Below are 55,207 nucleotides of genomic sequence, written 5' to 3' on the forward strand. Positions count from 1 at the left end.
ATCCGCAGCCACCATGACTTGAGGATCATGTTCGACGACGACCAGCGTGTTGCCGGCCTGACGCAATCGATGCATGACTTCGACAACGCGGTGCATGTCGCGCGGGTGCAGCCCGATAGACGGTTCGTCCAGCACGAACAGGGTGTTGACCAGAGAGGTGCCCAACGCCGTGGTCAGGTTGATGCGCTGTACTTCGCCGCCGGACAAGGTGCGGCTTTGACGGTCCAGCGTCAGATAGCCCAAGCCGACGTCGCAGAGGAATTTCAATCGCGCGCGGACCTCGGTCAAGAGCAGATCGGCGGCGGCATCCAGTACGCCGGTGAACGAGAGCGTGTCAAAGAAATGGCGCACGCGTTCGATGGGCAGCAGCATGACGTCGTGAATCGACAGGCCGTCCAGGGCCTCGAGTTGTTCTTGGCTCCATGCGGCGCCTGCGGGCATGAAACGCGTATAGCGTTCGTCGCCTGGCGGCAGCACCTCGTCGGCCTCGGCCTTGGTTCCCAAGCGCCACAGCAAGGCGTCGGGCTTGAGGCGAGCGCCATGACAGGTGGGGCAGGGGGTATAGCTGCGATATTTGGACAGCAGCACGCGCACATGCATTTTGTAGGCGCGGCTTTCCAGCCAGGCAAAGAATCGATGTACACCGTACCACTGGGTTTTCCAGGCGTTGTTGCCGCCTTTCCAGTCGGGATCGCCGTGCAGTACCCAATGGCGTTGCGCGTCGGTCATGGCCTTCCATGGGACAGAGAGCGGGATGCCCGCGCGCGGCGCGTATTTGGCCAAATCGTCCTGGCATTCCTTGTACGAGGGCGTTTGCCAGGGCTTGATAGCGCCTTCGTTCAAGGTTTTGTTTTCGTCGGGGATGACCAGGCCGTAATCGATGCCGATGACCCGCCCGAAACCGCGGCAGCTTTCGCAAGCGCCAAGCGGCGAATTAAACGAAAAACTGCTGGGCAGCGGATCGGTGTATTCGATATCGCAGTCCGCACAATGCAGTCGATCACTGTATTTCCAGACTTGTGCGTCGACGCCTTCGTCATCGAGCACGTGAACGGCCATGTGGCCCGCGCCCATGCGCAGCGCCGTGTCCAGGGCCTCCATCAGGCGTTCGCGCTCTGCGCTGGAGTGGCGGAATCGGTCTTGCACCACGTGCAGAATGCGGCGCTCCTCGTTGGCCGTGGCGGTTTTGCCCTTGCCGGCGGCTTTTGCGCGTTTGCTGGCCGCTTTGGTGGCCGACGGCGCACGGGTTTCTTCGTGGTGCACGCGCGTGTAGCCCTGCTGTTCGAGAAAACCGCGAACCTCGTCTTCTGTGAAGTTGGCGGGCACGGCAATCGGAAACGTAATGACCAGGCGCGGATCGCCCACCGCCGGCGCGCGCTGCGCCAGCGAGGCGGCAATCGAGTCGGGCGTATCGCGCCGCACGAGTTTGCCGCAGCCTCGGCAGTAGAGTTTGGCACCGCGCGCGAACAGGAGCTTGAGGTGATCGTTCAGCTCGGTCATCGTGCCCACGGTGCTGCGCGAGCTGCGCACCGGGTTGGTCTGATCGATGGCGATGGCGGGCAAAATGCCCTCGATGCGATCGACCTGGGGCTTGTCCATGCGGTCCAGGAACTGGCGCGCGTAGGGCGAAAAGGTCTCGACGTAGCGGCGCTGGCCCTCGGCATAGAGCGTATCGAACGCCAGCGAGCTTTTGCCTGAGCCCGACACGCCGGTAATGACGACGAGCTCGCCGGTGGCGAGCGTCAGATCCAGGTTTTTCAGGTTGTTTTGGCGGGCGCCGACGATGCGAATTTGAGAGCTCATGACGAGGGAACGATGCGTGAACGACGCGGAATCAGACCAGAATCCGCGGGTGATAGGATATCGCTGAAATATCTGTATATTTAAACAGTATCTTAGATTACCGCTAATCCGTGTAATTGTCGCGTGAATATGCTTCGCTACGGCTGCGCATGGGTTCGATTTGGCTGGCGGCGGCGTTTGAGGCTACAATGCTGAGTTATCCAATTTCTGCCACCAGCCTGTGGCCCGTCAGTATTGCGGCGTAGTTGTCTGCGCTTTGATGCTGGGAACGTCGGGCGGGTTTGGGCACTATCGAACCTTACCGGAGATCATCATGGCTGAGCGCAAACGTGTGCGTCGTAACACCCTGGAACGCCGTTGCCTGGGCAAGTCTTTCAAGCGCTTGTTCGTCAACGCCCCCAAGGGTGTTTTCAAGATGCTGGAAAAAATCAAGCGCGTGTAATTCTTGCGCCTTGATGTAAAAAAAACCACCGATCATGTCGGTGGTTTTTTTTTGCCGCCGGGCCGCCCCAAGGCAAAAAACGCCCCCTCGGGGGGCAGCAAGCCGAAGGCGTGGCGTGGGGGCTTTTTTTGCCGCCGGGCCGCCCCAAGGCAAAAAACGCCCCCTCGGGGGGCAGCAAGCTGAAGGCGCGGCGTGGGGGCTTTTTTTTCCGCCTGGCCGCCCCAAGGCAAAAAACGCCCCCTCGGGGGGGCAGCAAGCCGAAGGCGCGGCGTGCGATTCCGGGCCTACCCACATTCCTGCCACAGCGCTGTCCGTTTAAATGGCAGGCTCCAGCCAGGGACGCAGAAACTCCATGAATACTCGCGTTTTGGCTGGCATGACAGCGGTTGGCAATTCGGCATAGACCGCGAGGGGCTCCAGGCGCCATTCTGGCAGGATACGCCGCAAGGCGTAGCTGTCGATGATGGGAGCCAGGGCCCGGCAATCGGGCAATCGGGTAATGCCCATGCCCAGGCCAGCCAATGAGCCGATCACACTGATACTGTTGCCCGCGATAGCGCCTTTGACGGCTACACGTTCGCTGCGTTGGCCGTTATGCAGGACCCAGAATGAATGTTCCGGATCGATCGTGGTACGAAAGCATTCGTGGTTTGACAGGTCGGACGGCTGTTGGGGTTCGCCATATTCGCGCAAATAATCGGCCGACGCGTACAGATGCGTGTCCAGCGAGGCGATTTCCTTTGAGATCGAGTCTTCGACGGCGCCTGGTTCGGACACAGGGGCGCTGCGGCCGAAACGCAATACCAGATCAAAGGGACCGCCTTGCGAGTTTTCGGCGGCCTTCATGCTCATGTCGAACTCGCATTCCAAATCGGGGTAGCTTTCAGTAAAGGCCTTTAATGCATCCGGCAACAGCCAGATGGCGATGCTGTAGGGGATGGCAATGGTGAGCCGTCCCTGCGGGCTGGCAGACAAGGCCTGCAGTTGTTCGTGCGCCAGACGGGCTTCGTCAACAAGTCCTTGGCATCGTCGCAAGTAGGCGGCGCCAGCGTTGGTGAGTTCCAGGCGCCGCGTGTTGCGGTTGATGAGCCGTAATCCAATCGCCTGTTCCAGTTGGCCGATGCGGCGCGATAGGGTCGAGGTCGGCATGGCGAGGGCTCGTGCTGCCAGACTGAAGCTCTTGCGGCGAGCAACTTCGACAAACAGTGCGATATCGTTTAACTGGATAGGATGAGAGTCCATAGGTTGTCCGTGGCAGCCGCCAGAGTTTACCTGCTGGATGACGTTTTGTTTGCGGCTGGTGTCAGACAACGACGATATGCTTGTTTCACTACGGCAGAATTTGCAAAATTTGTTTTCAAAATGGCTGTTGCGGAACACGTCTGCGGTCTGCATATCCTCCTACACTTACCCCAGTTTTTACTTGTAAGCAGTGCGGCTGCCGTGGTCGCGCTCGCGCGAACCCGTTTGATTGCATGAGTGAGCCTCAATACACGTTCACGATACTGACGCCCACTTATAACCGGGCCGGCACTTTGCATCGTGTGCATGAATCCCTGAAACGACAGGTTTGTCGTGATTTCGAATGGTTGATCGTGGATGACGGTTCGACGGACCGCACGCACGAAGCCGTCCGGGCATGGCAAGCCGAGGCTGAGTTTCCGATTCGATATATCTGGCAGAAAAATCAGCATAAAAAGACGGCATTCAATCGCGGTGTGCGTGAGGCGCATGGCGAATTCATCATCACGTTGGATAGCGATGATGAAATGCCGCCTGACGCGTTGCAGATATTGAAGGACGCCTGGGAAAGCATCGCGCCGGATCAACGTGAGCGATATGTGGGGGTGACGGGCCTGTGCGCCCGGCCCGATGGCGAAATTGTGGGCGATCGTTTCCCGCAGGATGTTTTCGATGTATCGGCCGTTGATCTGTATTTCCGCTATCGGATCAAGGGCGAAAAATTCGGCAGCCTACGTACGGCCGTACTGCGCCGTTTTCCTTTTCCCGAGGATGTGGCGGGGTTTGTGCCCGAGAGCCTGATCTGGTGGGCGATGGCGCGGGCGGGATACTTGAATCATTGTATTAACCGCGTGGTCCGTGTTTATCACCCGAGTCCGGATGGGTTGAGCCGGGGGGCAGTATCGATACGCAATAACGCGCAGGGGCTGTATTTACTGGCGTGGGACGTGCTCGAGCACCACATGGAGTGGTTCCGGTTTCGGCCCAAGGACTTCCTGATGGCTGCGGCGCGGTTTACGCGGTTCCGGTTGGATCTGGAGCATTCGGGGGTGCCTACGGCGGTGCAGGCGTATCCGCTGACCCGGCCGACAGCCAAGGTGCTGGTGGCGTTGATGTGGCCGGCGGGATATATGTTGTACCGCCGGGATCAGCGGCGCGGCGTGGCTTAGCGCTGCGCTGCGCTGGGGCGATTTTCGCTGAGCCCGCTCTCGGGTTTCAGTGAATGGGATGCCCGGGAGGAATGGCGGCATCGTAGTCGTCGTCCTCGTCATCGTTTTCATCTTCATCCTCCTCCTCGTCTACGTCAGGCAAGGGCTCATCGGACAATGCAAAGGGCAGGACGTCCAGCAGGTCGTCGGACCACGCGGTTTCTTCGCCGGATTGGTCTAGTTTGACGAATCGTTCGCCTTCGGCCAGGGTGATCTGGATGGCCCAAAGATAGAGGCAATCGTAGGTGTCGTTGTCGGTAGGGCTGAGGCCGCCGCGGTTGCCGAGGAGCCGGGCCTGCGGGCCGCCGAGTTGGACGTGAGGCTGGTCATCGTCTTTGGCGCTTTGCTCGACGGGAATGCCGAAGCTGACCCATTCGGTGCCTTCGTCACCCAGGACGACTTCGGCCAAGACGGGTTTACCCAGATAGGCACTGAGGGCGTCAGCGGTTTTGGAGAGCATGTCCAGTTCCTGGGTGCTGAAATGCGTCAACGAGGCCGGGGGCGTGGTGGAGGCGGTCATGATGGGTCCTGATAGGGGCACTGCATGTGATCGAGACGATGCGTGCTGTGCAGCCGTCTTTACGAAACCGATATTGTCGCTCGTTTCTCGAGCGCGGCGGCGACATTCACGATACAGCGCTAATATCGCGGCTTTGCTTACGCAAAGTCTGTTGTCATGTTGAACGCGGTAACGGCGCCATCGGCGCGCCACATGTTGTTTCCACTGCTGGCGGCGTTGATCTGGTCACTGAACATGGTGGTGACCAAGATGGCGGCCGGTGTGATTGCGCCGGCTGTGATCGGATTTTATCGCTGGGTGCTGGCAGGCGTGATCTTGACGCCTTTTGTGCTGCCGGGCGTGTTGCGCGGCTGGCGCGCGATTGTGCCGCATCTGGGCAAACTGGCCGTGCTGGGCGCGCTGGGCATGGCGGTGTATCAAGGGTTGATTTATGTGGCGGCGGCAACGACCACCGCGACCAATATGGGCATCATTACGGCTATGGTGCCGTTGCTGACGATCGTGCTGGTGTGCATCGTGTTGCGAGAGCTGCCGGCCTGGACGGCAGTCGCGGGTGGCGCCTTGTCCCTGCTCGGATTGGGCGTGTTGCTCGGCGAAGGGAATCCGCTGCGTTTGCTTGAGGTCGGCGGCAGTACGGGTGATGCGTTGATGGGCGTGGCGGCGCTGGCTTATGCGATGTATGGGGTGTTGCTGCGCCGCTGGCCGTTGCCGATCGGCGTGTGGCAGTCGCTTTATGTGCAGGTGTTGTTCGGGATTTTGCTTCAGGTGCCTTCGTACTTGTTGGCGCCTGCGTCGCCGTTGAATGCCAGCAATATTCCATTGGTCCTGTATGCAGGGATTTTTCCGTCGCTGTTTGCGCCCTATCTGTGGATGCAGGGCGTGCGTTATTTAGGACCGAATCGGGCCAGCATTTTTCTGAATCTGATGCCGGTCGGGACTGTGGCGATTGCCGCAGTCATGTTGAATGAGGTGCCGCATAGCTATCACATCGTGGGCGGTGCGATGGCGTTGGCGGGAGTCAGTCTGGCGCAGTGGCGGCCGCGGGCGGCTGGCTGAGGCTATTCCGGCCTACAATCATGGCTTCCCTCTGATTCGTCTTTTGCATAAGAGTCCATGGCCCAATACGTCTACACCATGAATCGCGTTGGCAAGATCGTGCCGCCAAAGCGGCAGATTTTGCGTGATATTTCTCTTTCGTTTTTCCCCGGCGCCAAAATCGGCGTGCTGGGCCTGAACGGTTCGGGCAAGTCCACTTTGCTCAAGATCATGGCCGGCGTGGACAAGGAAATCGAAGGCGAAGCGGTCCCCATGCCGGGTTTGAATATCGGCTACCTTCCCCAAGAACCGCAGTTGAATCCCGAGCACACGGTGCGCCAGGCCGTCGAGGAAGGCCTGGGGGCAGTGGTGCACGCCAAGAAACGCTTGGACGAGGTCTATGCTGCCTATGCCGAACCCGATGCGGATTTTGACGCCTTGGCGGCCGAGCAGGCCGAGCTCGAGGCGGTGATCGCCGCCGCAGCATCCAGTGGCGCGGACGATATCGAGCATCAAATGGAAATCGCGGCCGATGCGTTGCGTTTGCCGCCTTGGGACGCCACGGTGGGTAATTTGTCGGGTGGTGAAAAGCGTCGCGTGGCGCTGTGCCGCCTGCTGCTGTCCAAGCCCGACATGTTGCTGCTGGACGAGCCGACTAACCACCTGGATGCAGAAAGCGTCGAATGGCTGGAGCAATTCCTGCACAAATTCCCGGGCACGGTGGTGGGTGTGACCCACGATCGCTACTTCCTGGATAACGCGGCCGAGTGGATTCTTGAACTGGACCGGGGGCATGGTATCCCCTGGAAAGGCAACTACAGTTCCTGGCTCGAGCAAAAAGACGCTCGCCTGAAACAAGAAGAAGCCTCGGAATCGGCTCGCCAAAAGACCATCAAGAAAGAACTCGAATGGGTGCGCCAGAACCCCAAGGGCCGTCAGGCCAAGGCCAAAGCCCGCCTGGCGCGGTTCGAGGAGCTGTCTTCGTACGAATACCAAAAACGCAATGAAACGCAGGAAATCTTTATTCCTGTGGGCGAGCGTTTGGGTAACGAGGTCATCGAATTCAATAACGTCAGCAAAGCCTATGGCGACCGTCTGCTGATCGACAACCTCAGCTTCAAGGTGCCTCCCGGCGCGATCGTGGGCATCATCGGCGCCAACGGCGCAGGTAAATCGACGTTGTTTCGCATGATCGCCGGCCGCGAGCAGCCGGATTCGGGCAGCGTGGTGCTGGGTCAAACGGTGCAATTGGCCTTTGTCGATCAGTCGCGTGACTCGTTGCAAGACGGCAAGTCCGTCTTCGATGCGGTGGCGGACGGCGCAGATCTGTTGACCGTAGGCAAATTCGAAATGTCCTCGCGTGCCTACCTGGGCCGCTTTAACTTCAAGGGCGCCGATCAAAACAAGGTCGTCGGGCAATTGTCGGGCGGTGAACGCGGCCGTTTGCACCTGGCCAAGACGCTGGTCGCGGGCGGCAATGTGTTGCTGCTGGACGAACCGTCGAACGATCTTGACGTGGAAACCTTGCGCGCGCTCGAGGATGCCTTGCTCGAGTTCCCGGGCAGCGTGATGGTCATCAGCCACGATCGCTGGTTCCTGGATCGTATTGCGACGCATATCCTGGCATTCGAGGGCGATTCGCAGGTGGTGTTCTTTGATGGCAACTACCAGGAATACGAGGCCGACAAAAAACGCCGCCTGGGCGAAGAGGGCGCCAAGCCGCGTCGTCTGCGCTACAAGGCGTTGAAATAACCTTCGACATAGGTCTTGCCTGCCATGTTGCTCAACGCCGCCGATTCGACATTGTTGATCGTGGACATGCAGGAACGCCTGCAGCCCGCGATTTCCCAGGGAATGGAGTCGGCAGCGGTGGCTCACAAGTTGGCCCAGGGGGCTCGCTTGTTGGACGTTCCTGTGGTGGCTACCGAACACAGCAGCGCGGCATTGGGCAAGACTATTGCGCCGTTATGCGAGTCGGTGCAGTCGGTGTTTCAAAAGCGGCATTTTTCGGCTGTGCGCGAACCGGGTTTCGAGGCTTGGCTGCCTCCGGCCCGGCGCACGATTCTGGTCGCCGGCTGGGAGGCTCACGTTTGCGTCCTGCAAACGATTGTGGGGCTGCTTGAGCTGAACTATCACGCGGTTCTGGTCACCGATGCGGCCGGCTCTCGCCGTCCTGCGGATCACTATGCCGGCTTGCGGCGTATCCGGGCATCGGGTGCCACGGTCATTACTGCGGAGATGGCCTTGTTTGAATGGATGGAGACTTGCGACCATCCCCGCTTTCGCGACGTGTTACAGCTCGTGAAATAATCCCGACAACAGGCTACGGTCTACAGGGCGACCAGGGTTATTACCTACCCATGGATACAATTTATCGGTATCCCTCACAGCCTGACGAGGCACTTTCTGCGATCCTGACAGTTCATAAAAGTGCGAGGTGTTTTCGCCGTGGGGCGGCTCGCCAGCAAGAACAGGAGTATCACATCATGATGAAAATCGGAACTATCTCAAAAGTGGGTATGGCTATTTTGCTGGCGGTTTCCGTGGCGGGCTGTTCGTCATGGGACAGCATGAGCCGGCGTCAAAAGAGCACGGTAGGCGGTGCAGCGGTAGGCGGCGTCGCAGGTGCCGTGATTACCAACGGCGGTATCCTGGGAACGATAGGTGGCGCCGCATTGGGCGGCATCATCGGGGATCAAGTCGGCAAATAATGTCGGACCGTAGCGCGGGGCCGCGTGCGGCATTCCGCGCTAGCTGTTCGGAATGATCACAGGATAGTGTTTACGTAGCGCTGCCGAGTTTTGATCGATATGAAAAGGGCCTCGACTATTGTCGGGGCCCTTTCTCATGGGAAAGCCAACGTGCCGCGGTCAGGCTTCTTTTTGCGGCATTTCGATTTTGACTTCCAGCACTTCCAGGGTGTCTTGGCGTTCCAGGTGCACCCGGATGTCATCAGGATTGATGTTCACGTACTTGGATATGACGGCGACCAACTCTTGCTGCAATTGCGGCAAGTAGTCGGGCGATGCGCCGCGGCCAGTGCGTTCGTGTGCCAGGATGATCTGCAGGCGTTCCTTGGCGACTACCGCCGAAGTTTTTTTCTGCCCCAGCAGAAACGACAGGAAAGACATTGCTTACTTCCCTCCGAATAGGCGCTTGAGCAAGCTGGGTTTGTTGTAGTCCGTGAAGCGCAGCGGTTTTTCTTCGCCCAGATAACGTGCGACGACGTCCTTGTAGGCTTCGGACACGTCGCTGTCGCGCAAGTGGATGGCTGGCAGGCCCTGGTTGGATGCCTGCAGTACGGCTTCGGACTCGGGAATGACGCCGATGAGCTTGATGCGCAGGATGTCCTCGATATCGCTCAAGGACAGCATTTCGCCATCATTGACCCGCTTGGGGTTGTAGCGTGTCAACAGCAGGTATTCCTTGACGGGATCTTCGTCGGCCTCGATGGCGCGGCGTGACTTGGAGGCCAAAATACCCAGAATACGATCGGAATCGCGCACCGAGGAGACTTCGGGGTTGGTCACGACCAATGCGTCATCGGCGAAATAGGCTGCCATCAATGCGCCTGCTTCGATTCCTGCCGGCGAGTCGCACACGATGTAGTCGAAGCCCATTTCCTTGAGCTCTTCGATGACTTTGCCGACGCCTTCTTGGGTCAGCGCGTCTTTGTCGCGTGTTTGCGAGGCGGGCAGGACGAACAGGTTTTCCAACTGCTTGTCTTTGATCAAAGCCTGCTTGAGCGTGGCCTCGCCCTGGATGACGTTGACGAAGTCATACACGACGCGGCGTTCGCAGCCCATGATGAGATCCAGGTTGCGCAGGCCGACGTCAAAGTCGATCACGGCGGTTTTGTGGCCGCGCATGGCCAGACCGGAGGAAAAGCTGGCGCTCGTGGTGGTCTTGCCGACTCCACCCTTTCCGGAAGTCACCACAACAATTCGTGTCATGACTGTTTAACCCTTATGTTCGAATAAATCGCGTTATCGTAAAGCAAAAAGCCTATGTAAGGCTTCTTACAAGATGTAGACCTCGTTATCGGATCGTGTATCCGATAACGAGATCCATGTTTGGTTCATTTCTTCAGTGCGTCGACGCGCAGTGTTTCGCCGTCGAGATGCACGAGCGCAGGTTGGTTGTGCAGAGCGCTGTCGAGTTTGGCCTCGACCACACGATACACGCCTGCGATTGCCAGCAATTCGGCGTCAAGCTGTGTGGTGAAAATACGCGCCGAGGTATCGCCGCGTGCGCCCGCCATCGCTTTGCCGCGCAAAGGGCCGTAGACATGCACATTGCCATCGGCAATGACTTCTGCGCCCTGGCTGACCATGCCGATGACGACCAGGTCGGTATGCCGTGCGTAAACGCGCTGACCTGAGCGTAGTGGTTTGGTGATGACCAATGCTGTGGTGGGAACTGCCGGGGCTGGCTCGGCCGATGCCGTCTCGGTCTTAGCTGGAACTGCCGCCTTGCCGGATGCATCCTTGCCCGTGGAGGCCGCTGCCTTGCCGGTTCTGGCCGAGGTCTTATCGGTTTTGGCCGGCACAGGGGCTTTGTTGGCCGAGGCGTCTTGCGTGGCAGCCGTTGACGTGGCTGCGTCGTCAACGGCATCGTTGGTCGCGGCAGATCCCGTCGCTAACGCGGCTGCGGGTACGCCAGGGACCGGCGTCGAGACATGGTTGGGCGGCGTCATCTCTACAGTGGCCGCGGGGCGCGCTACGGGCGTGGACAGTTCAACGGGCGCCAGGCCCGCGGCTTGGGCTGTCTTGAGATTGTCGCCTTCGGCAACCACGCCGATAGGGGGCAGGTTGTGGCCACGCAGGGCGGTGAGCAGGGCCGGCCAATCGATAGGATCCGTCACACGGCTGGCATCGATGACCACCGGTTCGTTCTCAAAAAAACTGCCGGCGTCAGCCATGCGCTGATCCAGGGCGGCGGACAGGCGCGTCAGATCCGCGCTGTGCAACACCACGCGGATGGCATACAGCGTGGCGCTTTTGAAGTCGAGGGCGAGGGAGTCTGTCGTCATGGTCAAAATCAGGCCGTGGCCCAGGAGTCGCGCAACGTCACGATGCGATTGAGTACGGGGGCCTCGGGGGTGGAGTCTTTGCTGTCCGCGGTGAAATAACCCAGCCGTTCGAATTGCCAGGTGGCGCCCGGCGTGGCGACGGTGCCGGGCTCCAGCCAGGCAGTCACGGTTTCGCGCGACTTGGGATTCAGGCAGGCCAGGAAGTCTTTGTCGCCGCTATCGGGATGCGGATCGGCAAACAAACGATCATACAGATGCACCTTGGCCGGAACGGCATGCGCCGCGCTGACCCAGGTGATGTTGCCTTTGACTTTGACGCTGTCGGCGCCAGGCGTGCCGCTCTTGGTGTCAGGCAGGTATTCGGCCTGAACCTCGGTGATCTGGCCGGATTCGTCTTTGGTGAAACCGGTGCAGCGCACGACGTAGCCGTATTTCAGGCGGACGGTGTTGCCCGGATACAGGCGGAAGTATTTTTTGGGGGCCTCCTCGCGGAAGTCGTCCCGCTCGATCCAGAGTTCGCGCGAGAACGGAAACTCGCGTTTGCCGGCATCTGGATCGTGGGGATTGCGAGGTGCCGAGCAGAGCTCTTCCTGGTCAGCCGGGTAGTTGGTGATCACCAGCTTGATCGGGTCCAGTACGGCCACGGAGCGCGGCGCAATGGGATCCAGGTCGTCGCGCACGGCCTGTTCCAGCAGGCTGTAATCGATGCGCGAGTCGGATTTGGTCACGGCGGTGCGATCGCAGAACAGGCGGATGGAGGCCGGCGTGTAGCCGCGGCGGCGCAGGCCGAATATCGTGGGCATGCGCGGATCGTCCCAGCCGTCAACGTAGCCCTCGCGCACCAGTTGCAGCAGTTTGCGCTTGCTGGTGACGATGTAGCTGAGGTTCAGGCGGGCGAATTCGTATTGGCGCGGCAGGGGACGGGCCAATTTGCCGAGTTCGGCCAGGCGCGCCAGGATCCAGTCGTAGAACGGACGCTGGTCTTCGAATTCCAGGGTGCAGATGCTGTGGGTGATGCCTTCGAGGGCATCTTCGACGGGATGGGCCCAGCTGTACATCGGGTAGATGCACCATTTGTTACCGGTGCGGTGGTGCGTGGCATGACGCACCCGATACATCACCGGATCACGCAGATTGATGTTGGGCGAGGTCATGTCGATCTTGGCCCGCAGCACCAGGCTGCCGTCGGCATACTTGCCGTCACGCATGTCCGCCAGCAGGGCCAGCGATTCCTCGGCTGGACGATCCCGCCACGGCGAGGCCGTGCCTGGCTCGGTCAGGGTGCCGCGGTTCAGGCGGATCTGTTCGGGCGTCTGTTCATCGACGTAGGCATGGCCGGCCTGCACCAGCGCCTGGGCGAATTCATACATGAATTCGAAATAGTCGCTGGCGAAATACAGGTTGTTGTTGCCGTCGGCTTTCCAATCAAAACCCAGCCAATTGACCGCCTCGATGATGGAGTCGACGTATTCCTGGTCTTCTTTTTCGGGGTTGGTGTCGTCAAAGCGCAGGTGGCAGACCCCGCCGTATTCCCGGGCGAGCCCAAAATTGACACAGATGCTCTTGGCGTGGCCGATGTGCAGGTAGCCGTTGGGCTCCGGCGGGAAACGGGTGCGGATGCGGGCAGTGTCCGGCCCGCCCTGGGACTGTACCGAGGCTGGGCCAGGCGTGCCGGCCCAGCGCTTATCCTGGTAGCGGTTGGCCTGCAGGTCATCTTCGATGATATTGCGCAGATAGTTGGTGGCGGCAGTCGGAGTCGGGGCGGTGGTCATGCTGAATGGATAGGTGAATGCAGCAGCAAAGCATCAATTTTGCCACGTTCGCACACCAATGCTCTCGCGGCCCATCTCCCGCGTTCAGGAAACAGGCTCTACACTACCGGCCATCATGGATATTGTTCCCCTCTTACTGGCTCGGATCCAGTTCACGACCAGCCTCAGTTTTCTGGCGCTATTCATGGCTTTGGCGTTCGCGCTGGCCTGGTTGCTGCTGTTTTTCAAATTGCGCGCGCACGGCACCGGGCAGGCCGGGTGGACGGCCGCCTATCGGTTTTGGGTGCGTGTTTTTGCCCTGTCGTTTGTGTTGGCATTGGCGGCAGGGCTGCCGGTGTTGATTCAGTTAGGCAGCCTATGGCCCGGCCTGATGGACAAAATCGGTAACGTGGCCGCACCGCTGATCGGCTTTGGCGTGTTGTCGGTGTTTGTCCTGAAATCCTGTTTTCTGGGCGTGATGCTGTTTGGCCAGCGCCGGGTATCGAACTGGGTGCACACCTTTGCGGTATTCATGGTCGCTGTGGGCCAGGCTGCGGCACTGTTTTGGGTACTGGTTCTGCAATCGTGGGTACAGACACCCGCCGGGGCGACGCTGATTGACGCTCGTTACCGCGTGCTGGACTGGCAGGAAGTGATTTTCAATCCCTCTCTCAGCTGGAACCTCGCGCTGATGGCGGTGTGGTCGTTGCTGGCGGCAGCTTTTTTGATGCTGGGCATCACCGCGTTGCAAGCGTTGCGTCGTCCCTTGCAGGACGGAGAGCGCTGCACATTCAAGACAGCATTGGTGGTGGCTGTGGTGGCCTCGGCGCTGCAGATCCCGGTTTTGAATGGCGCGGCACGGGTCATGGCTGAACATCAGCCGGCCAAGGCTGCTGCGGCGGCGGGTTATTGGAAAAGCGGTACCGTGCCGAGTTGGACGATAGTGGGTCTGCCCGACAGTCGATCGGAGGCTAATCGCTACGACTGGACGCTCGAACCAGCAGGCGGCGCGTGGCTGGGACGCGATGAGCAGGGCCGTTATCTCGGGCTGGATAAATTCTCCGGCATGCGTCCGCCTGTAGGGCTGACGTTCTGGACGCTGCGCGCGATCTTGGTATTGGGCGGATTGATGTTGTTCGTCTCGTGGGCCACTGCGGCGATGACGCTGAGGCGCAAGCTGGATCCTGCTCCTTTGCCGGCGTGGTGGCTGCGCTGCATGGTGGGCATGTTGTACAGCGGCGGGCTGATGGTGTTGGGGGGCGGCGTGTTTTCATTGGTAGGCATGCAGCCTTACGTCGTCAATGCCACCATTACGCAAACGGAAGTCCTGGGGACAGCCAGCACGACCTCGTTGGCGCTGGGGGTAGCGGGTTTCGGCGTGTTGTATATCGTGTTGATTGCCGCGTTTAACGGCATGTTGTTTCATGCGGCTCGTTACGGCGTGGTGCCGGTACGCAAACCCGGAGGAACGTCTCAATGATCGCCGCACTGGCTGCTTCCCTAGGTGTCAACGCCAACGATCCGACGTTCTGGATCCCGTTGGTGTTCATGGGGCTGTTGTTTTTATTGATTATCGGCGGCGTGGTGCTCGATGGCTTTGATATCGGCGTGGGCATGTTGTTGCCTGTGGCGCCGGTCGATGAGCGCGGACGCATGATGGCGCTGCTGAGCCCCTGGCGCGACGCCAACGAGTTTTGGCCGCTGTTGGGCATAGGCTTGTTTGCCGCGGCTTTTCCGCTGGCGTGGGGCGTTATTTTCGGCAAGCTGTACGGGCCATTGGCGTTGATGGCCATGGGCATGGTGTTGCGCAGTGTCTCGTTTGAGTTCCGGATTCGTGCTCGTGCCGAGTTGAAATCACGATGGGTGTTCGGGTTCTGGCTGGGGTCGTTGGCGACGGCATTTGGTCAAGGCCTGATCTTGGGACGCATCGCCACGGGGTACCAGACGGAGGCGGGTTACGGATGGTTTTCTGTGGTGATGGGCTTGTGTGTAGTGGCCGCTTATGTGTTGTTGGGCGCAGCCTGGCTCGTCATGCGCGTGGACGGGGATTTGCAACGGCGTGCCGCCCGCTGGGGACGCCATGCCATTCGCTGGACGGCGGTGGGGATGGTGGCGGCGTCGGTGATGCTCGGCTTGGCCAATGCCGGGATTTTCTACAAGTGGAGCAATCCTGGGGGATTTGCGACGGTCGCTGGAGTCTGGGCGATCATGCTGCTGTGTTTCTCCGGCGCCGAGATGTTGCTGGCTCGTGTGCCCCGGGAGGAGTCGCCCTATCAATGGCTGCCGTTTGTGTTGTGCATCGTGCTTTATTGGCTGATGCTGGCGGGGTTGGGGTATAGCTTGTTTCCCTATCTGATTCTGGATGATATGACGTTGTGGGATGGGACGGCGTCTATCGAATCCATGCGGCTGGTGTTGTCGGCTGCGGTGGTGGGGGTGCCTGTGGTGTTGGTGTTTAATCTTTGGGCTTATCGGTCGGTGTTTGGGAAGGAACGGCGGGGGTGAGTGTTGGCGCCCGTGGTGGTGGTTGAGTTTGTGCTCGTACGTTCGGGGGATTGGTTCTTCTGGCGTCGAGCAGGGGCAATCACGGCGTGGGGGCTTCGCGTGGTCGGTCGGCCGCCTGCGCGGCCGACACCGCTTCGTCAACCTCGTCGCTGCGCTCCTTCGGTTTCCCTCGCTCGACCACGAGGCGCCCCCACGCCGTGATTGCCCCTGCTCGACTCGCGATGTCTCAAGCTTTCCGCATCGCTGGGACGGCTGTCTTGCTTAGGCTTCGTGGGGACGGGCTTTGGCAAGGAAGAATATCTTGCAGGGTTGTTATTTTTGGCCGCCTACGGGCGCGGCCAAAAATAACGTTTGGGCGTGGTATGCCGGAGGCTTGGGGTTGGCAGCCTTGGCATGCGCCGTTGCGATAGGGCCGGCATAGCCATTGGGCACCCGGCAGGAACGTCTTTCCAGAGACACCCAAGACCAGCAAGCAACGCAACGCAAAACCAGTCAATAGCACGACAAAACCACAACCCCAAAAACCTACGCCGTCAATGGCAAACTGATTCGCACCAACAGCCCCCCGCTCTGGGCTTGCAGCAGAGCCAGTGTCCCACCATGCGCCCGGGCAATAGCATCGGCCAGCGCCAAGCCCAGGCCGACGTTGCCCGTGCGGGTACGGGCATCGTCTAGGCGGGCGAAGGGGCGTAAGGCCTCTGTACGGCGCTCTGGGGCGATGCCAGCGCCGTGATCCGCGACGTCGAGGATGGCGAATTGGCCATCCCGTCGCAGGGTGATGTCGATGGGCGGTTCACCGTGGTGCAGCGCATTGCCGATGAGGTTGTCCAGCAGGCGGCCCAGCGCGACGGCGTCGCCTTGGACGGTCATGGCGTCTTCCGTGGTGTCCAGCGTGATGGCGGTGCCGGTGCTGGTCCAGCCGCCTACGCGATCGGCCAGCCATTCGGGCAAGGATAGCGGGGCGTAGCGGTAGGCGGCAGGGTCTGTGCCGCGGACAAAGCCGATAAATTGGTCCACCATGTGCTGCATGTCTTGCAGATCTTTACGCAGGCCTTCTTTCAGGGCGGGATCATCGGCCATTTCGATGCGCAGCCACATGCGCGACAAGGGACCTTTCAAGTCGTGCGGCAGGCCGGAGAGCAGGGTGCGCCTCACCGAATCGGACTCGGCCAAGGCGTCCAGCATGGCGTTGAAACGTTCGCCGAGGGCGCGGGTTTCCCGTGGGCCCGAGGGCTCGACGCGCTGGGGTTGCCCGGCCGCCAGATGGTCGGCGGCCTCGGCCAGGCGGGTCAGCGGGCGGGTGATGTGCCACGAAAAGCCTGCTGCCAGCAACAGGACCAGACCCAATCCGCCTAACCATACGGCAACCATCGGGGTCGAGACGGAGGGATCCAGGCGCTCGAGCGGGATGACCAGCCATTCGCGCAGGCGGGGCGCGTCTTCGGTGTCCGCATTGCGAGCCAGGGATATGTAAATTTCGGGTTCCGGGCCGTGTGACAGCGCGACGCGGGTGCCATCGTTGAGCCGGTCATTGAGCTCGCGGATGGGGCCACGCAGGTCGCGCCTCAGGTCGTCCTGCGGGGGAGGAGGGCGCGGACGCGCTGTGTCACGGCTTTGGGCGCCGCCGTCGCCCTCCATGGCGGGGCGGCCAGGATTCGCAGGGTTGCCTGGTGTACGAAGATCGTTATCGCCGTTGTTGGCCCGCGGCGGCGGTGGCGGCGGGTAACGGCGGTGAGGGCGCTGCAATTGGGCCTCGGCGGGCAGTGTGCGCGACCAGAGCCGCCACTGGTTCTGCGAGGCATTGCGTACGAATTCGGCACGGTCCTCGGCCGGGATTTGAGACAGAGACGCGCGTAGCGTGCGAATGGTCGTGGCGATGTAGCCGATGGCGACGTCTTCGAGAAATTTCTGGCGATAGTAGGAGACCGTGGTCAGGGTGGCCGCCTGGGCCAGCAGTACTGCGCCGAGCACGAGCAGAATCAGGCGCGTGCGCAGCGAGCGCGGTAATAAGAATCGAGTCAGACGACGCATGCGTAGGCGAGCCGTCTAAGGCGAAAACCGATAGCCGATGCCCCAGACGGTCTGGATCCAGCGAGGTTGTTTGGGGTCGTCCTCGATGGCGCGCCGCAGCCGCAGGATGGCAATGTCGATGGCGCGGTCGTTGCGTTCGCCGCCGTCGTCGTCACGTGCCAGTGCCAACAGACGCTCGCGTGACAGTGGTTTGCCTGCATTGCGCACGAGGGCTTCCAGCAGGTTGATTTCTCCGCCAGTCAGTTTCACGGCCTCACCGTCGCGCAACAACTGGCGCATGGTGGGATCGAACGTAAAAGGACCAAACGTAACCGCCGCGTCTTTGGTCAACGCCGAGGGGCCGCGTTTGCGTCGTAACACGGCTTCGATGCGAGCCAGTAGTTCCCGGGGGTCAAAGGGCTTGCCTAAATAATCGTCGGCACCGGCCTCCAGGCCGATGATGCGATCCACGGCTTCGTCGCGAGCGGTCAGCAAGATGACTGGAATGTCTTCGCCTTGCTCTCTCAGGCGGCGGCAGGCATCCGCGCCGTCGCCGCCTGGCAGCATGCGGTCCAGCACCAGGAGGTCGGGCGCGTAGCGCGCAATGCGCGCGGTCAGGTCGCTGGCGTCAGGCGCCAGCAGGGTGTCGTACCCGTGGCGATTCAGGTAATCAGCGAGCAATTGCCGCAAGGCGGGGTCGTCATCGACAACCAGCAGCTTGGTATGTGGTGTATCCATGTCGCCATAGTGGCCGCGGAACGGGCCGGGAGCAAGAGGGAGGAAACGGATTGAAATATACCGTGACTGCGCGCTGGGTCACGAAGACGGCATGGTATTTCACTAAAATGTAGATTGATCTTTGTATCTCTTGATGGGATCTGAGCAGCGCGGTGGACAGCAAGCCGTAGGCGCAGCGTGGGGTTATTGTTGTGATGTTTCGTTTGCAGGTGTTGGCGTGGTCTCGTGTTTTGGCCTCGCATGTGCGAATGCACAGGCGGGCGGCAGAGGTGTTGCTGGCAGCAAAGAGCGTGGAGCAACCGGGCTGGGGTAGCCGTATTGCCATGGCGGCAGCGCTTGCGATGGCAGGCGCGCCGGTCATCGCGGGGACTTTGGATATATCGGGGGCCACATTGGCCGGGCACGCACCGGCGGTCGCGACAACATCGCCAGCGAACCAGGCTGCCACGGCGCGGTTCGTCGCGCAGTTTGATGCCTCGTCGCCGGACAATTATGACGCGATCCAGCGAGCGGCGCGCGAGGGGATCCGGGTCTTGTCGCCTACTCAGTCCTTGCCTGTCACGCCGGTCGCGAACGTGCCGTTTCAGGAGTTGCCGCTCGATCCCTCGCCGTGCCAGATGCAGCCGGTAGAGGGGTTGAAAGATGCATCGTTGCACGAGAATCCACCCGCAGCGGCGTCACAAACCACCCCCGACGCTTCGTCCTCTGATCCTGCGCCCGGCAATTCCGGCGATGCATCGGCCGCGACCGCAGCACCCGCGGATCAACCCGCTGCCTTGCCCGTCGAGTGCGCCAATCTGTTTCCTGACATTGCCCCCACGCCTCAACAGGAGTACTCCTTCGGCCTGGAAACCGTAGATCCCTCGCTACAGGATCCTGTGGTGGTCGTGACGACCGGTCATCCCTCCACGCGCCCCTGGTTTTCGGCTGTGGGGTCGCAGCAGGGGTTTTCTTATGGCGGCGGAAATTGGACCTATCGCGATACCGTCGGACCGACCGTTTCGATGGGCAACTTGACGGCAAATGCCCCCATTTGGGGCAGTGCGGTCCCCATCGGCGGTTTGCAGGTGTCCTCTAGTTGGACTGGCGGGGCGACCCTATCGGAGGGGGCCTTCGCCTACTCCTCTGCAGTGGGCCGATTGAACTACACGGATACGACGGTTTCGGCCGGCGCCATTGATTATGGCGTGACCGCGGGTAGCGGTTCATTGCGGTACGGACTGACGCCCAGGCTGACGCTGGAAAGCCAGATGCAGAGCGCTCCCGACATGTCGACCCATGGACTGGGGACGACTTATGCCGCTGGCGATCTCGGTACGTTTCAAATGGGGGCCACACAAAGCAGTTTCGATCACGTCAATGCGTGGCGATATCGCTTTGGCTACAACGTGAATCTGGCCGAGTCGGTCAGCCTGGCCGTGACGAATGAACAGATTGGTGCCGGGTTCGGCGATTTGTCGGATTACCGCAGCGGTGCGGTGGGGGCGCCCACCATGCGCAATACCTTGGCGGCGGGTGTGCCTTTGCGAGGGTGGGGGACCTTGACGGGCAGTTACACCGGCACGCGCGAAAGCGGCGTGGCAGTCGAGCAGCGCTTTGGGTTGGAGCACAGCATGTTGGTCGCTCCCAGCGTCCGGCTGGCGGTCGGGGCCGATCGCGACGTGGTGACTGGCGATTACGAGATGCGCGCCGGCATCACCATGCCGGTCGATGCCTTCATGCGAGGCCGGTGGGTCCCCTGGTAGTGATCAATTTGTGCGCCTGGCCCCCCAGCCGAGGCAATGAGGCTTAAAATCGCCGCCATGACGTTTTCCGCTACTCCCCATGTCTGACCCCCGCGCCCAGGACGTCCTGCAGCGCGTTTTCGGTTACGAATCCTTCCGCGGCGACCAGCAGGCCATTGTCGATCACGTGATCGCAGGGGGCGATGCCCTCGTATTGATGCCTACTGGCGGTGGCAAGTCGCTGTGCTATCAGGTCCCGGCGCTGGTGCGCCAGGGGACCGGCGTCGTGGTGTCTCCCCTGATTGCGTTGATGCAGGATCAGGTCGACGCCCTGACCGAGCTGGGGGTACGGGCCGCATTTCTGAATTCCACGCAGGACTGGCGGGTGGCACGCGAGGTCGAGCAGGCCTTTATCAATGGCGAGCTTGATCTGTTGTACGTCGCGCCCGAGCGATTGCTGACGGACCGTTGTCTGCAACTGCTCGAACGCGGCCATATTGCGCTATTCGCCATCGACGAGGCCCACTGCGTATCGCAATGGGGGCACGATTTCCGGCCGGAATATCTCGGCTTGTCGATGCTGCATGAGCGCTGGCCCGAGGTGCCGCGCATCGCCTTGACCGCGACCGCGACTGCCGCCACGCGCGTCGAGATTGCGCAGCGCCTGGCACTGGACGAGGCCGAGCATTTTGTCGCAAGTTTTGATCGTCCCAATATCCGCTATCGCATCGTCGAAAAAAACGAGGTGCGCCGCCAATTGCTGGATCTGATCCGCTCCGAACACGAGGGTGATTCCGGCGTGGTGTATTGCCTGTCGCGCGCACGCGTCGAAGAAACGGCTGATTTTCTCTGTCAGAACGGCATCAGTGCATTGCCCTATCACGCGGGGTTGAACACAGCCGTGCGGGCTGCAAACCAGTCACGTTTTCTGCGTGAAGACGGTATCGTGATGGTCGCGACTATCGCCTTTGGCATGGGGATCGACAAGCCCGACGTCCGCTTCGTTGCCCATATTGACCTGCCGAAATCCGTCGAGGGCTATTACCAGGAAACCGGCCGTGCGGGCCGCGATGGCCTGCCCGCCAGTGCGTGGTTGGCCTACGGCTTGCAGGACGTGGTGCAACAACGCCGGATGATCGACGAGTCGCAGGGCGACGAAGCCTATCGCCGCCGTCTCGGACAGCAGCTCGACGCCATGTTGGGTCTGTGCGAGACAGTGGAATGTCGCCGCGTGCGGCTGCTGGCTTATTTCGGACAGACGATTACAGCTTGCGGCAATTGCGATGTCTGTCTAGAGCCGCCTCAGGCCTGGGACGGCACCGTGGCAGCACAAAAGGTCTTGTCTGCCGTCTATCGACTCTGGAAAGAGCGCGGGCAGCGATATGGGGCCGGGCATATCATTGACATACTGCGTGGCAAGAGCACCGACCGGACTCGGCAGCATGGCCACGAGAGCCTGAGCGTATTTGGCGTGGGGGCTGATCTGTCGGATAACGCGTGGCGTGGCGTTTTGCGGCAATTACTGGCGCAGGGGCTCTTGACCGTCGATAACGAGGGATTTGGCACCTTGGCCCTGACCGAAGACAGCCGCGCCGTTCTCAAGGGCGAGCGCCAGCTGATGCTGCGGCGCGAGTCCGAAAAGAAACCTCGCGGCTCGAAATCGAGCACACGCACGCGTGCGCCGGCGATTGATCTGCCGCCGGACGCCATGCCGTTGTTCAATGCGTTGCGCAACTGGCGCGGCGAGGTTGCGAAAAATCACGGCGTGCCTGCTTACGTGATTTTTCATGACGCGACATTACGCGAAATTGCCCTGGCCAAACCTGCGTCCATGGAGGACTTGGGGCATATCAGTGGCGTCGGGGCGCGCAAGCTCGAAGCCTATGGCGACGATATTCTGCGACTGGTGGAGTAGGGCCGCAGGGACGGATTTCCCGCGTTATTTGCTGAACAGGTCGGCATTGTCCGAGGGCGGCGTCAATCCCAGATGCCGCCACGTTGTCAGTGTGGCGGTGCGGCCGCGCGGCGTGCGTTGCAGATAGCCGTGTTGAATCAAATAAGGCTCGATGACGTCTTCGATGGTGTCGCGTTCTTCGCCTATGGCTGCTGCCAGGCTGTCCACGCCCACCGGGCCGCCGTCGAATTTGTGGATGATGGCCTCCAGCAGCTTGCGGTCCATCAGGTCCAGGCCCTGCGGATCCACTTCGAGCATGGCCAGTGCACGGCCAGCTGAATCGGTATCAATCACGCCGTGGGCTTTGACCTCGGCATAGTCGCGCACGCGCCGCAGCAGGCGGTTGGCGATACGAGGCGTGCCGCGAGCGCGGCGCGCGACTTCAGCCGCGCCATCGGGTGTGATTTCAGCGTTGAGCAGGCCTGCGCTGCGCGTCACAATGCGCGCGAGATCATCAGCGTTATAGAACTCCAGACGCGAGACAATGCCAAAGCGATCGCGCAGCGGGTTGGTCAACATGCCTGCACGTGTGGTGGCGCCTACCAGCGTAAACGGTTGCAGATCCAGCTTGACGCTGCGGGCAGCGGGGCCTTCGCCGATCAGAATGTCGATCTGAAAGTCTTCCAGCGCCGGATACAGAATTTCTTCGACTACGGGTGACAGCCGATGGATCTCGTCGATGAACAGAACGTCGTTCTTTTCCAGGTTCGTCAGCAGCGCGGCCAGATCGCCAGGGCGCTCAAGCACCGGCCCGGAGGTCTGACGCAATTGCACACCCATTTCGTGGGCAATGATATGAGCCAACGTCGTCTTGCCCAACCCCGGCGGTCCGAACAGCAGGACGTGATCGAGCGCCTCGCCCCGCTTTCGGGCGGCAGCGATGAAGATCTCGAGCTGCTCTCGCGCCCGGTGCTGCCCCACGTACTCTTGCAACGCCTTGGGCCGCAAGGCGCGTTCAATGGATTCCTCGTTGGGCGACACCGGTTGCGGTGCGACCAATCGAGGCGAGTCGGGCAAAGAAGAAAGCGAGTCAGACTGGATGGCCATAGTTCAGAGTAGGGCTGGCGGTCATGCAAAAGGCAGGGCAAAAATAAAAGGCGCCGGCACGTGAGCATCGTACACCACGTGGGCGGCGGCGGTGGGCGATGCAGCCGCTCGAGGACAGCAATAATGAGACCCGCGGCGGGGCGCTACGACCGAACTCGATAGCAGGGCGGACGGTGATCGGCGGCGGTATCGGCGACTGCCGGACATAACGGCGCTGACGATGCGGCAAACAAAAGATATCATTTCCACATTCCCTCACCTTGCTTTTCCAGGAATCCCATGTCCGCTGCATTACCTACTTACGAAGACGTTGTCCGCGCCAGCGAAATCCTGGCTGGTGCAGCACATCGCACGCCTGTGCTGGTTTCATCCACAGCCAATGCGCGGACGGGTGCCCAGGTGTTTTTCAAGTGCGAAAATTTTCAGCGCATGGGGGCGTTCAAGTTCCGCGGCGGTTACAACGCAATTGCACAGCTGACGCCCGAGCAACGCGCTGCCGGGGTGGTGACATTTTCGTCAGGCAATCACGCGCAAGCCATCGCTCTGGCGTCGCGAGAACTTGGCGTGCGCGCCACCATCATCATGCCTCACGATGCCCCGGCGGCCAAGCGTGCCGCCACCGAGGGCTATGGCGGGCAGGTGGTGACGTATGACCGCTACCAGGATGACCGCGAGGCCGTCGCGCGCCGCATTCAACAGGAAACCGGTGCAACGCTGATTCCTCCGTACGACCATCGTGACGTGATTGCCGGCCAGGGCACGGCCGCCAAAGAATTATTCGACGATGTCGGCCCGCTGGACGTGTTGTTCGTTTGCCTGGGTGGCGGCGGCTTGCTGGCGGGCTCGATCCTGTCGGCCAATGCCCTTAGTCCCGATTGCGAGGTCTATGGCGTCGAGCCGGAGGCGGGCAACGACGGGCAGCAGTCGCTGCGCAAAGGTGAAATCGTGCGTATTCCTGCGCCGAAGTCCTTGGCTGACGGCGCCGTGACCACGCATCTGGGGCAACTGACCTTTCCTATCATCCAGCAGGGCGTCAAAGACATCGTCACCGTTACCGATGATCAATTGGTCGACACGATGAAATTCTTTGCCGAGCGCATGAAAATGGTGGTCGAACCCACAGGGTGTCTGTCGACCGCCGCGGTGTTGCAACAGGTCGTGCCCGTTCCCGGCAAGCGGGTCGGTGTCATCATCAGTGGCGGCAACGTCGATCTGGCCCAGTATGGCCGTTTGCTGGCGGGGTGATGGCGGCCGTCAGTTCAGCGCACCAATGCCTTCAGGGCCAGGCGTATACCATCCGACACGCTTGTGCCCTCCGGCAACGTTTTGAGCGCAGTTTGAGACTCTTTATCCGAGTATCCCAGCGCCAACAACGCGTTCAAAATATCCGTTTGCGTATCAGGCAAGGCGTGTGCCGTCGCGCCGATGTCCGCGCCCAGCTTGCCGCGCATTTCCAATAGCAGGCGTTCTGCGGTTTTCTTGCCGATGCCCGGGACGCGCGTCAGCCTACCCGGTTCCTGCAATGTGATGGCTTGGGCCAGATCACTCACTGACAACCCTGACAACACGGCCAAGGCAGTGCGAGCGCCGATGCCGCTGACCTTGATCAACTCGCGAAAGGCGCTGCGTTCATTGGCCGAAGCAAAGCCATACAAGATATGCGCATCCTCGCGTACCGTCAGGTGCGTATAGAGGGTGACTCGGGCGCCGAGCTCAGGCAGCCCATAAAGCGTGCTCATCGGGACTTCGATGTCATAGCCTACGCCATTGACGTCCACGCACAGCGTGGGCGGAAGTTTTTCGATCAGGGTTCCGGTGATGCGTCCGATCATGGTGACAATGCCAGCAAACAGGTGAGAAAGGGCGTGAGTGATACGCCGCGTATTGTCGGCATTCTACGCGGGATGGCATGGCAAGCGGCCATCGTGCATGCGAACTGAATCGTTGCCGCAGCCTTGCATGTCAGATCCGGTAAATGGTCTGGCCGCGATCGGCGGTTAGCGTACCAACCGGCCGCCGCGCACCCGAGCCCGGCCGCTGCTGCGGCCCAGCGTCTCGGCATTCGCCAAATTGCCCAGCCGCGCCTGCAGCGGGCCAACGTGAGCGTGACAAATGGCGCAAGCCAAGGCATCTGCCGAGTCGGGCGCCGGTGTGCCGTCCAGCGACAGCAGGCGTTGCACCATCATCTGCACCTGTTCTTTCGCCGCTCGGCCGGTGCCTACCACGGCCTTTTTGATTTGCAGCGCCGTGTATTCGTGCACGGCCAACTCGCTGTCCGCCAGTGCGCAGAGCGCAGCGCCACGCGCCTGCCCCAGCAGCAAGGTCGAGGCAGGGTTGGTATTCAGAAACACGATTTCCAGTGCGGCGACATCCGGCCGGGTGTCGCGCGCCACCTGGCGCAGATTGTCCAGGATGACCTTCAGGCGCTCAGGCAGCGATAACGCCGGCGGTACCACGATGGTGCCGCTGGCGACATAGCGCAGCCGCATACCCTCGGCATCGATCACACCGAAACCGGTGCGGCGTAATCCAGGGTCGATGCCGAGAACTCGCATCAGTGGCGGAAATGACGCGTGCCGGTCAGGACCATGGCAATGCCATGCTCGTCGGCAGCGGCGATCACTTCGTCATCACGGACGCTGCCACCGGGCTGGATCACGCACGTTGCGCCTGCTGCGACCACCACATCCAGCCCATCGCGGAACGGAAAGAACGCATCGGACGCCACGGCCGAACCCTGCAGCGTCAGGCCCGCGTTTTCCGCCTTGATGGAGGCAATGCGAGCCGAATCGATACGGCTCATCTGGCCCGCGCCTACGCCCAGGGTCATGCCGCCGCCGACGAACACGATGGCGTTGGACTTGACGTACTTCGCGACTTTCCAGGCGAATGCCAGGTCGTTCATTTCCTGTTCGGTAGGTTGGCGCTTGGTCACGACCTTGAGGGCGTCGCTCGGCACCTGGTAGGCGTCGGGCGTTTGCACCAACCAGCCACCGCCCACGCGCTTGATATCGAAATCGTTCTGGCCTGTGCCGGCGGGGATTTCGAGGACGCGGACGTTTTTCTTGGCGGCCAGGACTGCCAGCGCAGCGCCGTCATAGGCAGGGGCCAGCAGAACTTCCAGGAATTGGCTGCTGACGGCTTCGGCCGTCGCGGCATCGACCGGACGGTTAAAGGCGATGATGCCGCCAAACGCCGAGGTCGGGTCCGTCTTGAAGGCTTGCTGATAGGCATGCAACGGGTCTTGCGCGACCGCGACGCCGCAGGGGTTGGCGTGCTTGACGATGACGCAGGCCGGCGTGTCAAAGCTGCGCACACACTCCCATGCAGCGTCGGCATCGGCGATGTTGTTGTACGACAGTTCTTTGCCCTGCAACTGGCGATAGTTGCCCAGCAGGCCGGCTGCGCGTGTCGAATCGACATAGAACGCGGCCTTTTGGTGGGGGTTCTCGCCATAGCGCAGGGCTTGGGCCTGCTGCACCTGCAGCGTCAGCGTACGCGGCCAGTCCTGCCGAGCCGGAACAGCGTCCTGGGCGGGCGCAGGCTCGGCCAGGCTGGTCAAATAGGCGGCAATCGCGCCATCGTAGGAGGCGGTGTGCGCGTAGGTCTTGGCGGCCAGCTCCAGGCGCAATGCATACGAGGTGCTGCCTGTCTGGTCGATTTCGTGCAACACGCGCGAGTAATCGGTCGGATCGATCACGACCGTGACGCCGCCGGCTTCGGTGCCGTGGTTCTTGGCGGCTGCGCGCAGCATGGCCGGGCCGCCGATATCGATGTTTTCTACCGCATCGGCAAAACTGCAGTCCGGCTTGGCAATGGTTTCACGGAACGGATACAGATTGACGACCAACATGTCGATGCGATCGATGCCGTGCTGGGCGATGGTGTCCAGATGCTCCGCGCTGTCACGGCGAGCCAGCAGGCCGCCATGGATCTTGGGATGCAGCGTCTTGACCCGGCCATCGAGAATTTCGGGCGAGCCGGTGTGCGTTGCGACCTCCGTGACGGTCAGGCCGGAATCGGCCAGCAGGCGGGCCGTGCCCCCGGTAGATAGCAGGCGTACGCCGCGCGCAGCCAGTGCGCGGGCGAATTCGACGATGCCGGTCTTATCGGACACCGAGAGCAGGGCAGTTTCGATTTTCATGGTTGGGTTGGGGGGATAGAAAAAAAGCGTTCAGAGGCGCAGCGCGCGAAAGGCTTACGGCTGGATGTTGTGTGCCTGGAGTTTTTTGCGCAGGGTATTGCGCGTGATGCCCAGTATTTCGGAGGCGCGGGATTGGTTGCCGCCGGAACGTTCCAGCGCGACTTCGAGCACCGGGCGTTCGACGCAACGCATCACCATGTCCCACATGTCGTGGGGCTCGGAGTCACCCAGGTCTTCGAAATAGCGCGCCAGGCTGGCGCGCACGCAGTCTTCCAGGACATCATTCTTACTCATTTGTACAGATTTTATAGTTGGAGGTGGGAGGCGGATCACGCCGCCAGCAGCGGTTGCGCGGCGAAAACCGGTGGTGCCGGGTCGCCGCGAGTGAGTTCGTCGAACCAGTCCGACACCGCCCGCCATTGCTCGTGCGTGTTGTCGATCTGGTTCATGCGGTCGCAAAACAGGTCTGCGCCGGGCAGGCCCTCTACGTACCAGCCGATGTGTTTGCGTGCCGACCGGACACCGGTATGTTCACCGTAAAAACGGTAATGATCATCCAGATGCTCGAGCAGCAGGTCGCGCATTTCTTCGTAAGACGGCGGCGCCAGGGTCTCGCCGGTGCGCAGATAGTGGTCAATCTCGCGGAAAATCCACGGCCGGCCTTGGGCAGCCCGGCCGATCATGACGGCATCGGCGCCTGTGTAATCCAGCACATAGCGTGCTTTTTCCGGGGAATCGATGTCGCCATTGGCGACGACGGGAATGGACAGTTCGGCCTTGACGGCGCGTATCGTGTCGTACTCGGCCTCGCCGGTATAGAGATCGGCGCGCGTGCGGCCATGCAGCGCCAGGGCGGCTATGCCGGCATCCTGGGCGCGTCGCGCCACGTGCAATGCATTGCGATGCTCGCGATCCCATCCGGTGCGGGTTTTCAGCGTGACGGGCACGCCCAATGGTGCGCATGCCTCTACCACCGCATCCAGTATGCGGGATACCAGGTCTTCGTCGCGCAGCAGAGCCGAGCCCGAGGCCAGGCTACACACTTTCTTGGCCGGGCAACCCATATTGATATCGATGATGCGCGCGCCGCGTTCGGCATTGAATGCGGCCGCTTCGGCCATCATGGCGGGGTCCGCCCCCGCGATCTGGACTGCCACCGGGGCGATTTCACCGTCGTGATTCAAACGGCGGGACGTCTTGACGCTGTCCCACAGGCGCGGATTGCTCGCGGCCATCTCCGACACCGCGTAGCCTGCGCCCAGCCGTTTACACAATTGACGGAAAGGACGATCCGTCACCCCCGCCATGGGGGCGACCAGAACATTATTGGAAAGGGTCCACGGGCCGATACGCATGCGCACATTTTAACCGACCGGGAGGGCGTCTTTTGGCACGAAACAGGCTGCTCCTACAATTCGTCGGTAATCCTCCGGTTCCGGGCACGCCGATTTACCGCGGACGTCAGTCCGTATCGGGCATCTCTGTCACGAGGATCGAAGGCAATGAGGGTCGTATTCCATGGGCTAGGAACGCAGACCCTGTAATAAATGACGTGCCAAGGGGGCTCGCAGGGGGGCAGCCAGATCCAATGCCAACAAACCCGCCCCGCAGGCGTGCTCGACAGGCGCGAGCCCCGTCGCAAAGGCGCGCGGCATCAAATCGGTCAATCCGGCCGTAATCCAACGGTCGGCAAGGCGTGAACTGGCGAATTCCGCCAGCTTGGCGGCCGGATCCCCCGCGGGAGAACTCAGCCAACCGGACAGCACCTGCGCCAGGCGCGCGGCGTCGCGCAACCCGAGATTCAGCCCCTGGCCTGCCACCGGGTGCAACGTCTGGGCCGCATTGCCTATCGCGACGACGCGGCCTTGGACCAGCGTGCGCCGGGCATTGAGCGCCAAGGGGAATACATGACGTGGAGCATCGCTGGACAGGCGGCCTAACCGAGTCCCGAATGCCGTACTCAAGGCAGCCGAGAACGCCGCATCATCCAGTCGCACCAGTTCGGCAGCACGCTCGGGGGCGCTGCACCAGACGACCGAATAGGCCTGCGCATTGAGAGGGTGAGGGAGCAAGGCCAACGGCCCTTCGCGCGTGAAGCGTTCCCACGCCCAAGCAGGCCGAGGCAGCGTCGCCTGAGCGCTCGTGACAATGGCATGCTGGCTATATTCACGCCGTACATCGGCGCCGCTGCTGCCGTCGGATAGCACGGCGACGCTGCACAGCAGCTCAGTGTCGCCCTGTCGAACCTGAATTCTCTGATTATCCTGGCGGTGGACATGGGCAGGGGGGCCATGCAGCACCGTTACGCCGCTCGCCTTGACGCAGTTTTGCAGGGTGGCGTGCAATTCGGCATACGACACGACGCTGCCCAGGCGCGGCACCTGAAAATTATCAGAATGAATAACCGTGCTGCCCAGCCGTCCGCGCTGGGAGACGTGAACATGGCGGATATCTGCCGCCCGGCCAGGCCAGGCCTGCAAAGATTCCAACAAGACCCGGCTGCCGTGGTTCATCGCCAGCACACGGGGATCCGTCGCGGGGGACGGCGCTTGTGCGGCCGGCGCTGCCGATCCCGCCAGCAAGGCAATGCGTTGCGGTTGCGCGGTATGCCGTGCTAACAAGAGTGCCAGCACATGGCCAACCGGGCCGGCGCCCAAAATCGCGATATCGTAAGCAGACTGAGTCATCGTCGAATTTTACCGTCCACCTTTACAATCTCACCATGACATCCGTCCCATTCTCCGCGCCCGCAGCAATGCCTCGTCCTCGCAACAAAGTCGTGCTGGGGCTGCTCGCCTGTTTTCTGGGTGGTTTCGGAGCGCATTGGTGGTACCTGAGGCGGCGTTATGCCTGGCTGGTGACGTTGGCTGCCGTTGTTTGCCTGGTGGCGGCGGCACAGTTTCCAGTGTGGTATGACAATCCCGTGTTTTTCCTGTTGTTCATCCCGATGATCGACGGTTTCATCGAGGGGGTGGTATTCAGCCTCATGCCGGACGAGAAATTCGATCGCCTGTATCACCCTGGTCAGGGACGGGTGACCCATACAGGGCTGGGGCCGGTGTTAGTGGCGATTGTCGGGACGCTGATAGGCGCCATCGTAGGCATGTTCGCCATCGCCATGGTGGTGGTGTACACCTGGACGGCGATGGGATGGCTGGACGGATACGTGCTGTAGCCGTTTGGATTATTCCCGCATCAGCGCCTCGATCTCTCTGGCGTCGACCGGCACACCTCGCGTGATCAGCTCACAGCCCTCTGCAGTGACCAGCGCGTCGTCTTCGATGCGGATACCGATATTCCAGAATGCCTCGGGCACGTCCGCTGCCTCGCGCACATAAATGCCCGGTTCGATCGTGAGCACCATGCCGGCCGCCAGCGACCGCCAGGGGCGATCCTGCTCCGAGACTGAACCCTGTCTATAGTCGCCCACATCATGCACGTCCAGCCCCAGCCAATGGCCGGTGCGGTGCATGTAAAAACGCGTATAGGCGGTCGATTCCAATACGCCATCCAGAGAGCCGTGCAGCAGCCCCTCGTCCAGCATGCCTTGGGCCAGCACACGCACCGCGGCCTCATGAGCATCGTTCCAACTGCGCCCTGGCGCCGTCGCCTGCACAGCGGCCTGCTGTGCAGCGGCCGTCAAGTCATAGAGCGTGCGTTGGGGGCCCGTAAATCGTCCGTTGGCGGGGAATGTGCGGGTAATGTCCGACGCATAGCTGTCATATTCACAGCCAGCGTCTATCAATACCAGGTCGCCATCACGCAGTACGGTATCGCCCGCAGCGTAGTGCAACACACACGCATTGGCGCCCGCAGCCACGATGCTGGGATAGGCGGGCGACTGGGCTCCATGACGCCGAAACTCGTACAACAGCTCGGCTTCCAATTGGTATTCGTGCATACCGGGCCGGGCGGCCCGCATGGCGCGCGTATGGGCGCCCGCCGAAATACGCGCCGCCTGGCGCATGGCGGCGATTTCGCTCGCGTCCTTGATCACGCGCATATCGGCCAGTATGGGTCGCAGGTCCTGGATGCGGCCAGGCGCCAGACGCCGGCCGCGCCCCTGCTGTTCGGCTTGGAGCAGCCAGTGCCGCAGCTTGCGCTCGACCGATCCGGCCGCCGCAAAGGAGCGGTACAGCGTGGGTTGATCCGATAACAACGCGGGCAACAACGTATCCAGTTCATCTGTGGCATAGGCCTCGTCGAATCCATAGCGCGTCACGGCGGCATCCGGGCCGCAGCGGTACCCTTCCCAGATTTCTTGCTCTGGATGTTTTGCCCGGCAAAACAGAATGGCACGATCTGTGATGCCAGCGACCAGCACCAGCCATGCCTCGGGCTCTATGAAGCCCGTCAGATAATAAAAATCGCTGTCATGCCGATACGGATATTCAGCGTCGTGGTTACGCTGCGCATGAGGGGCTGTGGACAGCACCGCGATCCCGCCGCCTGCCGCCCGCATATGGGCCAACAAGCGTCGACGGCGTTCTACGAATGGAGCGATATCAGTGCAGGGCAGGCTCATGGCAAAGTCGGCGAGGCCATCAATAATGAAAACCCACTCACTTTACCGCGACCCATCGCGTCCAGGCAGGGCAGAAATGTCTCAATCGGCGTCTGATTTTCTGTCTGCGCCGCATACCGCCAAGGCAGCAGCGGCTTATCGGCACCGCGCGTTCAGGCAGGGCTCATGAACACCACGGCGAGGGCGGCACGGCGTCAGCAAATATCCCGTTCCCTGTCATCCTTGTGCAACGTGCATCGTTGGAGCGGCTGCTACAATCCTGCCCACTGTCATTGGGGAGTAGCCATCCTTTGATCCCCAAAGGAGTCAGCGTCAACAGACTTGGTGGTCTTGACCCCCATGGCGCTGACGGCTCCCGAGCTGCGGCCTTGCGCGCGGCCGGATCAGCCAGGCGAGACCTTTGGCCGCAGTGCGTTCACCTTGCCGGGCGAGCCGCATTGTCGCGCCATTGGTATCTGCTCGTCCGGCTGTGCATCATGTTTCTCACCCTGTTGCTGTTTTTCCTCTCTGCGCTGGTTATCTATTTTGCCTGCGAGTATTTCGTCAACGGTATCGAGTGGGTAGGTCATAGACTGAACCTGGGCGCGACTGCGACCGGCACCGTGCTCGCTGCGTTCGGCACCGCTTTGCCCGAAAGCGCCGTCACGTTCATGGCCGTGGTGTTCGGCTCCTCTCCAGAGCAAAAAGACATAGGCGTCGGCGCCGCCATGGGCGGGCCGCTGGTGTTGGCCACCCTGGCGTATGCTGTGGTTGGCCTGACCCTGTGGCGAGCACGGCGCACTGACTGCATCAACGCCGATCAACCCAGGCTGGCACGCGACCAGGCGTGGTTCATGGGCGTGTTTGTCTTCAAGGTCGGATTGGGGCTCCTCGTGTTTGCCTGGAAACCCTGGCTAGCCCTGCTGTTTGTCGGGGTATATGCGCTTTATGTCAAACGCGAGTTGTCCAACGACGAGGCCTGTCTGGACTGCGAGGATCTCGAGCCGTTGAAACTGCGGCCCAGCGACCAGAACCCCTCCATGGCTTGGGCCTGTGTGCAAACCGTCCTGGCACTTGCCGTGATTGCGGGTGCGTCCCACGTGTTTGTGAATCAGATTGAGTTGTTGGGCATCGCATTTGGCGCCTCTGCGCATCTGGCCGCATTGCTGCTGGCGCCTGTGGCGACCGAGTTGCCCGAGATCATGAACGCCTTGATCTGGGTACGCCAGGGCAAAGAACGCCTCGCTTTGGCCAACATCTCGGGCGCCATGATGATCCAGGCCACCATTCCCAGCGCCTTGGGTATCGCCATGACGCCGTGGTTGCTTGATGCCCCATTATTGATGGCAGGCCTGCTGACCTTGGCTTCCATTTCGATACTGTGGATACGTTTTCGCCGCGCCAGCATGAGCGTTACCGGCCTGGCTGGCGTAGGCGGCTTGTATGGGGTGTTTGTGCTGTATCTGGCCTGGCATTTTTGGGCTTGATTTTGGGAACCCGAAAATCGGCCTGCGCCGGAAAGACCGGCATGGCTTGAAAGCGAGCCGTTGACACAATTTCGGGAAAACCCTTGTTATCGAGTCGAAGTTCGCGTAAAATCAACCTGTTTACATCATTCGGAGTTGTTCTGTGAATACCGATTCCGGCGACAGTAGTCGATCTTGCATCGACGTCGCTGCCTGACAGGATCTCCGCAGAATCTCCTTCTGCCGCATCCTGCCAGTGCAGGGTGCGGTTATGACAACCAGTTCTTGGTTGTCACATCCCCACCAAACCGCCAGAACCGCCGCTGTCTTATCGCAGCCTGCGTAGCCGCGCCTCGTTTGTGCGTCTAGCGTATGGCCGCTGGATAGGCGCGTGCGTATTCGTTTGAACGCTCCGAGCTTTATCGGGAGGCTGCCATGCGTTTATTTGATCTGTTCATGCGCCGCGCTGGTGTGGACCGCGCCAGCTCGCTCCATCGCCGTCACGGTACGTCGCGATTGACCATCGTGTGTCCGCGCGATGCCTTGGGTGCCGTACGCAAGCAAGTCTGTCTGGACTTTGGTGCGGCCGGGCTCGACGTTGCCCAATTCCAAATCGACTCCAGCCGCGACGCCGACTACGCGTCTGCGTGCATTACCGTTAATTGTCCCCCCGAGCTCCGTGCCGAGCTCATGTCGCAGGCTCGCCGCTTGCAGGCCAACCCTGCCGTTCGCCACGTGCATTTTGGCGCATCGGCCAACCCGACCAACGTCGCCGCTGTCGCGACGGCGTGATCATCCGAGGCAGCGCTGCAACGGCGCTGCCTTTCTCAAGCCAGCCTGTTTCTTCATCAACTTGCCGCAGAGCTCACCCAGTTCTGCAAAATCCACGCGGCCGTAGTCACGCAAACCCGTTTGTACGGCCTCGTACCATCGGCAAAATCAAGTCGCCGTAGCGGGTTGAACCGGAGGCGCTATCGTTTTCGCGTACATCCCAAAGGCGCAGAACGGTCTCCCTTACAATGAACGCATCGTCGGGCTCAACGGATCTTGGCATGGATAGTTTAGGCTGGCTCGTTCCATGGGAATTTTCCCCCACCTTGGTGGCCGCATTCGTGGCCGCCATCGTGTTGTTCTTGCGCGGCCAGCGCGTACATCGTGTCACCAAAGCCCGCCAGTTTCTATTCTGGGCCGGCATGGTGTTGCTCTACCTATCCCTGCACACGCGGGTCGACTACTACGCCGAGCGTATGTTCTTCATACATCGTATACAGCACCTGGTCCTGCATCATCTGGGGCCGCTGCTGGTGATGGCCGCCTTCCCTGGTTCCGTCATGCGGGCGGGCTTACCTCTGGCTTGGCGAGTACGCTTGCGCGGTTTCCTGCGCACGGCCAGCGGCCGTCTCATCGTCGCCGTATTGACCAACAAGTACTTCGTTCCGGCGCTCTTTGTCTTTCTCGTCCTGATCTGGCTGATCCCGTCCGTCCAGTTTTATTCCATGCTGGATTGGCGTTTATACCGTCTGATGAATTGGTCCGTCGTCATCAGCGGGTTCATGTATTGGAACCTGATCCTGGATCGCCGCCCCAGCCCGCCCGCCGCCATGAGCCCTGGCGGCCGCGTGATTTCCCCCGTCCTGACCATGGCCCCCCAAATGGTCGCCGGCGCTGTCATTGCCTTCACCGAGTCCGACATCTACCCCTTGTTCGAACTCTGTGGCCGCGCCATCGCCATGTCCGCCCAAACCGACCAAACTATCGGCGGCCTGACCATGTGGATACCCGCTGCCCTGGTGGAGGTCTTTGGCCTGATGGTCGCGCTAGGCACCTTGATGCGCCTCTCTGGCAAAGGCCGCCTTCGCCCCGAAGACCGCCAAGCTCGCGCCCGGCAACGCCAATCCGCACAAGTCCAGCCGGACAAATCGGTCATCACCCCTTGATTCATGCCAAGGGGCTCATTCCCCTGTGCGCCGCTATGTATCAGTCAGCCCGTGATACTTCCGTCCCAACGCCACGGTCGCCTGAAACATTCCCTCCTTGTTTCCGCAGTCATACCGCTGCCCTTCGTACCGATGCGCCCAGACCGAACACTCACCCAGCATCGACGCAATGCCATCTGTCAGCTGGATTTCATTATTCGCGCCGGCCTGCGTCGCTCTGAGATGAGCGAAGATTTCCGCTTCAAGCACATAACGCCCCACCACGGCAAGCGTTGATGGCGCTTCCTCCGGAGTGGGTTTCTCGACTATGCGCGTAATCCGGGCCGTACGGTGATCTAGCGCGCGGGTCCCCACGATGCCATATTTGCCGGTGTCTGCGCGAGGGACATCCTGCACGGCCACCACGCTGGCATTCTGGGCATAGGCCGTGTCGATGAGCTGCTTCAAAACAGGCGTCTCCGCATCGATCAGGTCGTCGGCCAGTAGTACTGCAAAAGGCTCGTTGCCCACCGCCGGTGCGGCCGTAAGCACCGCATGGCCCAGCCCCAGCGGCGCCGATTGCCGGATGTAGAGGCAATTGATGTGGGCTGGCAAAATACTTCGCACCATGTCCAGCAACTCGTCTTTACCCTTGCGCGCCAACTCGGCCTCGAGTTCCGGGGCCGAATCGAAATGGTCTTCGATCGCGCGTTTATTGCGGCCCGTAACGAAAATCAAGTCGGTGATTCCGGCGGCCAATGCTTCTTCGACGGCGTACTGAATTAATGGTTTGTCGACGACAGGCAACATTTCTTTGGGCATTGCCTTGGTGGCCGGCAGAAAACGCGTACCCATTCCCGCAACGGGGAATACGGCCTTGCGAATCGGGCGCATGAGAGAGAACCTCAATAGAAAATTGAACGATCTGCCAAAACTTTTGCTGGCGATCGCTATCATATTGCCATGAACCGCAGTTATTCGATAATTTCGACATCAATGGTGAAGCGCTGCCTGGCCGGCGCCCTCAGTTTGAGCTTGGTCATGCCTTTTGCGCCTGCCAGCGCTCAGCCTGTGGGCCTGCCGTCCATGGGCGCGGCTTCGTCGGCAGACTTGTCGCCCGCGCTGGAGCGCCAACTCGGCGAGGCGATCATGGCGCAGGGCAGGCGCGACCCTACCTACATCAACGATCCCGAAGTCACTCAATACCTGACGACCATGGGGCGCAAGCTGGCGTCCTTTGCCCCTGGAGCGGTGCCTGACGTCGAAATGTTCGGCGTGCGAGACCCCCAGATCAACGCCTTTGCCATGCCAGGCGGGTTCATCGGCGTCAACAGCGGGTTGATTGTCGAGTCTACCAGCGAGGCCGAACTGGCGTCGGTGTTGGCCCACGAAATCGGACACGTGGTGCAGCGCCATATTGCGCGCGGCATGACGCAGCAAAGCCAGAGCGGTGTCGTCATGATGGCCAGTCTGGCTGCAGCATTGCTGGCCGCCCTGGCCGGCGGAGGCGGCAATCTGGCCATGGGTGTGGCCGCCTTCGGGCAGGCTGCCGCGATCAATCAACAGCTGGGTTTTTCGCGCGATGCCGAGCGCGAAGCAGACCGGGCTGGATTTGTCATGCTGACCAAGGCAGGTTATGACCCCCAGGGCATGGTGCGCATGTTTTCGCGCCTGATGGGCGCATCGCGTTTGAATGAAGGGACGGGCGGTGGCGCCTGGGCCAGTACTCACCCCTTGTCGATCGAGCGGATGTCTGACGTACAGAACCGGGCTCGCAGCTTGCCGTCCGAAAATTACGCAGATAGTGACGATTACTGGTACATCCGGGCAAAAATGCGGGTGATCCAGGGGCGCGATGCCGTCAGTTTGCGTACGGCGAATCAAGTATTGCAGGATGAGGCCGCCAGATTGACCGGCGTACGGCAGTCGGCGGCAAATTATGGTCTGGCCTTGCAGGCGTTTCAGCGCAATAACCTGGACGATGCCCAGAATTTTCTCAATCAGGCCGAGGCCGGTGGGCGGAGCGCCCCGCAGTTGGCACGACTCGGCATCGACCTTGCCGCGGCCCGCAAAGACAATGCGCAAGCTTTGCAGTTGGCATCTGCGGCCGTCAAGCGCTGGCCGCAGCAGCGTGCGCTAGGCATCGCCTACGCCCAGGCCCTGCAGGGCGTAGGCCGTCATGCCGATGCGCAGGCGTATTTGCGTCAACGCATCAATCAATGGGGTGATGACGAGCCTGGCCTGTATCAGATGTTGGCAAACAGCGAGGAGCGCAACGGCCAACCCGTGCAGGCGCGCCGCGATATGGCTCGGTACTATGTGTTGACAGGGGCCTATGCCTCGGCAGAATCTCAGCTGCAGCAAGCACGTGGCATGTCCAAGGATTTTTACGAGCAATCGCAAATCGATGTGCAGATCCGGGAGGTCAAAGACAGATTGGCCGAAGAGCGCGATCTGCTGGAGCGATTCAAGAGTTGATCGCGCAGTGAGAATGCGGCAATCCACAGAGGAATCGATCCCGCAGGAGATTCGATTCCTCTGGCAGATTCACTGCCCCGTTTCGAAAAAACGTCCCAGCCGTTGTGGCAACCACCCCAGGTGCGCCGGAAATGCGCCCGTCGGAAAGCCGGCATGGCCGCCTTCGGCGGGTTGGTGCAGCAACACCTGATTCGAGCACTCGCGCGGCATGGGCAGCGCGCTTTCCGGCAAGAAAGGATCATTGCGCGCGTTCAGCACTAATGTGGGAACGGCAATGCTGGCCAGCCAGGGCTTGCTGGAGGCGCGCGTCCAATAATCCAGGGCGTTGCGAAATCCGTGCATCGGCGCCGTGTACGCATCATCGAAATCGCGCAAATCGCGCGCATGCGCAATACGCATGACGTCGATGGCGCCGGGAAAACGCCTGGCCTTTTCCAGGACCTTATGTTTCATGGTCTTGAGAAAATAGGCACTGTAGACCCGGCGGTTGAACACGCCGCGGGACAAGGCGGTGCCGCCCGCGACCAGATCCAGCGGGACCGAGACGCCTGCACACGCAGCGAGCCAGGACATCTGTTCCTGCTGCTCGCCGAGAAATTTCAAGAGGGCATTGCCCCCCAGTGATACCCCGACCGCATGCCAGCGCGCATGCGGAATGCGTGCCCGAACCGTATCCAGCATGAAACCGACTTCGGCGGAATCCCCGGAATAATAAGCGCGCGCCAATCGATTCGGTGTGCCAGAGCAACCCCGAAAATGCGCAATCGCCACGATCCAGCCGCGCGCCCGGAAATGATGCGCAATGGATTGTGCGTAGCGGCTGGTGCTGCCGCCCTCCAGGCCATGAAACAACAGCAACGCAGGCGTGTCGGGAGTTTGCGGCAGAGATAGCCAATCCGCCTCCGTCATCCAGCGCGCCGCCGCGGTCTTGCCGGTCACCACCGGCGCGGCATTGGCGATGGCTTGGCCATCTGCGCTTTTATGGGGGAACAGCCCCGGGCCGGTCCAATCAATATCGATAAAGTCGGTGTCCGGGGTGTCCACGCGTTGCCTGACAAAAGCGATGCTGTGGTGTTGCGCGAGCAGCGCGGCATAGATCGTCTGACTATGACGATCAGGCAACCAGGCTGGGACTGGGCAGGGCGAGGTGTCGAGTCGGGCGATGGACACGCGAGCTATCCGCCTTAATGCAGTCGGTCGGGCACGTCGTGCAGATCCAGTACCCCGGCATCGGCGGGCGCCGGCGAGGCATGGTGCACGACCATGCGCCAACCGGTTGGGCCTTTGTGATAGATGTTGGTGGCGTAGCAGTGAGCGTATTGCGTGCCCCCGCGCGTGCGTACCGACACTTGCTCGACCAGCGTATGTATCGAACACATCATGCTTTGCATGATCTGCGGCCGCAGCGGCCGGATATGCAACGGCCCAGCAGCCAATGTCTGTTGCCAGGACTCGTGCACAGCCGTATGGCCGACCGCACGCAAGCCACCTGGGTGAATGCAGATGATTTCTTCGTCGTCGGCCCAGATTTGCATGAGTCGGGCGGTATCAGCTTGCTCGAGCGCTTCGTAAAACGCTTGTTCGGCTTCTTCTGGCGTGGCGAACATGGGGGCGGTGTTGGGCTGGCAGGTGAGGGCAGTAGGGGTTCAGTGACCGTGGACGACCGTGCCGGGCTTGAGCCGGTACTCGGCGCCACAGTAGGCACAGCGAGCCGAGCCTGTGTGCGTCACATCGAGGAAAACGCGAGGATGCATGCTCCAGAGCGGGGCTTTCGGGCCAGGGCAATAGACGGGCAGGTCCTCGGCTCCGACTTCGATGGTTTCGTGTGCGTGCGCAGCGGCAGGGGCGGCAGCGGTCATTATGGTTCCTGAAAAAAAGAGATGCTAAAGATGTAAGGCTTCAGGCTGGAGTCAGCCAGTGCGCATGGTTGGGATCGCGCCCGCCGGAATACAGGGAATGCGTCAGAACCTGCGTCGCGGCGTCGCGCCACGGGACAAGTTTGCCGTCGTACCAGATGAAACCGTCGCGATCTGCCATCGACATGGTGTTCCCCTTTCAAGTGGCGCCTATTGTATCAAGCGGCAGAGGTACAATGCCGCGTTTCAGTGCCAAGCTTGTTGCTGCCTGCAACTTGGTGCCGCGCCGCACAGGCTGGCGTGCGTGAGTTTGTCTTTGATGAGTTCCATGCCGTTCAGTTCCATCCGCCAGGGGGCACGCCGTGCCTGTTGATTCTGCCCACGATCTTCAACAGATCCGGCAGGAGCGCATTGCGGCGTTCCGCCAAGGGATACGTGCCATCGTCCCGGCGCTGATCGCCACGGGAACATGGGGGATGGTGACTGGCGTGGCCATGGTCAAATCCGGTTTGACCGAGTCCATGGCCCTGGCCATGACGCTGCTCTTGTATGCCGGATCGGCTCAACTGACGTCTTTGCCGCTGATCGCCGCTGGCGCGCCGCTATGGCTGATTTTCATGGCAGGCTGCGTGGTGAATTTGCGCTTTATTATTTTCGGCGCCGCCTTGCATCCGTATTTCCGTCATTTGTCCTGGCCCCGGCGCCTGGGGCTGGGATATTTCACGACCGATATGGGGTTCGTGCTGTTCATGCCTCGTTATGGCGACGCTGCCGAGCGCGGCACACGCGAACAGCTCTGGTTTTTCCTCGGCACGATTGCGCCGGGCTGGATCGTGTGGCAATCATCTTCCATCGTCGGCATCTATCTGGGCGGTATGGTGCCCTCAAACTGGTCGCTGGATTTCGCGGCGGTATTGGCGCTGCTGGCCATTACGATCCCTTTGGCCAATTCCAAGCCGATGCTGATCTCGATGCTGGCGGCGGGGTTGGTGGCCTGGGTGGGGCAGTTGTTCCCTCTGCGTCTGGGGCTGGCTGCAGCGGTGATCTGTGGGATTGTGGCCGGTATGCTGGCTGAGCGTTTCCTCCAAAAAGGGCGAGCATGACCTTCTGGCCGTCCGAGATTTACGTTTATTCCGCCATTCTGTTGCTGACGTTTTGCAGCGTGTTGACCCGGGCGGGTTTCATGCTGTTTGGCGATTACATTCCCTTGCCCGATGGCGTCCGGCGCGCCCTGCGCTATGCGCCTGCCGCCGCATTGACGGCCATTCTGGTACCGGATTTGCTGCCCTGGAGGGCCGATACCGGGCCGGCTTTCGACTATAGACTGGTGGCCGCCATGGTGGGCATCATCGTTTTCCTGCGCAGTCGCAGCGCGGTGCTGGTCATCGTGACGGGGATGGTCACCTTGTGGGGCTTGCGCTGGCTTGCCAGTTGACGCGATGCGGGCGCGCATGACTTCGATATAGGTGCCGATGTCTGGTAGTATGCACGGTTGCGCTAAAATAAAGTTATCCACAGCAATCCGGGCATAGCAGCATTTCTCGTTTTGTTCTTTTTCGTAGCCCCGGCATCTGCCCATCCTGATGACTGACTCTACCCATTCCGCAGCCCCTACCTCCGACGCTTCTTCTATCCCGACTTTTGCCGAGTTCGGGCTGCATCCCCAACTGCTCCAGTCGGTTGCCGACACCGGATACACCACGCCTACGCCGATTCAGGCCCAGGCGTTGCCGGCGGTTATCGCTGGACGCGATGTCATGGGGGCGGCTCAAACCGGTACGGGCAAGACCGCAGCGTTCACGCTGCCGATTTTGCACCGCCTGATGCCGTTGGCTAACAGCAGTGCTTCGCCGGCCCGTCACCCTGTCCGAGCCCTGATTTTGGCTCCCACGCGTGAGCTCGCCGATCAGGTCTACGAGAGCGTCAAACGGTACAGCAAGCACACGCCGTTGCGTTGCGCGGTGGTCTTTGGCGGTGTCGATATCGGGCCTCAAAAAGAGGCGCTGCGCCGGGGATGCGAGGTGCTGGTCGCAACGCCTGGCCGTTTGCTGGATCACGTCGAACAAAAAACCGTCAACCTCAGCCAAGTCGGCATTCTCGTCCTGGACGAGGCCGATCGCATGTTGGACATGGGCTTTTTGCCGGATCTGGACCGCATCGTCCGTTTGCTGCCCGCGCAACGGCAGGGGTTGCTGTTTTCGGCGACGTTTAGCAACGAAATCCGCAAACTGGGCCGTACCTATCTGAATCAGCCGGTGGAAATCGAGGTCGCAGCGCGCAATGCCACGGCCGATACGGTGAGTCAGATTGCGTACGAGATGCCCAGTGACGCCAAGCGCGCCGCGGTGGTGCATCTGGTCAAATCGCGTGGCCTGAAACAGGTTATCGTATTTTCGAATACCAAAATCGGCACGGCCCGCCTGGCCCGTGAGCTGGAGCGCGACGGTGTGCGCGCCGAGTCTATCCACGGCGACAAGAGCCAAGCCGATCGCATGAAGGCCCTCGAGGCCTTCAAGGCCGGCGAACTCGAGGTCCTCGTGGCGACTGACGTGGCTGCGCGCGGTCTGGATGTGGCGGGGGTTCCCTGCGTTATCAACTATGACCTGCCTCACAACGCCGAGGATTATGTGCACCGTATCGGCCGTACGGGCCGCGCGGGCGCCTCGGGCGAGGCCATTGCCTTGTTCACGCCGGATGAGGTGCGTTATTTGCAGGACATCGAGAAACTGACCAAACGTCCGGTGCCTCGAGGCAAGCTCGAGGTTCCTCAGGAACTGGTGGTACGCAGCCATACGCGCGACAGCCATTCCCGCAGCCGCGATCGTCGTGGGAATTCTTCGTCCTCTTCCTATACGTCGCCGCGTCAGCCCGTCGACGATTTCTTCTACAAGCCCTATCAGCCTTCGGCGGCGCCTTTACAGGCGGGAGAGTCAAAGTCTGAATCGCGGGCCAACACGCCAAAGCGTCAAGTGGGTGTGCTGTTGGGGGGCGGTGGGCGCAAGGCTGACGATAGCGGCGCGTCCTGATAGCCGCGGCATGCGTCCGTTCTTGGCTATTCCCGCAATAACGCCATGACGTCGGGTAATTGCGTGGGTACCGTTGGGCTGTCAGGAGTCAGGCTTTCCAGCAGGCGTTCCAGGTGACCGATGTGCGGCAGCATGGGGCCGTAGAACAAGGTTCGTGATCCGCGTTGCACCAGCAGCGTAGGGAAATTCTCGACATCTTCGTCGCCGAGCAGGTCGGGGTGGTCCTCGATATCGATCCAGGCATAGACGCGCTCAGGTTGGCTGTCCGACAGGGCGGCCAGCTTGGGGCGGTATTGCGTGCAGGTGTCGCACCAGGCGGCACAGAAACAGGCGATGAGCCAGGTTTCGTCTGTGCCTGATTGCAGGGCAGTGCGCAGGGCAGAGGTGTCGGGTCCGGGTACGAGCAAAGGCATGGCAATGAAAACGAAGCGTGTTTGAGACTATGATACCCGGCATGTCTATTAACGGGTTCGCGACATGATTCCTCCTCGCCCCGAGTCTGCTGTCTCGTCTTCTGTTCGTACCGCTGCCGTGGGAACCGCGGGTGTTGCCCAGGCGTTCAAGCGCGCCCTGGTATCGCAATGCCATCCCAATATGTTGTTCGCGATACTGCTGCCCTTTGTGATCGCCTTGTTGGGGGCCTTGCTGCTGTTGTGGCTGTTTTGGACGCCGCTGACCGACTGGCTGGATATGCAGGCGTCGCAATGGCAGTTTATTAACGATGCGGATGCCTGGTTGATCGGTATCGGCCTGTTTTCGCTCAAGCTGTACCTGGTTCCGATTATCGCGGTGGTGATCTTGCTGCCCGTCTCGGGGATCTTGGGGTTGGCCATTGCGGCGATCTTTGTGATGCCGCTGGTGCTGCGGCACGTGAGCGCTCGCGAGTACGTAGGAGTCTCTCGTCAGGGGCGAAACGCCACCGCCTATAGCGTGTGGAACGCTATCTGGGTCAGTTGCGTGTTTGCCGCGGGCTGGTTGCTGACCTTGCCGTTTTGGTTGATTCCGCCCGTGGGGGTGGTGCTGTCGGTGTTCTGGTGGGCTTTTGCGTTCTCGCGCATGATGCGGGTCGACGCGATTGTGGAACACGCCAGCCCCCAGGAACGCCGCGTTCTGCTCGAGCGGCACAACCTCGGGTTCTGGACGATAGGCCTGATTTGCGCGTTGTTGAATCTGCTGCCGCCGGCCTGGATCATATTGCCTGTGTACGCAGGATTGGTGAATGCCCATTATGGGTTGGAAGCCCTGCGGCGCTTGCGTGACGAGCGTGTCATCGAGGCCTGATCCTGCTGTAGCTATCCCCTTGAGGGTTTTCCTGTTTCTCCCTGGCATCCATGCCGAGGTTTTTCGAGGCGATTAATGACTCAATCCTCCTCCGTCTCTCGTCGCATCCGTTTGATTGTCGTGGGCGACGAGATTCTGTCTGGCCGTCGCCAGGACAAGCATTTCGCTAAAGTGATCGAACTATTGTCGGCGCGCGGCATGCGATTGTCGGGGGCGGAGTTTCTGCCCGATGACCGCGAGACCCTGACGGCCGCGTTGCGCCGTAGTTTTGCATCGGATGACATCGTCCTGTCTTGCGGCGGTATCGGCGCAACGCCCGACGATCACACCCGGCAGGCAGCCGCGGCAGCGCTGGATCTGCCGTTGGCACTGCATCCCGAGGCAGAGGTAGCGATTACGCAGCGCGTGGCGGAAATGGCGGCCGAGGGTAAAGCACCCGCCGATATGGCTGCCGAGGAAAATCAGCAGCGCCTGCAAATGGGGATGTTTCCCCAGGGCTGTGAAATTGTGCCCAATCCCTACAACCGGATTCCTGGCTTCTTTATTCACGAGCACACGTTTTTGCCTGGTTTTCCCGTCATGGCGTGGCCGATGCTCGAATGGACGCTGGATACCCGCTATCAGGCGCTGCATCACGCTCAAGCGCATGTGGAGCATTCATTCCTGGCCTTTGGCTTGCCCGAATCCCGCATCGCTCCTGTGATGCAGGCGTTGCAATTGCGCTGGACGGGCGTGAGCGCGTTCAGTCTGCCCAGCGTGGGCGAAACGCCTCATCTGGAACTGGGCGTCAAGGGGAACCCCGACGAGGCGGCGGACGCACTGGCGTACCTCCGTGAGGAAGTCTTGCGCCTGGGCGGGCGGCTGTCTCCCTAGGGGATCTTGAGCGGGACGTGCGGCCCCGCATATCGAGCGGCTGTTCCCTGTCGTGTGCCGGCATTCGCAGGGCCACGGCATAAGGGAGTTGCCAAAACCCGCTCAAAATTTCACAATACGGGAAAGACATTAATGCTGCGCTGCCGCATTAATATATACCCAGGGGCTGTTTTGCTGCCCCGCCTCTATTGACTGTGACTACTGCCATGTCTGTTACTGCGTCGGGTTCCGATAGCGAACGGCCTTCGGGTCAGTCGCCAATTGCTATTCAGGTTATCGAGCGCGCCATGCGCCTGCTCGATGCTTTGGCTGCCCATTCGGATCCTGTCACACTAAAAGAGCTGTCTGCGACGACGGGTTTGCACGCATCCACCGCCCACCGGATCCTGAACGACCTCGTGGTGGGCCGCTACGTCGAGCGTGTGGACAACGGCTTGTACCAGCTGGGTATGCGCTTGCTGGAACTCGGTTCCCTGGTCAAAGGCCGCTTAAACGTCCGGGAGGCGGCGATTTCGCAGATGCGCTCCTTGCACAAACTGACTGGCCAGACCATTAACCTGTCGGTCCAGCAAGGCGACGAGATCGTTTATATCGACCGGGCATGGAGCGAGCGCTCGGGGATGCAGGTGGTGCGCGCCATTGGCGGCCGCGCGCCTTTGCATTTGACCTCCACCGGCAAACTCTTTCTGTCGACGATCGATAACCGGCAAGTACGTGCGTATGCACTGCGTACCGGGTTGGCTGGCCATACCCGCAACAGTCTCACTGATATTGACCGTCTGGAACGCGAACTGGCGCTGGTGCGGCGCCATGGCTATGCCCGCGATAACGAAGAACTCGAACTCGGCGTGCGATGTATTGCAGCCGGTATTTTTGACGATACCGGCAAATTGGTCGCCGGCCTGTCGATTTCTGCCCCCGCCGAGCGTTTGCAAGACGAGTGGATTCAGCTCCTGGTCGAGTCCGCCCGTATCATTTCTGAGGCGCTGGGCTATGAGCCCGTGGTGGCTGGCAACGCCAACGGGAGCGGTAATGCCATTGGCAAAGGCTTATCGCCGCATCTGGCGCGCGTATAGGCATCGCCGGGAGCTTGGGGCGCACTTTTCATATCGCGCCAAGCACAAAAACATCAAAGGCCTGAGCCCGGATAACCCCGGACTCAGGCCTTTTGGTTGAAGCGCCTGCGGCGTGCAGGTTTATTGCGGTGCTACACCGGCTTTCTTGAACAGTTCAGCCCATTGCGGCACTTGTTGCTTGACCTTGGCTTCCAGTGCTTTGGGATTGGCTTCGTCGTTCAGCACTTCCGCGCCCAGGCCCGCCATACGTTCCTTGAATTTCGGATCGGCCATCCCGGCCTGTAGTGCCTTGACCAGCTTGTCTACGATAGGCTGAGGCGTGTTCTTGGGTACCCACATGCCGTGCCAGATACCGACCTGAAAGCCCTTGTAGCCCGATTCGTCCATCGTGGGCAGATCAGGCAGCGTGGGTACGCGTTTCAGGCTCGTGACCGCGTAGGCCTTGACCTTTTTCGAGGTGATGTATTGCGACGTATTGGTCGTCTGGTCGCACAGCATGTCGACCTGTTTACCCAGCAGATCGTTCATGGCAGGCGCGGTGCCCTTGTAGGGAACGGTCAGCAGGTCCACGCCCAGCGCATCGACGAGCATCGTGCCGCACAGATGGCTGGCCGCGCCGATCCCGGCGTTGGCCAACGAGATCTTGTCCTTGTTGGTCTTGACGTATTCGACCATCTCTTTGATGTTGTTGGGCGGGAAATCTTCGCGCGCAATGACGGTCATGGGTACGTCCACCACCAGGCCTACGGGAGCGAAGGTCTTGTCGGGGTCATAGCCGGGGTTCTTGTACAACGACGGGGCGGTGGTGTAGCCCAGATGCATCAGCAGCACGGTATAGCCATCGGGCTCGGCGCGGCCGACGAACGAGGTGCCGATCGTACCGCCGGCACCGGTCTTGTTTTCCACCACGACGCTTTGCCCCAACGTGGGGCGCATGGCTTCGGCGAGCGAACGAGCCACGTTGTCAGTGGGGCCTCCAGCGGCAAACGGTACAACCATGCTGATGGGGCGCTCGGGATACTCTGCCTGGGCAGCGCCAGCAGCAAAAAGAGCGCTGGTAGCCAGCAGTACCGATAGCGTACGGGGGATGAATCTCATGGGGTCTCCTGCGCCGCGGGATAGGCGGCAATTTTGATAGCTTGGACTGATGCGTCTTTCTTGGAGTGTCATCAGGTGGTCTTGAGTGTAGAAAACAATACGGTTGCCGTCACCGGGGGATTTCCCCTGAAACAAATAGTCCTCTAGCTGTTTGCACCGATTTGGGGCTAAACCTGTTGCGTTGCACCAAAAGTGCTTGACAGTCGGTTTTAAGTACGTAGAATGATGTTTGTGCAGTGCAGCAAACGCGCCGGCCTTAGCTTCAAATATCGGTTCCGAGCACGTTTATTTCCCCTTATTTGTCGCAACGTATCGCCATAGCCGGGCGCCCCGGCATTTTTACCGGAGACCACCATGACTGCAATCCCCCAACAAGTTCTGGACCGCCAGAAATCCGCCCTGAATGCGCTGACCGCCACTCAGGCGACGCTGTTTGCCGGCTTTGAAAAGCTGGTCGATCTGAATCTGAAGGTCGTCAAAGCCACGCTCGACGAAGTCGCTCAGACTTCGCAACAAGCCTTCGGCGTGAAAGACCCCCAGGAAGCCACGGCTTTCGCCACCTCGTTGGTGCAGCCCAGCGCTGAAAAGGCCCTGGCCTATGGCAAGCATGTGTATGACATCGTTGCCGGCGTGCAGGGCGAGCTGGCCAAGCTGGCCGAGGCTCAAATCGCCGAAGGCCAACAACAGGTCGCCGACGCTGTCGAGCAATTTTCCAAGAACGCGCCGACTGGCTCGGAAAGCGCCGTCGCGTTGCTGAAATCCTCTCTGGCTACTGCCAACGGTGCCTATGACTCGCTGAGCAAGGCCGCCAAGCAGGCTGTCGAAGTCGCCGAATCCAATCTGAACGCTGCGGCCAACGCCACGTTCAAGGCGGCTTCTGACGCCGCCGAAGCTGCCGGCAAGACGACCCGTGCCGCCCGTCGTGCTTAATTAGCGAGATTGATGCCGAACTGTTGTCGGCATACAGCTTGTTGTAGTACTGTTGAGTGACAGAGCAGAGCTGGAATTAGCCACCCCACGGGGTGGCTTTTTTTTCGCTACGTCAGGGCGCAGCAGCAGAGCCTTGCTTTGCTATGCGGCCTTGAGAGCCTGCACGCATTCGCTGACCAGTGCTGGCCCGCGGTAAATCAGTCCGGTATACAGCTGGACCGCATTGGCACCTGCCTCCAGTTTTTCCTTGGCTTGCTTGCCCGACAGAATCCCGCCCACACCGATAATGCTGGCATCGGCGCCCATCCGCTGACGCAGGCGCGCGATGACGGCCAGCGATAGCTGATGCACGGGGGCGCCCGACAGGCCGCCAGCCTCATTGGCATGGTTCAGGCCGGTCACGGCATCCCGCGAAAGCGTCGTGTTCGTGGCAATGACGCCGTCTATGCCAAAACGTGGCAGGAGGTCGGCGATCGTGTCGATCTGGCTTTCAGACAGATCAGGCGCGATCTTGACCGCCAGCGGCACATGGCGCTGATGTTGGTCGGCGAGCTCCGCGCGCTTGTCGCGCAGGCGTGCCAACAATGCACTCAATTCATCCTCGCCCTGCAGCGCACGCAGGTTTTGCGTGTTCGGCGAAGAAATATTCACCGTGACATAGTCTGCGTGCGGATAGACGCCGGCCAGACCGATCAGATAGTCGTCCGCGGCCCGCTCGATCGGCGTGTCCGCGTTTTTTCCGATGTTCAGTCCCACAATGCCGCCCTGGCTGCGCCACTGGCTGCGGCGCACATTGGCGATAAAGGCGTCCAGCCCCAGGTTGTTAAAGCCCAGGCGATTGATCAGCGCTTGCGCACGAGGCAAGCGGAACATGCGGGGCTTTGGGTTGCCCGGCTGAGCGCGTGGCGTGACCGTTCCGACCTCGACAAAGCCGAATCCCAGATTACCCAATGCGTCGATATACGCCCCGTTTTTGTCCAGCCCGGCAGCCAGTCCCACGGGGTTGCGTAGCGTCAATCCCATCAGGGTAGACGGCGCCTGCGGCTGGGCGTGCATCAGTTTGCGGGTGGCGCCGCAGTCATAGGCGCGTTGCAGGCCCGCCAAGGTGACTTCGTGGGCGGTTTCCGCGTCCATGGCAAACAAGGCCGGACGCGCCAGGGGGTAGGCTTGAAAGAGGATCGACATGGAGCGCAATTGTAGCCAGTTTGCGCGGTTGGACAGATAAATTCAGACCAAATCGGGTGAGGCCGTCTGCCAATGGCCGTCCAGATGCATTTGCAGCGGACGAAAGCTGGATTTGTACGCCATTTTTCGGCTGTCGCGGATCCAGTAGCCCAGATACAGCCACGGTAGATTCAGCGTACGGCATTGCTCGATCTGCCACAGCACGTTGTAGGTGCCCAGGCTGCCCTGGGCATCTGGATCGTAAAACGTATAAACCGACGACAAGCCGTCATCCAGGACATCGATAATGGACACCATCATCAAGACATCGTCTGCATTGCGGAATTCGACCAGACGGGTATTGACACGGCTGGTCAACAAAAACTGGGCATACTGTGTCCGGCTGTCGTCGTCCATACCGCCGCCGGGATGGCGACCCTGCTGATATCGGGAGTACAGCTCATAGTGCTCGGGAGACCACGCCAGTTCCGCCACAAACGCGCGCAGCGCCTGATGGCCACGCCAGGCGCGCCGCTGGCTGCGGTTGGGTGTGAAATTGGCCGTATCGACGCGCACCGGCACACAAGCCCGGCAGTTATCGCAGTGCGGGCGGTACGTAAACAGACCGCTGCGTCGAAATCCCTGTTCCACCAGTTGCGAATACGTGCCCGCGTTGATCAAATGCCCGGGCGCCGCGACCTGTGAGCGCGCTTGGCGATCAGGCAGGTAGCTGCATGGATACGGTGCAGTCGAATAAAACTGCAGGGTGGCAAAAGGAAGTTCTTTAAGTTGACTCATTGGCAGTTCGCCCCGACGTCGGACGGCAGTCGAGTGATCATCTTAACGCGGCTGCCAGAGATGACAAGTTTCCGTCGAGATCAGGCCTGATCAGCGGAGATTTGCCAAGCCCGGCTGAGCGTTATCCCGTCTGGTCCAGATCGGCGGGCGTCCAACCGGTCTCGGCCGGGCTCAGTCCAGGCCAGTCAGCTCGTGAATATTGCCGGCGCTGTCCAGCCGCCCTGGACGCCAAAGAGGAGCGGGCAACCCGACCGCTTGCCGCACATGCTCGACAAATTGGGCGCGCGGCACCGGCTGGGCGCCCAGACTGGCCAAGTGCCGGGTCTGCTGCTGGCAATCGATCCACTGCACGCCATGGCGGCGCAAGAACGTCACCAGATACGCCAGCGCAACTTTTGAGGCATCGGGGACCAGCGTGAACATCGACTCGCCAAAAAACATGCCACCCAGGCTGATGCCGTACAGGCCGCCCACCAGGGTTTCATCCACCCACGTTTCGATGCTGTGGGCCCCGCCCGCCAGATGCCAGGCATAGTAAGCCTGTTGCATCTCGGCTGTGATCCAGGTTCCCGCTTGACTGTCCCGCGGCGCTGCGCAGCGCGCTATGACCGCGTCGAATGCGGTGTCGACACGTATTTGCACACGAGGGGCTGGTCCAGACTGATCCCGTTCGATTTGGCGCAGCCGTTTGCGCAGCGAGTGCGACGGAGCAAAGTCCTGGCAAGCCAGCACCATGCGCGGGTCGGGGCTCCACCACAGAATCGGCTCTCCCGCGCTGTACCAGGGAAAAATCCCGTTCGAATAGGCCAATTGCAGCCGGTTGAGTGAGAGATCCGCGCCAGCGGCGAGCAGTCCGGCCGGCTCGGCTAACGCGCCTTCAACGGGCGGAAACGGGGTGTCGGGAGCGAGCCAGGGAAGCTTCACGGTTCAGCAAGACGATTCAAACGGTCCAGATGAGAAAGTGAGAAAGGCCGGTACGCCATCACAGACGATGGCGGAGCCGACATTCAGCGGTGCCAGTCCAGCGTGTAATGATGACAGCCCAGATGGCCCCGGCGGCGGTCCTCGAGATACTGCTTCAGCGTCGTACTGACGGTGCGAAACGACAAGTCGTCCCAGGGAATCTCGGATTCGTCGTAATAGCGTGCCTCCAGGCTCTCGGGTCCGGGATCCAGCTCGGGGCCCAGAGCCTGTGCCAGGTAAAAGATATGTACCTGGTCTATCTGCGGGACGTCGATGATGGTGAACAGCTGACCCAACTCGATGCGCGCACCGGATTCTTCCAGGGTCTCGCGAGCGGCGCCTTGGGCCGTGCTTTCCCCGAGTTCCATGAAACCGGCTGGCAAGGTCCAAGTGTTGTAGCGCGGCTCGATCGCACGCCGGCACAAGAGAATGCGGTCTTCCCAAACGGGCACCGTGCCTACGACCATGCGAGGGTTCTGATAATGGATCGCGCCGCAATGATCACAGACATCGCGCTCGCGGTTGTCGCCCTCGGGCACGCGGCGATGAATGGGCGAACCGCATTGGCTGCAAAAAAGTGTGCGGCGCGGTGCGGGGAAATAGGTCAGGGGCGGTCGGTCGGTCATGCCGTTGATTCTACCGGTAGCCGGGCTCTCTAGGAAACGCGCAAACGCCGGGTGGCGTGATGGCCGGGCCGGCGTGCATCCGTCTATTCCGGTAACGGATTTGCCACAAAACCCTGGTCAGCGGCCAGCGCCGATCTGCTGGCGTCATTGTGCAGCGGTACAGGGGTGGGATAACTGGGATGGCTGACCTGCCAGGACGCCTTTTCCGTCTGCGTTTCGCTGTCCTCCAGGACATCCAGCAATGGGACGTTTCCGGGCAGGACGCGCAGAGGAGCGAGGACGGATTCCAGATCCCGTCCGTCTATCAGTCCGAGGCCCAGGTCCGTCTGCGCATAGAGCCGGCCAGTCTCATCCAGCCACCATGCCTTGATGGCGCGGACAGTTTCCCCGGTATGCGTGATCAACCTCAGCCCCGTGTCCGCTACGCGTAAAACATACGGCGCAGCATCCAATCGGACATAAACCCGTTGCGGGCCGTTTTGAAAATACCAACGTCCTTGATCATCTGCGGCGTAGTTGCGGCCAATAAACGCCACGATCTGCGGGCTGGTGATGAGCTCGCCCGTGCCTCCTTCAGCGGCATCGCCTCGCTCGTGGATATGCCAGCGCCCGCGTTCGTCCAGCGAAAGCCAACCGTACACCGCAGGGACATTAGGCCATTTGGCCATCGCTTGTTTAACAGACAGGTCCATAAAAGACAGCCGATGATCAGCAGTACGAAACGTTCCATTTAACCAGAACGCTTGATAGTTAGGACATTGGTACTGGTGATGACAGGCATTTCGCGCGTGACGTTTGACCACCCCAGCGATGAGCGCTGGGGAACCTGGCGCCGATGTTGGCCACCGCCCTGGGCAGGCCGTTAGCCGGCGCAGCGGTTGTGACAATTACTGAGGCACTTGGCTTGAGGGCGGACGCGACTGACGCTGAGATCGCGAAAAAGCTGGCGACTGCTAGCCCAGACACTTTTTTGCAGCTGAAGAAATCCGCGCAGGAGTTTGCGGCTCGTATGGCTGAGCTTGGATTCAAGAATGACGCAGATCTTGAGAAGATCGCAGCGGACGACCGTGCCAGCGCCAGGCAGCGCGAGGTCGATCGACAGGACTGGACGCCACGTGTGATGGCTTTTCTGGTGACCAGCGGCTTTTTCAGCATGCTGGCCATTATGGTGTTTGCCGTCATTCCCGAGGGCAGCAGGGAACCGCTCTACATCCTGCTGGGATCGTTGGGAACTGCGTGGACGCAGATCATTGCCTATTATTTTGGCAGCACGGCGGGAGGTCAAAAGAAATCCGAGTTACTGGCCAAGACGGGCAAGTGAGGCACTCTTTGCGACCTCTAAATTCAACGAGAACTGGGGCTATCCGTTCCGAGTCTTGTCACGGTTGCGGCTCCTTTCTGGTGACATTTTTTTTACAGAGAGTATTCGTTGCCGGTGGCGTGATACAAGTAGTTCCTATACACGGGAGAACATCATGAGCGTGTTCAAGAAACTTGATGAAGAACGACAGAGCCAGCTTCGTGCTGCAAAGACAACGGAACTAGACGCTAAAGCAGGCCGCGAAGCGGCATTGAAGACATTGGAAACGGAGGCAGGTGCCTTACTCGAAGCGATTGTCCAATATCTCGAAGTAGAAAAGGCGGAGGCCAAGGCTGGCGGTTATACGGCGGAAGTCCATCGTATTCGCGACGATCACAGTTCATTCGTCGGCGCGGAGTTGAGCTTCGCATACGTTGCAGATATCTTGCCATCTCAAGTGATGACACAGTTCGGCTTTCTCGTCGCGATCGGTGAGGATCGACAGGTCAAGGTTTCTTATATTTGGCGTGAGCGTGGCCAGCGGCCATTGACGCTAATTCCAACCGACGTGATAGGTTCCACCGATGAGGCTGGGATCATGCCTCGCATTGAGGCATCGCTCGAGAAATTTGTGAAAGCGGCGGAACAATCCCGGGCAGAGCAGCGGTCTCATTGATTTGCGCGATGGGGCGGCTATCGTCGGCGGCTGGGGAGGGCGCAATTGATGATGGCAGGACGCTCACAATCCGGCCGCTGCACACTGCGCTGTAAGGCTGGTCGGGGCGTTAACGTGTCGACGCGCATTGACAGTTTTGCTGGGGACTGGCGGATGAGTACCGGGTCTCATTGCATGTGTTGCAAGAGCGGCTTACCGGAGGCTGACCAAGACTCCAAGTGCCATGCCCGCCGCAATGCAGATACCCATCATTTTCCATGGATTATTACGCGCGAAGTCGCTTGATGCGTCCGCTGCACTTTCCAAATTATGCGTAGTTGCAGTGCGTATAGAATCAAACCAATGATTGTCGTCGTCACCCAGTGATTTTGCATTGCCTTGCGGGAGGTTATTCGAATCATCGCCCGAGGCAGGCAGAGGTGCTTTGATTCCAGGCTGTAACTTGGAATCAGTGTCGTTTGGGCTATTCATTGAGTGCTCCTTGAACGAGCGAAAAACTTTTGATTGCACCCGTAGATCGTTCGTTACTGTAGATCGTAGGTGGGCACACGCCTGCCACTGGCTCTCGCGTCCGGGCGATGAGCCAGCTACAGTGTTTGTCGTGCGTGATGCCGCTTGGTTCGACTTCAAAGACATAGATCGCTTGCGGTCTACGATTGGAGCCAAAGGCGAGCCAGAGCTTGGGTTAGATTACCCAGCTGCGTTACTGAGGGGTGCGTTGCTTGTTCGGATCGCTTTGGGCTTGCTTGCGCGCGGCATCGTCTTTCTGCTCTTGCGTTTGCTGCTCTTGCGAATGGCTAGGTGCTTGCTTCTCGTCGGGCTCATTAGGAGTAACGGAAGCAGCGAAGCGGGTTGGGAATGTCATGATGGTACCTCTTGGGTTATTGTGGCTGAATGCCACCTCTTCACGGTGCGCTCCTGTTGCTCGATAACCTAGCGATTATTTGAAACAGTTAATCATTAAGGCAGCTATATACTGAACTTCCGACTTCAGGAGATCGAAATGATCAAGTCAACGCAGCAGTCGGACAATGAGCGATGGGATGGTGAGGGCGGGTCGCAAATTGCTGAGCTAGCAAAATCATTGGCAATAGAGGAGTTGGAGGAGGCAGATCGGCGCATTCTTGCGTTTTTGGGCGCGTCGGTTCTTTGCTTGTGGGACGAGCTTCCCGACGACGCTCGTCAGAAGGTTCTTAACCGAGAGTTGGTCCAAAGCAGTTTTGATGCGTCCGTGGTGAGAGCTCGAATAGCCCTCTTATTCAAGTAGTAGGGCGGGCGTCACCAGTCAATGTGCGGGAGGCGCGATGTGGATTTGCAGACATTGTGATGCAGCGGTGAAGGCTGGAGAAACGGACGCCGAGCATGACGAAGATGGATTCTATTTTCGGTGTCGTAGATGCCAATGTCGCAATAGATTGATTGACGCAGCGCGTAGAGACGTCGGCAGCGCTGTTGGGTTGGTTCAACCCGATCCGTAACTCAGTTCTCTTGGTCGGATCTCGCTTATGGTCAAAATGCTGCTTTTACAAACAGTATTTCCAGCCGGAATTGAGGCGTGTCCCCTAATATTCAGCCCTGGACGACCGGTACTGGGATCAATGGCGTCCGGCAGCTCGTGCTCCGACACCTCCTCCGAGCTCACTGTCCTCGAAGCGTCGACTGCTGACCGAGCGCTACACTCGGTTCTTTTCATACGGTCCAAGTCAGTGAAGCTCTGCTCGACGTAATCCATCGGGCCAGACTTCTGCACTATGCGACCGCACATGATTGGCGCCCAAGTTGGAACCAGTATAGCGGCGGTCGAATGTCAGAATTTCCCCACACAGGTACACAAAGAAAAAGGCCCTCATCTCTGAGAGCCTTGATCGTACTGGAGGCGCAAGCCGGAATCGAACCGACGTACACGGATTTGCAATCCGCTGCATAACCACTCTGCCATTGCGCCGTAGGCGTGATCAGCCAAGCCCGCTATTGTACAGGAATTTGTGGCGTTGTGTTTGATCGAGCTGCTTTCTGCAAAA

Annotated in this window: 56 protein-coding genes, 1 tRNA gene, 1 pseudogene and 1 riboswitch (1 of these 59 running past the window's edge); of the genes and pseudogenes, 26 read left to right on the forward strand and 32 right to left on the reverse strand. The window is 60.5% G+C overall.

Going from position 1 to position 55,207, the window contains the following annotated elements; all coding sequences use genetic code 11:
* Positions 1-1,803: the beginning of an excinuclease ABC subunit UvrA gene (uvrA, locus tag ACYVIT_RS24885; protein WP_415805693.1), read on the reverse strand. 4,008 nt of this gene lie to the left of the window's left edge; 1,803 of the gene's 5,811 nt are visible here — the first part of the coding sequence; its start codon is at positions 1,801-1,803; its stop codon lies off the left edge, out of view.
* Positions 1,804-2,116: 313 nt separating this feature from the next.
* Here uvrA and ACYVIT_RS24890 point away from each other — a divergent pair, with 313 nt between their 5' ends.
* On the forward strand, positions 2,117-2,245 hold the full coding sequence (locus tag ACYVIT_RS24890; RefSeq protein ID WP_005016451.1) for a hypothetical protein: 129 nt from the start codon (positions 2,117-2,119) through the stop codon (positions 2,243-2,245).
* 315 nt (positions 2,246-2,560) lie between these two features.
* Here ACYVIT_RS24890 and ACYVIT_RS24895 read toward each other — a convergent pair whose 3' ends face one another.
* A complete protein-coding gene (locus ACYVIT_RS24895; RefSeq protein WP_415805694.1) occupies positions 2,561-3,487 on the reverse strand; it encodes a LysR family transcriptional regulator in 927 nt (308 codons plus the stop codon).
* A gap of 233 nt (positions 3,488-3,720) precedes the next feature.
* Between ACYVIT_RS24895 and ACYVIT_RS24900 the strand changes: the two genes are divergently transcribed.
* A complete protein-coding gene (locus ACYVIT_RS24900; protein WP_415805695.1) occupies positions 3,721-4,656 on the forward strand; it encodes a glycosyltransferase family 2 protein in 936 nt (311 codons plus the stop codon).
* Between the two features lie 46 nt (positions 4,657-4,702).
* Here the strand turns inward: ACYVIT_RS24900 and ACYVIT_RS24905 are convergent, their stop codons facing one another.
* Positions 4,703-5,215, reverse strand: coding sequence for a hypothetical protein (locus ACYVIT_RS24905; RefSeq protein ID WP_415805696.1), 513 nt, complete (start codon positions 5,213-5,215; stop codon positions 4,703-4,705).
* A gap of 192 nt (positions 5,216-5,407) precedes the next feature.
* Here ACYVIT_RS24905 and ACYVIT_RS24910 point away from each other — a divergent pair, with 192 nt between their 5' ends.
* The 4 genes from ACYVIT_RS24910 (at position 5,408) to ACYVIT_RS24925 (ending at position 8,961) form a co-directional block, all read left to right on the forward strand.
* Positions 5,408-6,271, forward strand: coding sequence for a DMT family transporter (locus ACYVIT_RS24910; RefSeq protein ID WP_415805697.1), 864 nt, complete (start codon positions 5,408-5,410; stop codon positions 6,269-6,271).
* 57 nt (positions 6,272-6,328) lie between these two features.
* Positions 6,329-8,002, forward strand: coding sequence for an energy-dependent translational throttle protein EttA (ettA, locus tag ACYVIT_RS24915; protein ID WP_415805698.1), 1,674 nt, complete (start codon positions 6,329-6,331; stop codon positions 8,000-8,002).
* 24 nt (positions 8,003-8,026) lie between these two features.
* Positions 8,027-8,560 (forward strand): isochorismatase family protein, encoded by a 534-nt coding sequence (locus ACYVIT_RS24920; protein WP_415805699.1) that lies wholly within the window; start codon positions 8,027-8,029, stop codon positions 8,558-8,560.
* Positions 8,561-8,739: 179 nt separating this feature from the next.
* Positions 8,740-8,961 carry a glycine zipper 2TM domain-containing protein gene (locus ACYVIT_RS24925; protein ID WP_094820162.1) on the forward strand — a complete coding sequence of 74 codons (222 nt, stop codon included), beginning with the start codon at positions 8,740-8,742 and terminating at the stop codon, positions 8,959-8,961.
* Positions 8,962-9,120: 159 nt separating this feature from the next.
* Here ACYVIT_RS24925 and minE read toward each other — a convergent pair whose 3' ends face one another.
* The 4 genes from minE to ACYVIT_RS24945 form a co-directional block, all read right to left on the reverse strand.
* Complete coding sequence (minE, locus tag ACYVIT_RS24930; RefSeq protein WP_094819981.1) at positions 9,121-9,381, reverse strand: cell division topological specificity factor MinE; 261 nt, start codon at positions 9,379-9,381, stop codon at positions 9,121-9,123.
* A 3-nt stretch (positions 9,382-9,384) separates the two neighbouring features.
* The gene (minD, locus tag ACYVIT_RS24935; protein WP_415805700.1) at positions 9,385-10,203 is read right to left on the reverse strand and encodes a septum site-determining protein MinD; all 819 of its coding nucleotides are present in this window, start codon (positions 10,201-10,203) and stop codon (positions 9,385-9,387) included.
* Positions 10,204-10,328: 125 nt separating this feature from the next.
* Positions 10,329-11,282: a septum site-determining protein MinC gene (gene minC, locus ACYVIT_RS24940; protein ID WP_415805701.1), complete on the reverse strand. Its 954-nt coding sequence runs from the start codon at positions 11,280-11,282 to the stop codon at positions 10,329-10,331.
* An 8-nt stretch (positions 11,283-11,290) separates the two neighbouring features.
* On the reverse strand, positions 11,291-13,054 hold the full coding sequence (locus ACYVIT_RS24945) for a glutamine--tRNA ligase/YqeY domain fusion protein (protein WP_415805702.1): 1,764 nt from the start codon (positions 13,052-13,054) through the stop codon (positions 11,291-11,293).
* 115 nt (positions 13,055-13,169) lie between these two features.
* Between ACYVIT_RS24945 and ACYVIT_RS24950 the strand changes: the two genes are divergently transcribed.
* Positions 13,170-14,513, forward strand: a complete 1,344-nt coding sequence (locus ACYVIT_RS24950; RefSeq protein ID WP_415805703.1) for a cytochrome ubiquinol oxidase subunit I — start codon at positions 13,170-13,172, stop codon at positions 14,511-14,513.
* Positions 14,510-15,538: a cytochrome d ubiquinol oxidase subunit II gene (locus ACYVIT_RS24955; RefSeq protein WP_415805704.1), complete on the forward strand. Its 1,029-nt coding sequence runs from the start codon at positions 14,510-14,512 to the stop codon at positions 15,536-15,538. The genes ACYVIT_RS24950 and ACYVIT_RS24955 overlap by 4 nt, the downstream gene beginning before the upstream one ends.
* A gap of 525 nt (positions 15,539-16,063) precedes the next feature.
* Here the strand turns inward: ACYVIT_RS24955 and risK are convergent.
* Positions 16,064-17,569: a sensor histidine kinase RisK gene (gene risK / locus ACYVIT_RS24960; protein WP_415805705.1), complete on the reverse strand. Its 1,506-nt coding sequence runs from the start codon at positions 17,567-17,569 to the stop codon at positions 16,064-16,066.
* A gap of 15 nt (positions 17,570-17,584) precedes the next feature.
* Positions 17,585-18,286: a response regulator gene (locus tag ACYVIT_RS24965; RefSeq protein WP_094819988.1), complete on the reverse strand. Its 702-nt coding sequence runs from the start codon at positions 18,284-18,286 to the stop codon at positions 17,585-17,587.
* Between the two features lie 194 nt (positions 18,287-18,480).
* Between ACYVIT_RS24965 and ACYVIT_RS24970 the strand changes: the two genes are divergently transcribed.
* Together ACYVIT_RS24970 and recQ are read left to right on the forward strand one after the other, a co-directional pair.
* Positions 18,481-20,031: a fimbrial protein gene (locus ACYVIT_RS24970; RefSeq protein WP_415805802.1), complete on the forward strand. Its 1,551-nt coding sequence runs from the start codon at positions 18,481-18,483 to the stop codon at positions 20,029-20,031.
* Positions 20,032-20,110: 79 nt separating this feature from the next.
* Positions 20,111-21,925, forward strand: a complete 1,815-nt coding sequence (gene recQ / locus ACYVIT_RS24975) for a DNA helicase RecQ (protein ID WP_415805706.1) — start codon at positions 20,111-20,113, stop codon at positions 21,923-21,925.
* 24 nt (positions 21,926-21,949) lie between these two features.
* On the opposite strand, the gene ruvB is transcribed toward recQ, so the two are convergent.
* Positions 21,950-23,011, reverse strand: a complete 1,062-nt coding sequence (gene ruvB, locus ACYVIT_RS24980) for a Holliday junction branch migration DNA helicase RuvB (protein WP_415805707.1) — start codon at positions 23,009-23,011, stop codon at positions 21,950-21,952.
* Positions 23,012-23,290: 279 nt separating this feature from the next.
* On the opposite strand from ruvB, the gene ACYVIT_RS24985 reads away from it, so the two are divergent.
* Complete coding sequence (locus ACYVIT_RS24985) at positions 23,291-24,256, forward strand: threo-3-hydroxy-L-aspartate ammonia-lyase (protein WP_415805708.1); 966 nt, start codon at positions 23,291-23,293, stop codon at positions 24,254-24,256.
* A 14-nt stretch (positions 24,257-24,270) separates the two neighbouring features.
* Here the strand turns inward: ACYVIT_RS24985 and ruvA are convergent, their stop codons facing one another.
* From ruvA to ACYVIT_RS25015, 6 genes are all read right to left on the reverse strand, one after another.
* Positions 24,271-24,843: a Holliday junction branch migration protein RuvA gene (gene ruvA / locus ACYVIT_RS24990; RefSeq protein WP_415805709.1), complete on the reverse strand. Its 573-nt coding sequence runs from the start codon at positions 24,841-24,843 to the stop codon at positions 24,271-24,273.
* A 165-nt stretch (positions 24,844-25,008) separates the two neighbouring features.
* Entirely contained in the window at positions 25,009-25,566 is a 558-nt protein-coding gene (ruvC, locus tag ACYVIT_RS24995; RefSeq protein ID WP_415805710.1) for a crossover junction endodeoxyribonuclease RuvC, read from the reverse strand.
* A complete protein-coding gene (gene purH, locus ACYVIT_RS25000; RefSeq protein ID WP_415805711.1) occupies positions 25,566-27,155 on the reverse strand; it encodes a bifunctional phosphoribosylaminoimidazolecarboxamide formyltransferase/IMP cyclohydrolase in 1,590 nt (529 codons plus the stop codon). Before purH ends, ruvC begins: the two co-directional genes overlap by 1 nt.
* A gap of 54 nt (positions 27,156-27,209) precedes the next feature.
* Positions 27,210-27,449, reverse strand: a complete 240-nt coding sequence (locus tag ACYVIT_RS25005; RefSeq protein ID WP_094819995.1) for a helix-turn-helix domain-containing protein — start codon at positions 27,447-27,449, stop codon at positions 27,210-27,212.
* Between the two features lie 35 nt (positions 27,450-27,484).
* Entirely contained in the window at positions 27,485-28,510 is a 1,026-nt protein-coding gene (gene dusB / locus ACYVIT_RS25010; protein WP_415805712.1) for a tRNA dihydrouridine synthase DusB, read from the reverse strand.
* A gap of 168 nt (positions 28,511-28,678) precedes the next feature.
* Positions 28,679-29,842, reverse strand: a complete 1,164-nt coding sequence (locus ACYVIT_RS25015) for a UbiH/UbiF/VisC/COQ6 family ubiquinone biosynthesis hydroxylase (RefSeq protein WP_415805713.1) — start codon at positions 29,840-29,842, stop codon at positions 28,679-28,681.
* A 35-nt stretch (positions 29,843-29,877) separates the two neighbouring features.
* Between ACYVIT_RS25015 and ACYVIT_RS25020 the strand changes: the two genes are divergently transcribed.
* Positions 29,878-30,330 (forward strand): NINE protein, encoded by a 453-nt coding sequence (locus ACYVIT_RS25020; protein ID WP_415805714.1) that lies wholly within the window; start codon positions 29,878-29,880, stop codon positions 30,328-30,330.
* Between the two features lie 9 nt (positions 30,331-30,339).
* Here the strand turns inward: ACYVIT_RS25020 and ACYVIT_RS25025 are convergent, their stop codons facing one another.
* Positions 30,340-31,680: an aminopeptidase P N-terminal domain-containing protein gene (locus tag ACYVIT_RS25025; RefSeq protein ID WP_415805715.1), complete on the reverse strand. Its 1,341-nt coding sequence runs from the start codon at positions 31,678-31,680 to the stop codon at positions 30,340-30,342.
* A gap of 262 nt (positions 31,681-31,942) precedes the next feature.
* A riboswitch (yybP-ykoY riboswitch) is annotated at positions 31,943-32,114 on the forward strand.
* 42 nt (positions 32,115-32,156) lie between these two features.
* Here ACYVIT_RS25025 and ACYVIT_RS25030 point away from each other — a divergent pair.
* From ACYVIT_RS25030 to ACYVIT_RS25040, 3 genes are all read left to right on the forward strand, one after another.
* Positions 32,157-33,146, forward strand: coding sequence for a sodium:calcium antiporter (locus ACYVIT_RS25030; RefSeq protein WP_415805716.1), 990 nt, complete (start codon positions 32,157-32,159; stop codon positions 33,144-33,146).
* 414 nt (positions 33,147-33,560) lie between these two features.
* Positions 33,561-33,917, forward strand: coding sequence for a hypothetical protein (locus ACYVIT_RS25035; protein ID WP_415805717.1), 357 nt, complete (start codon positions 33,561-33,563; stop codon positions 33,915-33,917).
* Positions 33,918-34,177: 260 nt separating this feature from the next.
* Complete coding sequence (locus ACYVIT_RS25040) at positions 34,178-35,062, forward strand: cytochrome c oxidase assembly protein (protein WP_415805718.1); 885 nt, start codon at positions 34,178-34,180, stop codon at positions 35,060-35,062.
* A 33-nt stretch (positions 35,063-35,095) separates the two neighbouring features.
* Here ACYVIT_RS25040 and galU read toward each other — a convergent pair whose 3' ends face one another.
* Entirely contained in the window at positions 35,096-35,935 is an 840-nt protein-coding gene (gene galU, locus ACYVIT_RS25045; RefSeq protein WP_415805719.1) for a UTP--glucose-1-phosphate uridylyltransferase GalU, read from the reverse strand.
* Between the two features lie 69 nt (positions 35,936-36,004).
* On the opposite strand from galU, the gene ACYVIT_RS25050 reads away from it, so the two are divergent.
* The gene (locus ACYVIT_RS25050) at positions 36,005-37,519 is read left to right on the forward strand and encodes a M48 family metalloprotease (protein ID WP_415805720.1); all 1,515 of its coding nucleotides are present in this window, start codon (positions 36,005-36,007) and stop codon (positions 37,517-37,519) included.
* A gap of 69 nt (positions 37,520-37,588) precedes the next feature.
* Here ACYVIT_RS25050 and ACYVIT_RS25055 read toward each other — a convergent pair whose 3' ends face one another.
* From ACYVIT_RS25055 to ACYVIT_RS25070, 4 genes and pseudogenes are all read right to left on the reverse strand, one after another.
* Positions 37,589-38,689: a YheT family hydrolase gene (locus ACYVIT_RS25055; RefSeq protein WP_415805721.1), complete on the reverse strand. Its 1,101-nt coding sequence runs from the start codon at positions 38,687-38,689 to the stop codon at positions 37,589-37,591.
* Positions 38,690-38,703: 14 nt separating this feature from the next.
* Positions 38,704-39,126, reverse strand: coding sequence for a YybH family protein (locus ACYVIT_RS25060; RefSeq protein ID WP_094820004.1), 423 nt, complete (start codon positions 39,124-39,126; stop codon positions 38,704-38,706).
* A 39-nt stretch (positions 39,127-39,165) separates the two neighbouring features.
* Positions 39,166-39,378 (reverse strand): zinc-finger domain-containing protein, encoded by a 213-nt coding sequence (locus ACYVIT_RS25065; RefSeq protein ID WP_094820005.1) that lies wholly within the window; start codon positions 39,376-39,378, stop codon positions 39,166-39,168.
* An 82-nt stretch (positions 39,379-39,460) separates the two neighbouring features.
* Positions 39,461-39,562, reverse strand: a pseudogene (locus ACYVIT_RS25070) (branched chain amino acid aminotransferase); the annotation flags it as partial.
* A 244-nt stretch (positions 39,563-39,806) separates the two neighbouring features.
* On the opposite strand from ACYVIT_RS25070, the gene ACYVIT_RS25075 reads away from it, so the two are divergent.
* From ACYVIT_RS25075 to ACYVIT_RS25085, 3 genes are all read left to right on the forward strand, one after another.
* A complete protein-coding gene (locus tag ACYVIT_RS25075; RefSeq protein ID WP_415805803.1) occupies positions 39,807-40,478 on the forward strand; it encodes an AzlC family ABC transporter permease in 672 nt (223 codons plus the stop codon).
* Positions 40,475-40,810 (forward strand): AzlD domain-containing protein, encoded by a 336-nt coding sequence (locus ACYVIT_RS25080; RefSeq protein WP_415805722.1) that lies wholly within the window; start codon positions 40,475-40,477, stop codon positions 40,808-40,810. Before ACYVIT_RS25075 ends, ACYVIT_RS25080 begins: the two co-directional genes overlap by 4 nt.
* Before the next feature lie 148 nt (positions 40,811-40,958).
* Positions 40,959-42,401, forward strand: coding sequence for a DEAD/DEAH box helicase (locus ACYVIT_RS25085; protein WP_415805723.1), 1,443 nt, complete (start codon positions 40,959-40,961; stop codon positions 42,399-42,401).
* A 26-nt stretch (positions 42,402-42,427) separates the two neighbouring features.
* Here the strand turns inward: ACYVIT_RS25085 and ACYVIT_RS25090 are convergent, their stop codons facing one another.
* Positions 42,428-42,814, reverse strand: coding sequence for a thioredoxin family protein (locus ACYVIT_RS25090; RefSeq protein ID WP_415805724.1), 387 nt, complete (start codon positions 42,812-42,814; stop codon positions 42,428-42,430).
* Between the two features lie 64 nt (positions 42,815-42,878).
* Here ACYVIT_RS25090 and ACYVIT_RS25095 point away from each other — a divergent pair, with 64 nt between their 5' ends.
* The 3 genes from ACYVIT_RS25095 (at position 42,879) to ACYVIT_RS25105 (ending at position 45,631) form a co-directional block, all read left to right on the forward strand.
* Complete coding sequence (locus tag ACYVIT_RS25095; RefSeq protein ID WP_415805725.1) at positions 42,879-43,682, forward strand: EI24 domain-containing protein; 804 nt, start codon at positions 42,879-42,881, stop codon at positions 43,680-43,682.
* A 75-nt stretch (positions 43,683-43,757) separates the two neighbouring features.
* Positions 43,758-44,555, forward strand: a complete 798-nt coding sequence (locus tag ACYVIT_RS25100) for a competence/damage-inducible protein A (RefSeq protein ID WP_415805726.1) — start codon at positions 43,758-43,760, stop codon at positions 44,553-44,555.
* Positions 44,556-44,761: 206 nt separating this feature from the next.
* Entirely contained in the window at positions 44,762-45,631 is an 870-nt protein-coding gene (locus tag ACYVIT_RS25105; protein ID WP_415805727.1) for an IclR family transcriptional regulator, read from the forward strand.
* Between the two features lie 120 nt (positions 45,632-45,751).
* On the opposite strand, the gene ACYVIT_RS25110 is transcribed toward ACYVIT_RS25105, so the two are convergent.
* Entirely contained in the window at positions 45,752-46,729 is a 978-nt protein-coding gene (locus ACYVIT_RS25110; RefSeq protein ID WP_415805728.1) for a tripartite tricarboxylate transporter substrate binding protein BugD, read from the reverse strand.
* Between the two features lie 354 nt (positions 46,730-47,083).
* Here ACYVIT_RS25110 and phaP point away from each other — a divergent pair, with 354 nt between their 5' ends.
* Complete coding sequence (phaP, locus tag ACYVIT_RS25115) at positions 47,084-47,659, forward strand: TIGR01841 family phasin (protein ID WP_094820013.1); 576 nt, start codon at positions 47,084-47,086, stop codon at positions 47,657-47,659.
* 141 nt (positions 47,660-47,800) lie between these two features.
* Here the strand turns inward: phaP and ACYVIT_RS25120 are convergent, their stop codons facing one another.
* From ACYVIT_RS25120 to ACYVIT_RS25140, 5 genes are all read right to left on the reverse strand, one after another.
* Complete coding sequence (locus ACYVIT_RS25120) at positions 47,801-48,844, reverse strand: quinone-dependent dihydroorotate dehydrogenase (RefSeq protein WP_415805729.1); 1,044 nt, start codon at positions 48,842-48,844, stop codon at positions 47,801-47,803.
* A 42-nt stretch (positions 48,845-48,886) separates the two neighbouring features.
* On the reverse strand, positions 48,887-49,621 hold the full coding sequence (locus tag ACYVIT_RS25125) for an arginyltransferase (RefSeq protein WP_415805730.1): 735 nt from the start codon (positions 49,619-49,621) through the stop codon (positions 48,887-48,889).
* A 171-nt stretch (positions 49,622-49,792) separates the two neighbouring features.
* Positions 49,793-50,545, reverse strand: coding sequence for a leucyl/phenylalanyl-tRNA--protein transferase (gene aat, locus ACYVIT_RS25130; RefSeq protein WP_415805731.1), 753 nt, complete (start codon positions 50,543-50,545; stop codon positions 49,793-49,795).
* Between the two features lie 83 nt (positions 50,546-50,628).
* Positions 50,629-51,210 carry an NUDIX hydrolase gene (locus ACYVIT_RS25135; RefSeq protein ID WP_415805732.1) on the reverse strand — a complete coding sequence of 194 codons (582 nt, stop codon included), beginning with the start codon at positions 51,208-51,210 and terminating at the stop codon, positions 50,629-50,631.
* Between the two features lie 83 nt (positions 51,211-51,293).
* Positions 51,294-51,902 carry a DUF2946 family protein gene (locus ACYVIT_RS25140; protein WP_415805733.1) on the reverse strand — a complete coding sequence of 203 codons (609 nt, stop codon included), beginning with the start codon at positions 51,900-51,902 and terminating at the stop codon, positions 51,294-51,296.
* Between the two features lie 146 nt (positions 51,903-52,048).
* Between ACYVIT_RS25140 and ACYVIT_RS25145 the strand changes: the two genes are divergently transcribed.
* Together ACYVIT_RS25145 and ACYVIT_RS25150 are read left to right on the forward strand one after the other, a co-directional pair.
* Complete coding sequence (locus ACYVIT_RS25145) at positions 52,049-52,531, forward strand: hypothetical protein (RefSeq protein ID WP_415805734.1); 483 nt, start codon at positions 52,049-52,051, stop codon at positions 52,529-52,531.
* A gap of 154 nt (positions 52,532-52,685) precedes the next feature.
* Positions 52,686-53,186 (forward strand): hypothetical protein, encoded by a 501-nt coding sequence (locus ACYVIT_RS25150; protein ID WP_415805735.1) that lies wholly within the window; start codon positions 52,686-52,688, stop codon positions 53,184-53,186.
* Positions 53,187-53,378: 192 nt separating this feature from the next.
* On the opposite strand, the gene ACYVIT_RS25155 is transcribed toward ACYVIT_RS25150, so the two are convergent.
* Positions 53,379-53,657, reverse strand: coding sequence for a glycine zipper domain-containing protein (locus ACYVIT_RS25155; RefSeq protein WP_415805736.1), 279 nt, complete (start codon positions 53,655-53,657; stop codon positions 53,379-53,381).
* 232 nt (positions 53,658-53,889) lie between these two features.
* The gene (locus ACYVIT_RS25160; RefSeq protein WP_415805737.1) at positions 53,890-54,051 is read right to left on the reverse strand and encodes a hypothetical protein; all 162 of its coding nucleotides are present in this window, start codon (positions 54,049-54,051) and stop codon (positions 53,890-53,892) included.
* A gap of 138 nt (positions 54,052-54,189) precedes the next feature.
* On the opposite strand from ACYVIT_RS25160, the gene ACYVIT_RS25165 reads away from it, so the two are divergent.
* Positions 54,190-54,453 carry a hypothetical protein gene (locus ACYVIT_RS25165; RefSeq protein WP_415805738.1) on the forward strand — a complete coding sequence of 88 codons (264 nt, stop codon included), beginning with the start codon at positions 54,190-54,192 and terminating at the stop codon, positions 54,451-54,453.
* Positions 54,454-55,057: 604 nt separating this feature from the next.
* Here ACYVIT_RS25165 and ACYVIT_RS25170 read toward each other — a convergent pair.
* A tRNA-Cys gene (locus tag ACYVIT_RS25170) sits at positions 55,058-55,131 on the reverse strand.
* Positions 55,132-55,207 lie beyond the last annotated feature (76 nt).

The sequence above is a fragment of the Bordetella muralis genome, assembly GCF_054781015.1.

Coding starts and splice junctions, on each gene's coding strand:
- ACYVIT_RS25135 (WP_415805732.1), bottom strand. CDS start 51,210: ATGACCGACCGACCGCCCCTGACCTATTTCCCCGCACCGCGCCGCACA.
- ACYVIT_RS25100 (WP_415805726.1), top strand. CDS start 43,758: ATGACTCAATCCTCCTCCGTCTCTCGTCGCATCCGTTTGATTGTCGTG.
- ACYVIT_RS24920 (WP_415805699.1), top strand. CDS start 8,027: ATGTTGCTCAACGCCGCCGATTCGACATTGTTGATCGTGGACATGCAG.
- ACYVIT_RS25125 (WP_415805730.1), bottom strand. CDS start 49,621: ATGAGTCAACTTAAAGAACTTCCTTTTGCCACCCTGCAGTTTTATTCG.
- minD (WP_415805700.1), bottom strand. CDS start 10,203: ATGACACGAATTGTTGTGGTGACTTCCGGAAAGGGTGGAGTCGGCAAG.
- ACYVIT_RS25005 (WP_094819995.1), bottom strand. CDS start 27,449: ATGAGTAAGAATGATGTCCTGGAAGACTGCGTGCGCGCCAGCCTGGCG.
- ACYVIT_RS24970 (WP_415805802.1), top strand. CDS start 18,481: ATGTTTCGTTTGCAGGTGTTGGCGTGGTCTCGTGTTTTGGCCTCGCAT.
- ACYVIT_RS24895 (WP_415805694.1), bottom strand. CDS start 3,487: ATGGACTCTCATCCTATCCAGTTAAACGATATCGCACTGTTTGTCGAA.
- ACYVIT_RS25165 (WP_415805738.1), top strand. CDS start 54,190: ATGATCAAGTCAACGCAGCAGTCGGACAATGAGCGATGGGATGGTGAG.
- ACYVIT_RS24890 (WP_005016451.1), top strand. CDS start 2,117: ATGGCTGAGCGCAAACGTGTGCGTCGTAACACCCTGGAACGCCGTTGC.
- ACYVIT_RS24955 (WP_415805704.1), top strand. CDS start 14,510: ATGATCGCCGCACTGGCTGCTTCCCTAGGTGTCAACGCCAACGATCCG.
- ACYVIT_RS25040 (WP_415805718.1), top strand. CDS start 34,178: ATGGATAGTTTAGGCTGGCTCGTTCCATGGGAATTTTCCCCCACCTTG.
- ettA (WP_415805698.1), top strand. CDS start 6,329: ATGGCCCAATACGTCTACACCATGAATCGCGTTGGCAAGATCGTGCCG.
- ACYVIT_RS25095 (WP_415805725.1), top strand. CDS start 42,879: ATGATTCCTCCTCGCCCCGAGTCTGCTGTCTCGTCTTCTGTTCGTACC.
- ACYVIT_RS25080 (WP_415805722.1), top strand. CDS start 40,475: ATGACCTTCTGGCCGTCCGAGATTTACGTTTATTCCGCCATTCTGTTG.
- ACYVIT_RS25105 (WP_415805727.1), top strand. CDS start 44,762: ATGTCTGTTACTGCGTCGGGTTCCGATAGCGAACGGCCTTCGGGTCAG.
- ACYVIT_RS25120 (WP_415805729.1), bottom strand. CDS start 48,844: ATGTCGATCCTCTTTCAAGCCTACCCCCTGGCGCGTCCGGCCTTGTTT.
- galU (WP_415805719.1), bottom strand. CDS start 35,935: ATGCGCCCGATTCGCAAGGCCGTATTCCCCGTTGCGGGAATGGGTACG.
- ACYVIT_RS25110 (WP_415805728.1), bottom strand. CDS start 46,729: ATGAGATTCATCCCCCGTACGCTATCGGTACTGCTGGCTACCAGCGCT.
- ruvA (WP_415805709.1), bottom strand. CDS start 24,843: ATGATCGGACGCATCACCGGAACCCTGATCGAAAAACTTCCGCCCACG.
- ACYVIT_RS25035 (WP_415805717.1), top strand. CDS start 33,561: ATGCGTTTATTTGATCTGTTCATGCGCCGCGCTGGTGTGGACCGCGCC.
- ACYVIT_RS25150 (WP_415805735.1), top strand. CDS start 52,686: ATGAGCGTGTTCAAGAAACTTGATGAAGAACGACAGAGCCAGCTTCGT.
- ACYVIT_RS25085 (WP_415805723.1), top strand. CDS start 40,959: ATGACTGACTCTACCCATTCCGCAGCCCCTACCTCCGACGCTTCTTCT.
- ACYVIT_RS25140 (WP_415805733.1), bottom strand. CDS start 51,902: ATGGACCTGTCTGTTAAACAAGCGATGGCCAAATGGCCTAATGTCCCT.
- ruvC (WP_415805710.1), bottom strand. CDS start 25,566: ATGCGAGTTCTCGGCATCGACCCTGGATTACGCCGCACCGGTTTCGGT.
- ACYVIT_RS24900 (WP_415805695.1), top strand. CDS start 3,721: ATGAGTGAGCCTCAATACACGTTCACGATACTGACGCCCACTTATAAC.
- ACYVIT_RS24985 (WP_415805708.1), top strand. CDS start 23,291: ATGTCCGCTGCATTACCTACTTACGAAGACGTTGTCCGCGCCAGCGAA.
- ACYVIT_RS24905 (WP_415805696.1), bottom strand. CDS start 5,215: ATGACCGCCTCCACCACGCCCCCGGCCTCGTTGACGCATTTCAGCACC.
- ACYVIT_RS25090 (WP_415805724.1), bottom strand. CDS start 42,814: ATGCCTTTGCTCGTACCCGGACCCGACACCTCTGCCCTGCGCACTGCC.
- ACYVIT_RS24950 (WP_415805703.1), top strand. CDS start 13,170: ATGGATATTGTTCCCCTCTTACTGGCTCGGATCCAGTTCACGACCAGC.
- ACYVIT_RS24925 (WP_094820162.1), top strand. CDS start 8,740: ATGAAAATCGGAACTATCTCAAAAGTGGGTATGGCTATTTTGCTGGCG.
- ACYVIT_RS25025 (WP_415805715.1), bottom strand. CDS start 31,680: ATGAGCCTGCCCTGCACTGATATCGCTCCATTCGTAGAACGCCGTCGA.
- minE (WP_094819981.1), bottom strand. CDS start 9,381: ATGTCTTTCCTGTCGTTTCTGCTGGGGCAGAAAAAAACTTCGGCGGTA.
- ACYVIT_RS24910 (WP_415805697.1), top strand. CDS start 5,408: ATGTTGTTTCCACTGCTGGCGGCGTTGATCTGGTCACTGAACATGGTG.
- recQ (WP_415805706.1), top strand. CDS start 20,111: ATGTCTGACCCCCGCGCCCAGGACGTCCTGCAGCGCGTTTTCGGTTAC.
- ACYVIT_RS25060 (WP_094820004.1), bottom strand. CDS start 39,126: ATGTTCGCCACGCCAGAAGAAGCCGAACAAGCGTTTTACGAAGCGCTC.
- dusB (WP_415805712.1), bottom strand. CDS start 28,510: ATGCGTATCGGCCCGTGGACCCTTTCCAATAATGTTCTGGTCGCCCCC.
- ACYVIT_RS25155 (WP_415805736.1), bottom strand. CDS start 53,657: ATGAATAGCCCAAACGACACTGATTCCAAGTTACAGCCTGGAATCAAA.
- phaP (WP_094820013.1), top strand. CDS start 47,084: ATGACTGCAATCCCCCAACAAGTTCTGGACCGCCAGAAATCCGCCCTG.
- ACYVIT_RS24945 (WP_415805702.1), bottom strand. CDS start 13,054: ATGACCACCGCCCCGACTCCGACTGCCGCCACCAACTATCTGCGCAAT.
- ACYVIT_RS25030 (WP_415805716.1), top strand. CDS start 32,157: ATGTTTCTCACCCTGTTGCTGTTTTTCCTCTCTGCGCTGGTTATCTAT.
- purH (WP_415805711.1), bottom strand. CDS start 27,155: ATGAAAATCGAAACTGCCCTGCTCTCGGTGTCCGATAAGACCGGCATC.
- ACYVIT_RS24965 (WP_094819988.1), bottom strand. CDS start 18,286: ATGGATACACCACATACCAAGCTGCTGGTTGTCGATGACGACCCCGCC.
- minC (WP_415805701.1), bottom strand. CDS start 11,282: ATGACGACAGACTCCCTCGCCCTCGACTTCAAAAGCGCCACGCTGTAT.
- risK (WP_415805705.1), bottom strand. CDS start 17,569: ATGCGTCGTCTGACTCGATTCTTATTACCGCGCTCGCTGCGCACGCGC.
- ACYVIT_RS25160 (WP_415805737.1), bottom strand. CDS start 54,051: ATGACATTCCCAACCCGCTTCGCTGCTTCCGTTACTCCTAATGAGCCC.
- ACYVIT_RS25020 (WP_415805714.1), top strand. CDS start 29,878: ATGACATCCGTCCCATTCTCCGCGCCCGCAGCAATGCCTCGTCCTCGC.
- ACYVIT_RS25065 (WP_094820005.1), bottom strand. CDS start 39,378: ATGACCGCTGCCGCCCCTGCCGCTGCGCACGCACACGAAACCATCGAA.
- ACYVIT_RS25050 (WP_415805720.1), top strand. CDS start 36,005: ATGAACCGCAGTTATTCGATAATTTCGACATCAATGGTGAAGCGCTGC.
- ACYVIT_RS25015 (WP_415805713.1), bottom strand. CDS start 29,842: ATGACTCAGTCTGCTTACGATATCGCGATTTTGGGCGCCGGCCCGGTT.
- ruvB (WP_415805707.1), bottom strand. CDS start 23,011: ATGGCCATCCAGTCTGACTCGCTTTCTTCTTTGCCCGACTCGCCTCGA.